59 protein-coding genes and 1 riboswitch (2 of these 60 cut by a window edge) are annotated in these 57,671 nt (G+C 39.8%); of the genes, 55 read left to right on the forward strand and 4 right to left on the reverse strand.

Annotated features, from left to right (window positions below):
• Positions 1-1,255, reverse strand: the 5' portion of a protein-coding gene (locus ATG70_RS02145) for a UDP-N-acetylmuramoyl-tripeptide--D-alanyl-D-alanine ligase (protein ID WP_098442738.1). 137 nt of this gene lie to the left of the window's left edge; the window shows 1,255 of its 1,392 coding nt (coding positions 1-1,255); the start codon lies at positions 1,253-1,255; its stop codon lies beyond the left edge, outside the window.
• A gap of 165 nt (positions 1,256-1,420) precedes the next feature.
• Between ATG70_RS02145 and ATG70_RS02150 the strand changes: the two genes are divergently transcribed.
• Positions 1,421-2,758 (forward strand): YheC/YheD family endospore coat-associated protein, encoded by a 1,338-nt coding sequence (locus ATG70_RS02150; protein ID WP_098442739.1) that lies wholly within the window; start codon positions 1,421-1,423, stop codon positions 2,756-2,758.
• 131 nt (positions 2,759-2,889) lie between these two features.
• Here ATG70_RS02150 and ATG70_RS02155 read toward each other — a convergent pair whose 3' ends face one another.
• Positions 2,890-3,129 (reverse strand): hypothetical protein, encoded by a 240-nt coding sequence (locus ATG70_RS02155; protein WP_098442740.1) that lies wholly within the window; start codon positions 3,127-3,129, stop codon positions 2,890-2,892.
• A 424-nt stretch (positions 3,130-3,553) separates the two neighbouring features.
• Here ATG70_RS02155 and aspA point away from each other — a divergent pair, with 424 nt between their 5' ends.
• From aspA to ATG70_RS02270, 25 genes are all read left to right on the forward strand, one after another.
• Positions 3,554-4,984 (forward strand): aspartate ammonia-lyase, encoded by a 1,431-nt coding sequence (aspA, locus tag ATG70_RS02160; RefSeq protein WP_098442741.1) that lies wholly within the window; start codon positions 3,554-3,556, stop codon positions 4,982-4,984.
• 438 nt (positions 4,985-5,422) lie between these two features.
• Positions 5,423-6,697 carry an ABC transporter substrate-binding protein gene (locus ATG70_RS02165; RefSeq protein WP_098442742.1) on the forward strand — a complete coding sequence of 425 codons (1,275 nt, stop codon included), beginning with the start codon at positions 5,423-5,425 and terminating at the stop codon, positions 6,695-6,697.
• Between the two features lie 69 nt (positions 6,698-6,766).
• Positions 6,767-7,720 carry a carbohydrate ABC transporter permease gene (locus ATG70_RS02170; protein WP_098442743.1) on the forward strand — a complete coding sequence of 318 codons (954 nt, stop codon included), beginning with the start codon at positions 6,767-6,769 and terminating at the stop codon, positions 7,718-7,720.
• A 3-nt stretch (positions 7,721-7,723) separates the two neighbouring features.
• Positions 7,724-8,560: a carbohydrate ABC transporter permease gene (locus tag ATG70_RS02175; protein ID WP_098442744.1), complete on the forward strand. Its 837-nt coding sequence runs from the start codon at positions 7,724-7,726 to the stop codon at positions 8,558-8,560.
• A gap of 75 nt (positions 8,561-8,635) precedes the next feature.
• Positions 8,636-9,649: a LacI family DNA-binding transcriptional regulator gene (locus tag ATG70_RS02180; protein ID WP_098442745.1), complete on the forward strand. Its 1,014-nt coding sequence runs from the start codon at positions 8,636-8,638 to the stop codon at positions 9,647-9,649.
• 29 nt (positions 9,650-9,678) lie between these two features.
• Positions 9,679-11,022 (forward strand): GH1 family beta-glucosidase, encoded by a 1,344-nt coding sequence (locus ATG70_RS02185; RefSeq protein WP_098442746.1) that lies wholly within the window; start codon positions 9,679-9,681, stop codon positions 11,020-11,022.
• A gap of 584 nt (positions 11,023-11,606) precedes the next feature.
• The gene (locus ATG70_RS02190) at positions 11,607-12,260 is read left to right on the forward strand and encodes an ABC transporter permease (RefSeq protein WP_098442747.1); all 654 of its coding nucleotides are present in this window, start codon (positions 11,607-11,609) and stop codon (positions 12,258-12,260) included.
• 16 nt (positions 12,261-12,276) lie between these two features.
• Positions 12,277-13,272 carry an ABC transporter ATP-binding protein gene (locus ATG70_RS02195; RefSeq protein WP_098442748.1) on the forward strand — a complete coding sequence of 332 codons (996 nt, stop codon included), beginning with the start codon at positions 12,277-12,279 and terminating at the stop codon, positions 13,270-13,272.
• Between the two features lies 1 nt (position 13,273).
• On the forward strand, positions 13,274-14,011 hold the full coding sequence (locus ATG70_RS02200; RefSeq protein ID WP_098442749.1) for an ABC transporter permease: 738 nt from the start codon (positions 13,274-13,276) through the stop codon (positions 14,009-14,011).
• Positions 14,012-14,030: 19 nt separating this feature from the next.
• Positions 14,031-14,942 (forward strand): ABC transporter substrate-binding protein, encoded by a 912-nt coding sequence (locus tag ATG70_RS02205; protein ID WP_257147586.1) that lies wholly within the window; start codon positions 14,031-14,033, stop codon positions 14,940-14,942.
• Between the two features lie 433 nt (positions 14,943-15,375).
• Positions 15,376-16,161, forward strand: a complete 786-nt coding sequence (locus tag ATG70_RS02210) for an SDR family oxidoreductase (RefSeq protein ID WP_098442750.1) — start codon at positions 15,376-15,378, stop codon at positions 16,159-16,161.
• 382 nt (positions 16,162-16,543) lie between these two features.
• Positions 16,544-16,720 (forward strand): hypothetical protein, encoded by a 177-nt coding sequence (locus tag ATG70_RS22290; RefSeq protein WP_179886153.1) that lies wholly within the window; start codon positions 16,544-16,546, stop codon positions 16,718-16,720.
• Between the two features lie 266 nt (positions 16,721-16,986).
• Positions 16,987-17,178, forward strand: a complete 192-nt coding sequence (locus tag ATG70_RS02215) for a hypothetical protein (protein ID WP_098442751.1) — start codon at positions 16,987-16,989, stop codon at positions 17,176-17,178.
• 68 nt (positions 17,179-17,246) lie between these two features.
• On the forward strand, positions 17,247-17,783 hold the full coding sequence (gene sigY / locus ATG70_RS02220) for an RNA polymerase sigma factor SigY (RefSeq protein WP_098442752.1): 537 nt from the start codon (positions 17,247-17,249) through the stop codon (positions 17,781-17,783).
• On the forward strand, positions 17,780-18,112 hold the full coding sequence (locus ATG70_RS02225) for a YxlC family protein (protein WP_098442753.1): 333 nt from the start codon (positions 17,780-17,782) through the stop codon (positions 18,110-18,112). Before sigY ends, ATG70_RS02225 begins: the two co-directional genes overlap by 4 nt.
• Positions 18,099-18,311 carry a transcriptional regulator gene (locus tag ATG70_RS02230; RefSeq protein WP_098442754.1) on the forward strand — a complete coding sequence of 71 codons (213 nt, stop codon included), beginning with the start codon at positions 18,099-18,101 and terminating at the stop codon, positions 18,309-18,311. Before ATG70_RS02225 ends, ATG70_RS02230 begins: the two co-directional genes overlap by 14 nt.
• A 4-nt stretch (positions 18,312-18,315) precedes the next feature.
• Positions 18,316-18,516, forward strand: a complete 201-nt coding sequence (locus ATG70_RS02235; RefSeq protein ID WP_179886154.1) for a PLD nuclease N-terminal domain-containing protein — start codon at positions 18,316-18,318, stop codon at positions 18,514-18,516.
• 12 nt (positions 18,517-18,528) lie between these two features.
• A complete protein-coding gene (locus ATG70_RS02240) occupies positions 18,529-19,422 on the forward strand; it encodes an ABC transporter ATP-binding protein (protein WP_098442755.1) in 894 nt (297 codons plus the stop codon).
• A complete protein-coding gene (locus tag ATG70_RS02245) occupies positions 19,419-20,195 on the forward strand; it encodes an ABC transporter permease (protein ID WP_098442756.1) in 777 nt (258 codons plus the stop codon). Before ATG70_RS02240 ends, ATG70_RS02245 begins: the two co-directional genes overlap by 4 nt.
• 66 nt (positions 20,196-20,261) lie before the next feature.
• Positions 20,262-20,810 (forward strand): CBO0543 family protein, encoded by a 549-nt coding sequence (locus tag ATG70_RS02250; RefSeq protein ID WP_257147587.1) that lies wholly within the window; start codon positions 20,262-20,264, stop codon positions 20,808-20,810.
• A gap of 514 nt (positions 20,811-21,324) precedes the next feature.
• On the forward strand, positions 21,325-22,107 hold the full coding sequence (locus tag ATG70_RS02255) for a hypothetical protein (protein ID WP_098442758.1): 783 nt from the start codon (positions 21,325-21,327) through the stop codon (positions 22,105-22,107).
• Between the two features lie 555 nt (positions 22,108-22,662).
• Complete coding sequence (locus tag ATG70_RS22295) at positions 22,663-22,818, forward strand: hypothetical protein (protein WP_179886155.1); 156 nt, start codon at positions 22,663-22,665, stop codon at positions 22,816-22,818.
• Positions 22,819-23,032: 214 nt separating this feature from the next.
• Entirely contained in the window at positions 23,033-23,587 is a 555-nt protein-coding gene (locus ATG70_RS02260; RefSeq protein ID WP_098442759.1) for a recombinase family protein, read from the forward strand.
• Positions 23,588-23,694: 107 nt separating this feature from the next.
• On the forward strand, positions 23,695-24,642 hold the full coding sequence (locus ATG70_RS02265) for a hypothetical protein (RefSeq protein WP_098442760.1): 948 nt from the start codon (positions 23,695-23,697) through the stop codon (positions 24,640-24,642).
• A gap of 128 nt (positions 24,643-24,770) precedes the next feature.
• Positions 24,771-25,610: a DUF4062 domain-containing protein gene (locus tag ATG70_RS02270; protein WP_098442761.1), complete on the forward strand. Its 840-nt coding sequence runs from the start codon at positions 24,771-24,773 to the stop codon at positions 25,608-25,610.
• A gap of 174 nt (positions 25,611-25,784) precedes the next feature.
• On the opposite strand, the gene ATG70_RS02275 is transcribed toward ATG70_RS02270, so the two are convergent.
• Positions 25,785-26,789 carry a hypothetical protein gene (locus tag ATG70_RS02275; RefSeq protein WP_098442762.1) on the reverse strand — a complete coding sequence of 335 codons (1,005 nt, stop codon included), beginning with the start codon at positions 26,787-26,789 and terminating at the stop codon, positions 25,785-25,787.
• 448 nt (positions 26,790-27,237) lie between these two features.
• On the opposite strand from ATG70_RS02275, the gene ATG70_RS02280 reads away from it, so the two are divergent.
• From ATG70_RS02280 to ATG70_RS02290, 3 genes are all read left to right on the forward strand, one after another.
• Positions 27,238-27,996, forward strand: coding sequence for an excalibur calcium-binding domain-containing protein (locus ATG70_RS02280; RefSeq protein ID WP_179886156.1), 759 nt, complete (start codon positions 27,238-27,240; stop codon positions 27,994-27,996).
• 228 nt (positions 27,997-28,224) lie between these two features.
• Positions 28,225-28,632: a hypothetical protein gene (locus ATG70_RS02285; RefSeq protein WP_098442764.1), complete on the forward strand. Its 408-nt coding sequence runs from the start codon at positions 28,225-28,227 to the stop codon at positions 28,630-28,632.
• 102 nt (positions 28,633-28,734) lie between these two features.
• A complete protein-coding gene (locus ATG70_RS02290; protein ID WP_441296326.1) occupies positions 28,735-31,905 on the forward strand; it encodes a DUF3427 domain-containing protein in 3,171 nt (1,056 codons plus the stop codon).
• Here ATG70_RS02290 and mutT read toward each other — a convergent pair.
• Positions 31,894-32,286, reverse strand: coding sequence for an 8-oxo-dGTP diphosphatase MutT (gene mutT / locus ATG70_RS02295; RefSeq protein WP_098442766.1), 393 nt, complete (start codon positions 32,284-32,286; stop codon positions 31,894-31,896). The genes ATG70_RS02290 and mutT overlap by 12 nt on opposite strands.
• Before the next feature lie 78 nt (positions 32,287-32,364).
• Here mutT and ATG70_RS02300 point away from each other — a divergent pair, with 78 nt between their 5' ends.
• The 26 genes from ATG70_RS02300 to nikC all read left to right on the forward strand — a co-directional run.
• Positions 32,365-32,691 (forward strand): nucleoside triphosphate pyrophosphohydrolase, encoded by a 327-nt coding sequence (locus ATG70_RS02300; protein WP_098442767.1) that lies wholly within the window; start codon positions 32,365-32,367, stop codon positions 32,689-32,691.
• Positions 32,684-35,110, forward strand: a complete 2,427-nt coding sequence (locus tag ATG70_RS02305) for a DEAD/DEAH box helicase family protein (protein WP_098442768.1) — start codon at positions 32,684-32,686, stop codon at positions 35,108-35,110. Before ATG70_RS02300 ends, ATG70_RS02305 begins: the two co-directional genes overlap by 8 nt.
• Before the next feature lie 206 nt (positions 35,111-35,316).
• Positions 35,317-36,762: a sigma-54 interaction domain-containing protein gene (locus ATG70_RS02310; protein ID WP_098442769.1), complete on the forward strand. Its 1,446-nt coding sequence runs from the start codon at positions 35,317-35,319 to the stop codon at positions 36,760-36,762.
• Positions 36,763-37,010: 248 nt separating this feature from the next.
• Positions 37,011-38,450 carry a sodium/proline symporter gene (locus ATG70_RS02315; protein WP_098442770.1) on the forward strand — a complete coding sequence of 480 codons (1,440 nt, stop codon included), beginning with the start codon at positions 37,011-37,013 and terminating at the stop codon, positions 38,448-38,450.
• 22 nt (positions 38,451-38,472) lie between these two features.
• Complete coding sequence (locus ATG70_RS02320) at positions 38,473-39,216, forward strand: acetoacetate decarboxylase family protein (protein ID WP_098442771.1); 744 nt, start codon at positions 38,473-38,475, stop codon at positions 39,214-39,216.
• Between the two features lie 150 nt (positions 39,217-39,366).
• Positions 39,367-39,469, forward strand: a riboswitch (SAM riboswitch).
• Positions 39,470-39,568: 99 nt separating this feature from the next.
• Positions 39,569-39,892, forward strand: a complete 324-nt coding sequence (locus ATG70_RS02325) for a hypothetical protein (protein ID WP_142329538.1) — start codon at positions 39,569-39,571, stop codon at positions 39,890-39,892.
• A 283-nt stretch (positions 39,893-40,175) separates the two neighbouring features.
• Positions 40,176-41,114 carry a DNA/RNA non-specific endonuclease gene (locus ATG70_RS02330; RefSeq protein WP_098442773.1) on the forward strand — a complete coding sequence of 313 codons (939 nt, stop codon included), beginning with the start codon at positions 40,176-40,178 and terminating at the stop codon, positions 41,112-41,114.
• Positions 41,115-41,349: 235 nt separating this feature from the next.
• Positions 41,350-41,946, forward strand: a complete 597-nt coding sequence (locus ATG70_RS02335) for a flavin reductase family protein (RefSeq protein WP_098442774.1) — start codon at positions 41,350-41,352, stop codon at positions 41,944-41,946.
• Between the two features lie 126 nt (positions 41,947-42,072).
• Complete coding sequence (locus ATG70_RS02340) at positions 42,073-42,594, forward strand: DUF6141 family protein (protein ID WP_098442775.1); 522 nt, start codon at positions 42,073-42,075, stop codon at positions 42,592-42,594.
• A gap of 249 nt (positions 42,595-42,843) precedes the next feature.
• Positions 42,844-43,158 carry a DUF5082 domain-containing protein gene (locus ATG70_RS02345; RefSeq protein WP_098442776.1) on the forward strand — a complete coding sequence of 105 codons (315 nt, stop codon included), beginning with the start codon at positions 42,844-42,846 and terminating at the stop codon, positions 43,156-43,158.
• Positions 43,155-44,837 (forward strand): HNH endonuclease, encoded by a 1,683-nt coding sequence (locus tag ATG70_RS22705; RefSeq protein WP_257147588.1) that lies wholly within the window; start codon positions 43,155-43,157, stop codon positions 44,835-44,837. The genes ATG70_RS02345 and ATG70_RS22705 overlap by 4 nt, the downstream gene beginning before the upstream one ends.
• Positions 44,838-44,855: 18 nt before the next feature.
• On the forward strand, positions 44,856-45,293 hold the full coding sequence (locus ATG70_RS02355; RefSeq protein WP_098442777.1) for an SMI1/KNR4 family protein: 438 nt from the start codon (positions 44,856-44,858) through the stop codon (positions 45,291-45,293).
• Positions 45,294-45,670: 377 nt separating this feature from the next.
• A complete protein-coding gene (locus tag ATG70_RS02360; protein ID WP_098442778.1) occupies positions 45,671-46,045 on the forward strand; it encodes an SMI1/KNR4 family protein in 375 nt (124 codons plus the stop codon).
• A gap of 16 nt (positions 46,046-46,061) precedes the next feature.
• Complete coding sequence (locus ATG70_RS02365; protein WP_098442779.1) at positions 46,062-46,511, forward strand: SMI1/KNR4 family protein; 450 nt, start codon at positions 46,062-46,064, stop codon at positions 46,509-46,511.
• A 215-nt stretch (positions 46,512-46,726) separates the two neighbouring features.
• Complete coding sequence (locus tag ATG70_RS22940) at positions 46,727-48,220, forward strand: DNA/RNA non-specific endonuclease (RefSeq protein ID WP_373560748.1); 1,494 nt, start codon at positions 46,727-46,729, stop codon at positions 48,218-48,220.
• On the forward strand, positions 48,193-48,366 hold the full coding sequence (locus tag ATG70_RS22945; protein WP_373560749.1) for a DNA/RNA non-specific endonuclease: 174 nt from the start codon (positions 48,193-48,195) through the stop codon (positions 48,364-48,366). Before ATG70_RS22940 ends, ATG70_RS22945 begins: the two co-directional genes overlap by 28 nt.
• A gap of 5 nt (positions 48,367-48,371) precedes the next feature.
• On the forward strand, positions 48,372-48,851 hold the full coding sequence (locus ATG70_RS02375; protein WP_098445688.1) for an immunity protein YezG family protein: 480 nt from the start codon (positions 48,372-48,374) through the stop codon (positions 48,849-48,851).
• Between the two features lie 298 nt (positions 48,852-49,149).
• Positions 49,150-49,605, forward strand: coding sequence for an immunity protein YezG family protein (locus tag ATG70_RS02380; RefSeq protein WP_098442780.1), 456 nt, complete (start codon positions 49,150-49,152; stop codon positions 49,603-49,605).
• Between the two features lie 221 nt (positions 49,606-49,826).
• The gene (locus tag ATG70_RS02385) at positions 49,827-50,087 is read left to right on the forward strand and encodes a hypothetical protein (RefSeq protein WP_098442781.1); all 261 of its coding nucleotides are present in this window, start codon (positions 49,827-49,829) and stop codon (positions 50,085-50,087) included.
• Between the two features lie 137 nt (positions 50,088-50,224).
• Positions 50,225-51,334, forward strand: a complete 1,110-nt coding sequence (locus tag ATG70_RS02390) for a serine hydrolase (protein WP_098442782.1) — start codon at positions 50,225-50,227, stop codon at positions 51,332-51,334.
• A 439-nt stretch (positions 51,335-51,773) separates the two neighbouring features.
• Positions 51,774-52,580: a nicotianamine synthase family protein gene (locus tag ATG70_RS02395; RefSeq protein WP_179886157.1), complete on the forward strand. Its 807-nt coding sequence runs from the start codon at positions 51,774-51,776 to the stop codon at positions 52,578-52,580.
• Positions 52,577-53,824 carry an opine metallophore biosynthesis dehydrogenase gene (locus tag ATG70_RS02400; RefSeq protein ID WP_098442784.1) on the forward strand — a complete coding sequence of 416 codons (1,248 nt, stop codon included), beginning with the start codon at positions 52,577-52,579 and terminating at the stop codon, positions 53,822-53,824. Before ATG70_RS02395 ends, ATG70_RS02400 begins: the two co-directional genes overlap by 4 nt.
• Complete coding sequence (locus ATG70_RS02405; protein WP_098442785.1) at positions 53,821-54,699, forward strand: DMT family transporter; 879 nt, start codon at positions 53,821-53,823, stop codon at positions 54,697-54,699. Before ATG70_RS02400 ends, ATG70_RS02405 begins: the two co-directional genes overlap by 4 nt.
• A 226-nt stretch (positions 54,700-54,925) precedes the next feature.
• Positions 54,926-56,470, forward strand: coding sequence for a nickel ABC transporter substrate-binding protein (gene nikA, locus ATG70_RS02410; protein ID WP_257147589.1), 1,545 nt, complete (start codon positions 54,926-54,928; stop codon positions 56,468-56,470).
• 75 nt (positions 56,471-56,545) lie between these two features.
• Positions 56,546-57,499, forward strand: coding sequence for a nickel ABC transporter permease (gene nikB, locus ATG70_RS02415; protein ID WP_257147590.1), 954 nt, complete (start codon positions 56,546-56,548; stop codon positions 57,497-57,499).
• A protein-coding gene (gene nikC, locus ATG70_RS02420; RefSeq protein WP_098442787.1) for a nickel transporter permease crosses the window boundary here: on the forward strand, positions 57,496-57,671 show its start. It continues 673 nt past the right edge of the window; 176 of the gene's 849 nt are visible here — the first part of the coding sequence; it begins with the start codon at positions 57,496-57,498; its stop codon lies beyond the right edge, outside the window. Before nikB ends, nikC begins: the two co-directional genes overlap by 4 nt.

Consider the following 57,671-nt stretch of genomic DNA (forward strand, 5'->3'; position numbering starts at 1 on the left):
CGTTATGAATCGCTTTCGGGTTCATCCCCCGCTTAGCGGCTTCAAGGCAAATCGGATAAGCATTCTTTCCAACAGCGATGAGGACATCGACGTTCTTCTCTGCGGCAAGTGCGCCCACTTTACGGTGCTCCTGCTCCGCATAGTCCCCAAGTTCTTCAATTTCCCCTAAGACGGCAACCGTTTTTCTTCCTTCTGCTGTTTCAACGAGAACTTCTAACGCGGCTTCGATGGAAGTGGGATTTGTATTCCACGTATCGTCGATGAGCAGACTCCCTTTTTTTCCTTCATAGAACTGCAAATGACTTTTAATGTGACGGAACGTATGGAGGCGACGAATCGCATCCTGGATCTTTACGCCGACAAGGGTGCATGCACCAATCGCAGCGAGGGCATTGGAAACGTTGTGCGTGCCGTAGCCAGGTACAAAACAAGCGAACTCACCTTCAGGGCAGGAAAGGGTAAAATCCATGCCGTTTTTCTGAAGATTAAATTGGATCGAGTGGGCTCGGAGGTGCGCTTTCGGATCCTGACCATAGTAAAGAACCTTTCCAGTGAACTCACTTAAATCAAGACTGCGAATCGTTTCATCATCCCGATTTAAAAGAATCGTGCCGTTCTTTCCAACGGCTTTTAACATCTTTGCCTTTTCTGCGATATACGCATCCTGACTTCGAAATCCCTCTATATGATCTGTACCTATTGCTGTGATAATCCCAATTTGGGGACGGAAATAATGGGCAGAATAAAGGAGCTGGTTTGGACCGGATACGCCCATTTCAAACACAGCACGATCCGTTTTGTCGTCGATTTCTAGTAAATAATCAAGATTTCTTGCGAGTCCGTTATGACTTAATTTCGTTCGAACAACGTGATCTTTTTCTGAGAGAATCCACGAGATCATTTCTTTTGTCGTCGTTTTTCCACACGTCCCGGTCACGCCGATCACGGGAAGTTGGAACAAGCTTCGATAGAACGAAACAAATCGGTAATACGCTTTTCTTGCATTCTCTACATAGATAACGGTCACATCATCTCGTACATGCTTCAGGGCTTTTGGATTTGAGGTGACGACGGTTAGGTTGTGAACTGCCGGTAATGGAAGGGATGGTTTTCTTTTTAATATAAAAACGAGCGATGAATCTGTGATCAGGTGCTCCCCATATTTCGCCGCGTTTTGAATGGTTTTGGTTATGCTACCCGAAAGAACCTTTCCTTCTAGCACAGGCATCAATTGACGTAATGGAAGGTTTTTCATCGTAAACCTACTCTCGTATTAGACTTCTATGTATGTTATTCGGATTCATAGAAATCTGTACGGGCTAATCCACCATCTTAAGCGGGAGCACATCCCTCTTTTCTTCCAAAAGCATATACTACCTTAGAGCTTGCCAACTGTGAAAAATGGAGCGGGGGTAGTAGGATGTATGTGATCAAACCATACGAGAAAAAAGGCCAAATGATGATCGTTTCGAAATCATCCTTTCCTGGTCTAGTTGGATATTCAAATAAGCACGTGCGGCTACAGTTCGGAATTAGATCGGTAGAAGTAACGATTCACTTTTCTGATACGATCAACGAAGAAAATGTGCATCTTTCAACAAATGTGGTGAAACAGCTTGGACTACCATTAACGTGCGGCTATGATTTGGTTGTACAAGGGGACAAGATTACGATCGGTCCTTTTATTGGGATTCTTTGTGAATTAACGAATCGAAAATTAACGGAAATGTTACCAACATACAAAAGCTTTGTAAAAGGTTATCACTACATTGGGGGCGCAATCGCTGTGTTTTCGATCGAAGGAATTCAGAAAGAAAAGCAAACGATTTCTGGTTATCTCTATGATCCTGAGAAAAACAGCTGGGAAGTGAGAAGCTTTCCATTTCCAGGCGTTGTTATGTCGATTGCAGAGCCAAGTTTAACCTCCTCATGGGAAATGTTTCACGAACATATGAAGAATTTTGACTCACTGCTAGGAGGTCGCGTTTTCAACTATCCGCATTTCTCGAAATGGGAAATGCATCAAATGTTACGACCAGAATTAAAGGAACATCTGCCTGAAACGGCCCTTTACACAAATGTTGAGGATATCCACGACATGCTGAACAGGCATGGAAACATCTATATTAAGCCGTTACACGGTAGATTAGGGAAACGCATCTTTAATGTTGTCAAAAATGGCGAACAAATAAAGGTGAAATATGATGAGAAACGGATGAGACATGAGGAAGTATTCACGGCTGAAGCCGAAAGCCATCTCTTTTTTCAAAAGCATCTTATTCCAGGCGCTTTTCTTATTCAACAAACGATCCCTTTAAAAACGCATGAAGGGAGCGTAATTGATTTCCGGGTGATGGTTGCAAAGAATGAGAAGGGATTGTGGGAGAACTTAGGAATCTACTCAAGGTACGGAGCTAGAGGGCAAATCGTTAGCAACATAACGGCGGGTGGTCATACTGAAATTGCAAGGGACACGTTGAAAGGCGTATGGAAACTTGAAGATAAAGAGATTCAGAGAGTCGAAAAAGAAATGGAGCAAATCGTGTTACGTTCCATTAACACATTAGAAGAACACGGCTATCATTTAGGTAACATTGGTGTGGATGTTGGATTAGATGACAATTGTCAGATGTCGCTGATTGAAATCAATCATCAAAACCCCGATCCGTACATTGCGCTAATGGCTAAGGATCGCCTGGCATTTTACAAGTGCCGGTTTCAATTGATGAGGTATGGACGGTATTTGGGTGGGTTTTAGGTGGAGAGGCTGCTGGTGAAAGAGAGAATGAATGGAGCTATCCTTTTCGCATACGGGCTTTGCAAGGAGATAAGCAGGTAAGAAAAGGATAGCTATCTTATTAGGATTGTTTTTTTCATAGATACCCTCATTCATTGGTGGATTTCTGCAAATTCTACGAATGGATCGACGCGAAAGAATAGCTGTTCCAACTCTTTAAACGAACACATCACTTGATCAGATGATTCATCAAAGAAGACAATCGCATAATCATCGTCACCTTCCGACCAAACTCGTTGACCATAAGGGAGCGAATGATCATTCTCAAGGGTAACGTCTTGAATATCAAATGTGGCATGGATCCATTGTTGAACACGTTCGCGAGCTTCCATGATTTAACCTCCTCTAAAAAGTATTTCTCCTATTGTTACCCGAATTATATGGGGGTTAAGCGAATTTTTTTAGTTTTAGCTGAAACAAGCGTACGAAAGGCATGGTAAATGGGTGTTAATGGCGGGGAAGTGAGAACGAAAAAGAGAGCTCTCGTAATGAGGGCTCTCTTTTTGCTGCGGGATGCTTCTGTTTGGAAGAATGATTCTCGTTAGCCAATAAAAGTCGAATTTGGCCAATATATGTGGGATTTAGCCAATAAAATTAGAAATTAGCCAATAAATCAGGATTTTGGTCAATAAAGAAGGGGTTCACCTTATCGATCGTTTATACTATTATTTATCATGGACGAATCATTGAAGCTCAGGAGATTGATCATGACAGTTCGATAGATTAGAGGACGAAGAATAAGAAGGAGAAGTTATCATGCCGACAACTATGAACAACACAAGAATGGAATCTGATTTTTTAGGAGAAAAGGAAGTACCGATTGAAGCCTATTATGGCATTCAAACGCTACGCGCCGTAGAGAATTTTCCGATTACGGGCTACCGCATTCATGAAGAATTGATTAAAGGATTCGCGATGGTGAAGAAAGCGGCGGCGCTTGCCAACATGGAAGTGAAGCATCTGTATTCTGGCATCGGAAATGCGATCGTCGAAGCAGCGGACGAATTGCTGGAAGGAAAGATGCACGATCACATCATTGTCGATCCCATCCAGGGAGGGGCTGGCACTTCGATCAACATGAACGTGAACGAGGTGATCGCAAACCGCGCGATTGAATTGTTAGGAGAAGAAAAAGGGAACTACATTGTTTGTAGTCCGAATACGCATGTGAACATGTCGCAGTCCACAAACGATTCGTTTCCAACTGCCATTCACCTCTCCGTTTTAAATATGATGGAGCAACTACTAAGCACAATGGAAGACATGCATGCGGTTTTCGAACAAAAAGCCGAAGAGTTTAACCATATTATTAAAATGGGGCGTACCCATCTTCAAGATGCCGTACCGATTCGACTTGGACAAGAGTTTCAAGCATACAGCCGCGTGATCGCACGAGATATAAAGCGAATCAAACAATCCCGTCAGCATTTGTATGAACTGAACATGGGCGCAACCGCGGTTGGCACCGGGCTAAATGCAGATCCGCGCTATATTGAATTCGTCGTAAAAGAACTTGCTGACATTAGCGGTTTACCGCTTGTTGGGGCGGAAGACATGGTTGACGCGACGCAAAATACCGACGCATATACGGAAGTTTCCGGTGCGTTAAAAGTGTGCATGATGAACATGTCAAAAATCGCGAATGACCTGCGCTTAATGGCGTCAGGACCACGAGCAGGATTGGGCGAAATCAGCTTGCCTGCAAGACAACCCGGCTCTTCGATCATGCCAGGTAAAGTGAATCCAGTACTACCTGAAGTGATTAACCAGGTTGCTTTCCAGGTGATCGGAAACGACAACACCATCTGCCTCGCTTCAGAAGCAGGGCAGCTCGAGTTAAACGTCATGGAGCCAGTGCTTATTTTCAATCTGCTTCAATCGCTTAGCATTATGAAAAACACGTTCCGTACGTTTACAGACAACTGCTTAAAAGGCATTGAAGCGAATGAAGATCGTCTCAATGAATACGTGGAAAAAAGCGTTGGCGTTCTAACTGCCGTAAACCCGCATATCGGATATGAAGTAGCGGCGCGAATCGCGAGAGAAGCGATCCTAAGCGGTGCCTCGATTCGCGAGCTTTGCATAAAGTATGATGTGCTGACAGAAGAAGAACTGAACTTAATTCTAGATCCTTATGAGATGACGCATCCAGGAATTGCTGGCGTGTCGTTGTTTGAGCGGGAGTAGTCGTAATTGTAAAGCCGCCCTTCGTTGGTAAGCGAAGGGCGGCTTTTTTTGTGCATGAAGAGGTTCGTTATGAGAGGTGGCCAGGGCTGTTAGCTCCTGTCGACGTTAGAATCATTCTTGTTAGCTAATAAAAGTTGAGTTTGGCCAATATATTCTGGATTTAGCCAATAAAAAACGATCTTGGTTTATATAATCGAAATCTAGCCAATAAAGCGAGAGGTCCTCAGTCCCGCAACCCATATTAAGGAAACCGGTTTACTAAAAACTACTTCAAAAATTAGAAAACTCCCACATTTACCATTGAAATCGGATACATTATGTGGTTTAATCATAACTAACGAACCATTCCGGCTATTTTTTTTGCTGGTTTACGAAACCGGTTTCCTTAACTTGTTTTGTTCATCTATGGGTCTATCATTTTATTGGAGGGGATATAGGATGAAAGGTAAAAAGAAATTTCTTTCCGTATTGTTGCTAAGTACAGCTTTAGTATTAGCTGCTTGTAACGGGGGCGGAGATGAGTCATCTGGAGATGGCAAAGTGAAATTGAACTTTTGGACATTTGGGGCGACAAATTATGATTCTCTAGCGGAAGAATATATGAAAGAAAATCCGGATGTTGAGATTAATGTAAAAACGTCTGAGCTAGGCGATCACCATAACAGCTTATTTACATCGATTTCTGCAGGTACGGGCGCTCCGGATCTTGCGATGATCGAAGTGGATCAGCTTGATCGTTACCGTGAAGCGCAGGAGAGATTTGTGAACCTGTATGATCTTGGAGCAGATGAAGTGCAAGGCGATTACCTTGATTGGAAATGGAATATGGCAGAGAGTACAGATGGCGACTTCTTATTCGGACTTCCAACAGATATCGGTCCGAAAGCGATGTATTACAACGTTGATGTTTTTGAAGAAGCAAACTTACCAACTGAACCAGAGAAAGTAAAAGAAATGATTTCCTCACCTGCTCAATTTGCAGACGCTGCGAAAACGGTGCTTGATGAAACAGGCAAACCAATGGTTGATAGCATGGAAATGGCTTACCGCGCCAACATGGATGCTTTAGAGAAAAGTTACTTCAATGAGAAAGATGAGCTGATCATTGGCAAGGAAGGCAATGAAGTAAAAGACGCTTATGACTACGCTGTGTCTCTTTATGAAAAGGGTTACGTAGGAAATTATGAAATGTGGACGCCTGAATGGGCAACGGCTCTTAACAAAGGTGACTTTGCCGTCGAAATGGCGCCAGCGTGGTTGAAAGGCTACATGACAGAAAATGCTCCAGAAGGAAAAGGCAACTGGCGCGTATCAACACTACCAAGTGAGTTCGCTGGTAACTGGGGTGGATCTTACGTCACGATCCCGGCAGAAACAGAGCATAGTGAAGAAGCATATGAGTTTGCAAAATGGCTCGTTTCTCCTGAAAACCAGTTGAAATCATTCGAAGAGAGCGGACTTTTCCCTTCTGCGCCATCCGTGTACGAAATGGACGAGTTTGTGAATAACGAAGACGAATACTTCGGTGGTCAAAATACAGCGGCTACTTTTGCGGAAGCAGCGAAAGAAATTCCAGCTGTCTACAAAGGACCAAAATACGTAACAGTTAATGATGAAGTACTGACTGCTCTAAGGAACGTACAAGAAGGCGCTGACCCTGAGAAAGAATGGAAAGATGCGGTTAAGCGTATCGAGGGCTTAGTGAAACGATAAACAGAAAGCTGCTTAAAGGCTGGCGGGGGAAAACTCTTCCGGCCTTTAACTTTGGAGGAGGTTAAGGCTTTGGAGGATGTGCAAAAGCAAGCAAAAGCTCGGAAGAAAATCAAAACTAGTAAACTGTCTGAAAAGAAGAAAGACATGATTTCAGGCTATCTCTATGTTGCACCATTCTTTATTGTGTTTGGGATTATTGGGTTATATCCAGCTCTGTTCAGTATTGTCCTAGCTTTTCAAGAGTGGAACGGGCTTGGTGAGATGGAGTTTGTTGGACTTAGTAACTTTGCAGTCGTTTTACAAGATCCATTATTTTGGAAGTCTTTATATAACACGGTCATCATCGGGTTAATGGGAACGGCCCCGCAGTTAATTGTCGGGATTGTTCTCGCTTATTTCCTAAATCTCGCTGTGATCCGTTTCACTAATTTCTTCAGGGTAACGATTTTTATGCCATACATCACGTCGATGGTTGCCGTTGCTCTCGTGTTTGGGGTTTTCTTTAGTAGTAATGAAACGGCGCTTGCGAACTACGTGATTGGCTTGTTCGGCGTTGATCCGGTGAGCTGGAAAACGTCTGAATGGGGAGCGAAAATTGCGATTGCGCTCATGGTATTCTGGCGCTGGGTCGGCTATAATACGATCATTTATCTTGCTGGTCTACAAAGTATTTCGAAGGATCTGTATGAAGCGGCTACCATTGATGGAGCGAACAAGCTCGAGCAGTTTATCTACATTACGATTCCATTATTGAAGCCATTCATTATTCTAACGGTATTTATGTCGACTGTTGGTGCGCTGCAATTATTCGCAGAACCAACCGTGTTCTTAGGCTCATCCGCATTCAGTCGTGATGAAGCGATGACAGTGGTGATGTACTTGTACCGTGATGCCTTTAACCTTGGCTCATTCGGAACAGCATCCGCTACGGCAGTATTGTTGCTTATTATCATTATCGGTGCTGCAGCGATCAATACGTGGTTAACATCTGGCATTGGCAGCAAGAAGAAGAGAGGAGTGTAAGGGATGAAAAAAAGAAAAAATCAATCAAAAGCAGGCACGTTACCGATTTATCTTATCCTGGGATTTACCTCTCTCTTTTCTCTGTTCCCATTTTACTGGATGTTCGTCATGGCGACGCAGCCGAGTGCGGCGTATAACTCCATTCCACCGACGCTACTACCTGGTGGAAAGCTAGTCGAGAACTTCCAGAAGGTACTGGATACGATTCCGTTTTTCCAGGCGATGTGGAATACTGTCTTGCTATGTACAGTCGTAACCGTAGCGGTTTTACTGATCAGTTCATTAGCAGGATTTGCGTTTGCGAAATTCCAGTTCCCAGGTAAAAACTTTTTGTTCATCTTAATTCTGTTAACAATGGTTATTCCGCCTCAGCTGGGATTGATTCCACAGTACTATCTCATTTCTCAGCTCGGCTGGCTTGATACATTGATGGGTGCAGGAATCTTATTCCTACTAAATCCACTCGGAATTTTCCTAATGCGTCAATATATTAGCGAATCCGTACCTGACGAATTAATGGAAGCGGCAAAGCTTGATGGGTGTTCGAACTTTAGAATTTATTGGAGTATCGTCATTCCGATTATCAAGCCTGCTTTTGCGACACTCGGAATTATTGTCTTTACGTTAGTTTGGGGAGAATTCCTATGGCAGTTCACCGTTTTGCGTGATCCTTCTTCTTATACGCTACAGGTGGCGCTTGCTTCTCTAAACAATGCTTTCCGAGTCGATTTCGGAATGTTACTTTCAGGCGTGTTCTGGGCAACGGTTCCATTGATCATTATTTTCCTTATTTTCAACAAGTGGTTTATTTCGAGCATTACGGAAGGATCTGTTAAATAATCGGCTGTCTCTCCCCCGTATTTTGATACAATAAAATGAGAATACGTTAGCGATGTTGCTAAGGAGATGAACGCGATGAATTTAACGATTAGAGATATTGCTAGAATGGCTGGGGTTTCTCCAGCAACTGTATCAAAAATTATGAACAACTACGACGGGATCAGTGAGGCCACTCGTCAGAAAGTATATAAAATCATTGAAGACACAAAATACCAGCCGACTTTTTCAGCGAAATCGCTGGCTACGAAGAAATCGAACTTAATTGGGTTAATCTACGCGGGGAAAATCAACGTCGATTTCAAACACCCTTTCTTTAATGAAGTGATGAATACATTTAAGAAAGCAGTGGGGGCTCTCGGATATGATCTCCTTCTGTTTTCGAATGAAAAGTTCTATCAAGGTGAAAGCAAATACCTGGAGCGATGTAGGCATTTCCATGTCGATGGCTGCCTGATCGTTGCGGGGGATGAAATTGAAGCGGCGGTTCATGAAATCGCGCAAAGTGAGATTCCGTGTATTGGCATCGATTTAAAATTAGAAGGACCAAAATCCAGCTATATCATGACGGATAATGCCAAGATTGGTATGAAAGTCGTTGAGAATTTCTATTTAAATAAAGTAAAAAAGGTCGCGTACATTGGTGGGAAACAAGATTCGCTTATTTCGGGGATTCGAAATGAAGGATTCATGGATGCGATGAAGCAGTTCGGTCTGCCGTTGAATGAAAAGTGGATTCACTATGGCGATTTCTTCGAGGATAGTGGGTACCACGCGATGATCAAGATTCTTCAGGACGATGAACGTCCTGAAGCCGTGTTCGCTGCTTCTGACATGATGGCGCTCGGTGCGTTGAAAGCATTGAAGGAGCACGGCATCAAAGTTCCGGAAGATATGCAACTAATCGGCTGTGATGACATTGAATCTTGTCGCTATAGCGATCCCCCTCTTACGACCGTGAAACAGGACAAACAAAAGTTAGGAAAGCTCGCAGCCTACATGCTGGATGATTTAATACAAGGAAACGAAGAGATCCATCCAGTGAAAGTGGACCCTGAACTTGTGATTCGATCATCTAGTATAGAAAGGTAAGAGGGCTCCGACTACAGGAGGCTACCAACATGACAACAATTCAATTTCCAGAAACGCTGAAATGGGGCGCAGCAACCGCTTCTTATCAAATCGAAGGCGCAGCGAATGAAGATGGCCGTTCGCCGTCCATTTGGGACACGTTCTCCCATGCGCCAGGGAACGTAAAAAATGGCGATCATGGAGACGAAGCATGCAACAGCTATCATCTCTATAAAGAAGACGTGCAGCATCTGAAGAAGTTAGGCGTAGACCTTTACCGCTTCTCCATTGCCTGGCCACGGGTTATGCCTGAAGGAAGAGGCGAGCTGAATCCGAAGGGAGTGGCTTACTACCAAAACTTGATCGATGAGCTGATTGAAAATGGCATTGAACCAATGATCACTCTTTATCACTGGGATCTTCCTCAAGTGCTCCAGGATAAAGGCGGCTGGGAGAACCGTGACACGATTGATGCGTTTAACGAGTATGCGGTCGCAATGTTTAAAGAGTTTGGCGACAAAGTATCGAAGTGGATTACGATCAACGAACCGTGGTGTGCTTCATTCCTATCAAACTACTTAGGCGCACACGCACCTGGTAAAACGGATCTACAAGCGGGCGTCGACGTCGCACACCATCTGATGCTTGCGCACGGAAAAGCCGTGAAATCCTTCAGAGAGCTTTTACCAGAAGGTGAAATCGGCTATGCCCCTAACACAGGATGGCTCGAGCCATTCAGTAACAAACAAGAAGATATCGACGCCTGTAAGCGAGCGATGATGTGGCAGAAGGAATGGTTCATGGATCCTGTCTTTAAAGGATCGTATCCAGAAACATTGATTACGATCTTTGAAAACCACAATGCGAAGCTAAAGCTTGAAGACGGCGACCTTGAACTCATTTCACAGCCGATCGATTTCATGGGCATTAACTATTACACTGGTAGTCTCGGACGGTATAAAGAAGGCGAAGGGCTTTTTGAAGTAGAGGAAATTCCATTAGACTATCGAAAGACTGATATCGACTGGCCAATCTATGCAGACGGTTTCTATAACGTCTTAACCGACCTTCACGAAACGTATGGTGATGTGCCGATCTATATTACAGAAAACGGTGCTTGCTATAACCATGAAGTAGAAGATGGAAGAGTGCATGATCAGGAACGGATCGATTACTTAAAGCAGCATTTAACTTCCTTACACCGTGCCATTGAATCCGGTGTGCCAATCAAAGGCTACATCGTTTGGTCACTGCTCGATAACTTCGAGTGGGCATTTGGCTACGAAAAGCGCTTCGGTATCATTCATGTGAACTATCGTACGTTTGAGCGCACGCCAAAGGACAGCTATTATTGGTATCGCCAGACGATTACGAATGGGTGGTTTGAGGTTTAAGAGGTTAAGGTTTGAAGCTTGAGATGAGAGCAGGACTCGCCGCGGGTGCGAGGGATTTTGCTCAGTCATGAACAACCAGGCAGGGGTACACGTTTTGTGTGAACTGCCTGGTTTTGTTTTTTTTATTTGAGGGTGCGGATTGTGTTTGGAGCGGTTTAGAGGTGATGGGTAGTGTGCTGGCAGTTGTTCGGTGGTCTGGGAATTAGAATGATTCTCGTTAGCCAATAAAATTCGATTTAGGCCAAAATAATTTCGTTTTGGACAATAAAAATGAGATTTGGCTAATATCATGAGAATTTGGCCAATAAATCGTGTTTCTCCCGCTGCATGAGGCCGGATTTGCTCATTTCACCGAGCGTTTCAAGCAGGTAAGCATCGAAAATCTGCAGAAATCCACTGCCCAAACCGAAGATCGAGCAAAAAACATAAGCTAAAGGAGTCTAATCGACACCATTCGCCATATAACGGGTGGTGACAGTCACCATTTCTGCACTTTCCTGTGTGAAAGCGCCAAAAACCGGAAGGACTATGTTACCATTAATATTGTTGTGTTTTAGGAATAAAAAGGACAGGGAGGTGTAATTTTGGAAAAATGGATGAAGTTTCTTGAAGTAAATTCTTCTCGCATTTTTGATTTGACGATTGAGCACGCCATTTTAGTAGGGTTAGCTATTCTAGTAGCGCTCCTCATTGGTGTACCGCTAGGAATCTATTTAACGACAAATGACTATCTGGCCGAAACAGTTCTACAGATTGCGTCTGTTATGTTAACGATTCCAAGTATTGCGTTATTTGGTGTTATGATTCCTGTCTTCTCGATCGTAAATCAGGGGATCGGGTTTGTACCAGCTTTCGTGGCATTGGTTCTCTATGCCCAGCTACCGATTATTCGGAATACATACACCGCGATTCGTAACGTTAATCCTCAAATGAGGGATGCTGCAATTGGGCTCGGGATGAAGCCCATCCAACGTTTGTTTCGAGTAGAGATTCCAAATGCGTTTCCAGTGATTATGGCTGGTATTCGCACCGCTGTTGTCATCAATATTGGCATCGGCGTCATCGCTGCTTATATCGGAGCGGGTGGTCTTGGCGTATTAATTACGCAAGGCATCTCACGAGGAGATAACTATTTGATCATTACTGGCTCGGTTGCTGTTGCAATTCTAGCTATGATTGCTGATGGCATCTTACTATGGATTCAAAAACGGTACACACCGAAGAGCATTGCTAATTAAGGAGTGAGGTGTAGGGATGATTACGTTTGACAAAACAACGAAAACATACGAAGGCAATGTCACCGCCGTCAAAGGGGTAGATTTTACTGTAGAAAAAGGTGAAATTGTGGTTCTGTTAGGCCCATCCGGCTGCGGAAAAACGACATTGCTCCGAATGGTTAACCGACTTGAAACGATATCAGATGGGAAAATCACGATTGATGGACAAGATTCTATGTCACTAAACCAAACGGCCTTAAGAAGAAAAATTGGCTACGTGATCCAAAGCAATGGCTTGTTCCCGAACATGACAATTGAAGAGAATACGATGATCGTTCCGGATCTCTTAGGCTGGAGCAAGAAGGATAAGAAAGAGCGGTTCCACAAGCTCATGGAGATGATTGGATTAAGCGGAGAGAAATTTGGAAAGCGTTATCCGCATGAGCTTTCCGGAGGGCAGCAGCAGCGCATCGGAGTTATCCGCGCATTAGCGGCAGATCCCCCAGTTATGCTCATGGACGAACCTTTTGGAGCGCTTGATCCGATTATCCGTGAAAAAATTCAGGACGAATTTTTGCAAATTCAACAGGAAGTAAAGAAAACGATTTTGTTTGTCAGTCACGATATAGACGAAGCGATCAAAATGGCCGATAAAATTGTGCTTCTTCGTGGTGGAGAGCTGATGCAATATGACACGCCTTCCGAAATGCTGGTCCGTCCTAAGAATGAATTCGTTCGAGAGTTCTTTGGAAAAGACAGGGCTATTAAAAGCTTAAGTTTACATACAATCCAGGACCTTAGAGAAATGATTGGTCTTGCGGAATTTGATGATGCGATTGCTGACACAAAGACGATTAATGTAAACCATGATCTCCGAAACACCTTATCCATGTTACTGAACCAGGAAGCGGATCAGGTGATTGTAAGTGATAATGACGGAAAGAAGCTCGGTGCGATCACGATTGATATTGTTCAGAAATACCTTCATTACGAAATCAAAGCAAAACCAGCCCCAGTTCTAGAGGGGGTATAACATGAATAAGAAGAGGGTTATTAGTCTTGTTGTACGCTATTCCGTATATGGGCTGGTCGCGTTGTTCTTCTTTTGGGCGATCCGTAACCACTATTTTGATTACATTTTTACAGAATCCACAACATTTTGGCATTTAGTTAAACAGCACTTACAGCTTGTTCTTGTTTCATCGGTGCTTGCCTTACTCATTGCCATACCTGGTGGAATTCTCGTTACACGGAAGCCATTTAGACGAGCGGAGTGGGTTGTCTCAAATACCGTAAACCTCGGTCAAACGATTCCCAGTCTTGCCGTGCTAGCTCTGATGATCAGTATTCTTGGAATTGGGTTTCAAACAGCCGTATTTGCCCTGTTTATCTATTCACTTCTGCCGATGTATCGAAATACTGTCGCCGGAATTGATTCCATTGATGAAAATTTAATTGATGCAGCGAGAGGAATGGGGATGAAGCCCATCCAAATTCTTTTCAGAATCGAATTACCGAATGCAGCCTACTCCATCTTAGCTGGGGTTCGAACAGCGATCGTTTTAAATATCGGAACGGCTGCGCTTGCTTATGTCGTCGGTGGAGGCGGTCTTGGGGTATGGATTTTCACTGGCATTCAGCTGTTTGATAATGGCTACTTAATTTCCGGTGCGATCCCTGTTACGCTACTCGCCATTTTTGTCGACTATTTGCTTCGACTTCTCGAGCGTCTAATCGTTCCTGAAGGGTCAAAACCGTCACAAGAATTGTAATGTGTTAGGAGGTGTTGATGTGAAAAGTAAGATACTTAGTGGAATCATCATCGTTATGATCTTAACGATGATAACATCCTGCTCAACGGTTGGAATTGGCGGGAAGCCAATTTCTGTTGGTGGGAAGAACTATACCGAACAGTACTTGCTCTCAGAAATGACTGCTTTCCTTCTTGAGGATGCCGGTTATGATGTGAAGCAAATGAATAATTTGAGTAGTACCGTTGTGCGTAAAGCCCTAGAGAATGAGCAGGTCGACTTAATGTGGGAATACACGGGTACGGCGCTTCTTACCTACATGGGGCAGGATACCATCGCTGATCCTGAAAAAGCGTTTCAGCGGGTAAAAGAAATTGATGGGAAAGAAAATGATATCCATTGGATGAACATGTCTAACGTAAACAACACGTACGCGCTCGCCATGAGAGAAGAACAGGCGAAAGAGTTAGGGATTCAATCCATCAGTGATCTCGCAGCTTATATGAATGATCATCCTGGCGAGCTTTCCATTGCCTCTGACGCCGAGTTTGCGAACCGTCCCGATGGCATTCCTGGGGTAGAAAAAACGTACGGATTTAAGTTCGATACAAATCAAATCAATCAGATGGACATTGGATTAACACAACGAGCATTAGACAATGGCGATGTTGACATATCGGTCGCTTTTGAAACCGATCCCACCATTGTCGAATATAACTTAATTACGCTCAAGGATGACAAGAATTTCTTTCCTCCTTATACAGCAGCAGTGACAATTAATGAAGACGTCTATGAAAAATATCCAGAAGTAAAAGAAATCACAAAACCACTTGCTGAACAGCTAAACAGCGACATCATGCGAGAATTAAACTACAAGGTAGACATTGAAGGAAACAGTGTCTCTGTCGTTGCGTATGATTGGCTTGTGGAGAATGGGTTATTGGAAGAGTAAACATAAAGGCCTTTCCCTCAGTGTAATGAGGAGAAAGGCTTTTTTTATGTAGAAAGAAGTTTCTACTGGTGAACAAAGAAGTCTGCTATTTCAATGATTTTTTTCATTAGAAAGCGAGGTTTCCCTTGAAAGTAAAGCAAGGAAGACTTTGTACGGACACACATGCCTGCCGTTCGTGTGCCGCGGTTAGAATGATTCTAGTTAGCTAATAAAAGTGGAGTTTGGACAATATATCTGGAATTTGGCTAATAAAGTGTGAATCTCATATCCATCGTGAGTAGGAGAGACCTTCCAATAGAGGATAAATGCGAGACTGACGGGAAAGTGAGGAGCTTTTCCGGATTTAACTGGCATTCCTTCGTTCTTTGTTTAAGATCCGATTCGAGTGGGAACAATCTCACATACACGATAATACAGATCGGAGGAAGAGCAAATGAGCAAAACGATTTTTATCACAGGGGCCGGAAGTGGACTTGCGCGAGGAGCTTCTCTTGGTCTTGCCAAAAAAGGACATAAAATTATTGCAACAACTGAATTAACGTCACAAAAAACAGATTTGCTTCGCGAAGCTCGTGAGCAGGAGTTAGATATTGAGGTATTCAAACTCGATATCACGAACGAGCGGGATCGCGAACAGATTCGTAAGTATGATTTTGATGTGTTTGTAGCGAATGCTGCCATTAATGAAGGTGGACCTCTTAGTGAAGTGCCGATGGACCGTTTCCGCGCTTTATTTGAAGTGAATGTGTTTGCCACGCTTGAAACAGCGCAGATCGCAGCACAGGAATTTGTGAAAAAACGGAGTGGGAAAATTGTCTTCATGAGTTCAATGGCAGGTATTTCCGCGACGCCGTTCGTCGGGCCTTACACCGCGACAAAACATGCGCTTGAAGGCATTGCCCAAACAATGCAAGGCGAGCTAAAGGAATTTGGCGTACAAGTGGCGACCATCAACCCCGGCGCTTATGACACGGGCTTTAACAAACGAAGCGCAGAAGAAAAGTGGAAATGGTACGATGAAGAGAAGAACTTTACACCTAAAGTAGAAATGGAGAAGCAGGATGCTGCATTGAATGATTTGTTTGATCCGAAAGACATGATCGACAAAATGATTGAAATCATCCCGGCTGACCACCATAAATTCAGAACCGTTCATCCTAAGGAAACAGAAGAGCAGTTGAAGAAAACCCAACAAGAGCGTTGGGACATGGAAATTTAGTTCATAGAGAAGGATAAAATATAGCCAGTGCCTTTTACCTCATGTGCGAAAGCATGCGGGGGAGGTACTGGCTTTTTTGTAGCTTATTGTAAGAGGAGAGGTTGGGAGAAGGCGTTTGGAAAACTCTGCTTCACCACAATGGTTGCTTTTTGGATAGTTTCAGTATCATACGTTTCTGCCTTGTAATGATACGGTAGTGATTGATAATAGTCTCTCAGGAAGGAAAAGAAGTAGTGTAGCACGCAAATAGTGGGAAAGATGTTAATTTGCCAGTCTCAAAATATTTGAGAAGTAGGTTTCCTATATGAGGTTAAGTGGTAGTTAAGATAGAAAGTTACAATATTTGGATGGTGTGAGAATAGGAGATTTGAAGGGGGTAAACATGTCTTTTGGTAAGAGGTTCCTTATTACATGGTTGATTGTAATGGTATTAATGATCATTGAGTATGTGTTTTTGCCTGATCATGTCATTATAAAGGGTCTTGCACTAGGTTTAACAAGCATGACAGTTGTGACCGTTTTGAACAAACTGTATCCCACAAAAGAAAAAACGAATTGATTTTCATAACTAGATTGAACATAACTTTGATGGTCAGGCAAATAAGGCGTTAGTGCAGCGGTTTGAGGAAAATGAGTTGAAGTTAATTAAGATGAAGATGATGTATGAAATGTTGCATGACAGTATTAAAGTTAGGTGAGGGACGTCTCTGGATAGGAGAGGTCCTTTTATTTTTGCTTTTCGTAGGTTAGTAGAGTAAAGAGTGTTATAGGTAATATATATTGATTTAAATTTCTAGAAGTGCAATTGAATGGAGAGCTTATAGCTTGTTAACAGGAGAATTAAAACTAAAAATTGTTAGCAACACGCACCCGATTTCGCTTATGTCTTTGAAATTAACAGCAATTGTTCGTAGTAAAGTGTTGAATAAAGAAAGAGAGGAAAAGCTAACTTCAGTAAGACGGAAGTTAGCTTTTTATGTATCATTTGTTGAAAGGGTTATTGATAAAGCTAAATAAATTTAAATTCAAATGAACGATTTCTAAGAGGTTAGCGTCATATAAAGGCAGGTAAAGGAGAGGATTGTATGGAACGCGAGGAGGAGATTCAATTAATTCTGCAGGCACAAGGCGGAGACGATCATGCGTTCACTCAGCTTTTTCAGTGCTATTATGCTTTCCTCTACAAATATCTTTTAAAGCTAACCTTAAATGAAGAGACTAGCGTCGATCTTGCTCAGGAAACCATGATGAAGTGTTATGTCAAACTTTCTTCTTATAAAGGAGAAGGGAAGTTCTCGACGTGGATGATTTCGATCGCTTCTAGGCTTTACATTGACATGCTTCGGAAAGAAAAACGAGAAAAGAAATGGATAGATGAAGAGAAACGTTCCCTGTCGCGAAAGCTAGCGTGGGACTCGAGTACAAAAGGAATGAATTGGAGCGATCTTTTCACAGATTTTAATACGTTAGACTCCACGCTCAGAGTTCCGATCTTGTTACGGCATTATTATGGCTACTCGTATGATGAAATTGGGAAAATGCTCGGGATACGTACAGGGACAGTGAAATCCAGGGTGCATACAGGTTTACGGAAGTTACGAAAGGAGTTGGATACGCCGTGAATGACAAGGAAGAAGAAAAAATTGTTCAACACCTTAAGCAGGATTGGCAGCATATCGATGATCTTGGAAAAGAATCACTTTCTCAGATTGATATGGAGAAGCAATTAGTCCTGTTTCAACAAAAAAAGAAAAAAGCGTTTTATCGCGAAAGTGCGCTCTTTTTGTTAACGGCGGTGGTGATTTTAACCGTAGTTATGATAAGTCTTTTCGAAGCTCCACTATTCTTTTTGTACTTCCAGATCATTGCAAGCCTGATTGCTCCTTTTGCTGTCTATTTCACCTATAAGAAAGTGAATAAGAAAGGAATGTTCGGTCATGACAAACCTTGAGCTCTACGTTTTAGTTCCCATTCTTATTCTCTTATTACTAACGCAAAGCATGCTTCTCTTTGTAGATGCAAAGAAAAAAGGGAGTTACCCATGGCTATGGGGGATCTGGGGATTAATTCAATTACCGATGCCAACGTTATTTTACTTGCTGTTCGTCGTTTGGCCATATAAACGAAGGTTAAAAAAGGAGAAGAGGTGAAAAAATGGAAATCTTGAACGACATAAACTGGGCGTTAGTTGCGCCGTTGCTGATCTTGCAGGCGATCTTAACCATTTCAGCACTTGTCAGCTGTATCAAACAAAAGGAAACAAACGGACCAAAATGGATGTGGATCCTTCTTATTCTCTTTGTGAATCTGTTTGGGGCAATTCTTTACTTTGTGATCGGACGTAAAAACAGTTAGGCGGTGAAAATCATGCTTGTTAAAATCGACAATCTATCGAAACAGTTTAAAGGTAAAAAAGCTGTTTCGAATCTCTCCTTCACCATTCAGGAGGGAAGCTGCATGGCCCTATTAGGTCCTAATGGAGCGGGTAAAACAACGACGCTGCAAATGTTAGCTCGAATGCTCACGCCTGACTCAGGATCCATCCAATTCAAGGGATATCCGAACAAAGACTATCGGCCATTGATTGGCTTCTTACCTCAGCACCCATCCTTTTTTAATTGGATGACTGCCAAAGAATTTCTTTCTTTCGCAGGTAAGCTATCATCGATACCAAAATCAGAGCTTCACGGTCGTGTAGAGGAGGTGCTAACGTTCGTCAGCTTAGAAGAAGCAATGACTAAAAAAATCGGTGGCTTTTCTGGGGGAATGAAACAACGCCTCGGCTTAGCGCAGGCTTTGCTTCACAAACCGAAGTTACTCATTCTAGACGAACCAGTCTCAGCGCTCGATCCAAAAGGAAGGCGAGATTTCCTCCACCTGATTGAAGAACTAAAACAAGACATGACAGTGCTATTTTCGACTCACATTTTACATGATGCCGAGCAAATTTGCGATGAAGTACTTATTCTGCAAGATGGCTGCTTAAAGTGGAAAGGGGCTTTACCTTCTTTACGTAAAGAATTTGATTTATTGCCAATTAAAGTCCAAACCGAAGAACCAATGAATGGAATCATCGAACAGCTTGAGATCATCGAAGCTTATGAATATATTGATCTTAAAACAGTGAAGGTGAGACTTCCTGCGCATGTTCATCCAAATGAGCTGTTACAGGAGCTCATTAACCGGAATAGAGCAGTGACTCATTTTGAAATGATGCATGATTCATTAGAAGATGCTTATATGAAGGTTGTGAGACAATGAACCGGTTTCTAACGCTATTACACAAAGAAATCATCGAGCTAATGCGGAATGGCAAATGGATCTGGCTTCCGGTCGTACTGATGATCATCGGCATCTCGCAACCCCTAACAAGTTACTATATGCCACAAATTCTTGATATGGCCGGTAACCTACCAGAAGGAGCGAGTATCACGATCCCCACGCCTACGGGTGAAGAAGTATTGAGCGGTGCCCTGTCTCAATATGGCACGATCGGTACCCTTCTGTTCGTTCTCTCAACCATGAACGTGATTGCTCAAGAGCGGCAAAACGGTTCCATTACGCTTGTTATGGTGAGACCCGTTAACGAGTGGCAATACTTAGGTAGTAAGACTGTTGCCCAGCTTGCCCTCTTGCTCTTATCACTCCTATTAAGCTACTGCCTCACTTGGTATTATACAAATTTATTATTTACTTCAGTAGACTGGAAGCTCATGGTGAGTAGCCTCGTCATTTACTGCTTTTGGGTTCTCTTCGTCGTCTCCGTTACGATTTTTGTCGGAACAATCATCCAGCATAATGGAGGAATAGCCGGTGTCAGTATTCTCTTCCTTTCGCTGATCAGTCTGCTAACGTCACTCCTTCCGAAATTCATGGACTGGAGCCCAGGAAACATACGGGGAGAAGCGACGAAGCTTTTAGTCGAACAACAATGGACCGAGTCAGCTTGGATCGTCATCGGTAGCACGACGATCTTATCACTCTTATTGTTTATTACAGGGGTTAGGGTGCTGAAGAGGTATAAGCATTATTAAAAGCGGGTGACAGGCACCCGCGAACTCCCTACGACTAACGTATAAATGATCAAAGCGGCGTCAATAATGAAAAGACTTAATCCGATTGAGGTGCGTCCTATGTATTTATTATTCGTGACGGTCGTTTGGATCTTTTTTGCTTATAAATTTATCGACTGGTCACAGTGGAGAAAGCAGTATCCTACGATTCTCTTTTTCATAGTGGTCAATCTTACATATAACTTCCTCTATTTCAATCACACACTGTGGGCGTTCAGAGGAGTTACGGCAGAATGGATCAATCATTCAATCATTAACATGGCCTTCACTTTCTTTATCTGTCCCGTCGGTCTCATCATCTACCTGCAGCGCTTTCCAAAGAAAAGGGTCAATCAATTCATTTACATCGCCATATGGGCAGGTTTCTACACAGTGCTTGAGACGATCTTCGCCTACAAAGGATTGTATTTCTATGACAACGGCTGGAACGGTTGGTTAAACATTCCCTTAAATATCATCTTGTTCGTGATGATCTATCTCCATTATCGAAGTCCGGTGAAAGCACTCATCATCTCCATTCCTATCTCCATCCTTTTCTATTTATTCTTCCCCGTCCCATTGGACAGTCTAAAATAATAAAGGAGTGGAGCCGCCGTTATGATGATTCGTGATGTTCTATCTGTACCCATCTTTTTGATATTGGCGCTGATAACGTATAGTGCCATGTGGATTTATTTGTGCAGGAAGAAAGTGAATAAAGATGAAGAATGAAGAGGGGATTAAATGCTTGCAGGATGTCGAGGAAGGTTCGATGTCCTGTTTTTTGTTTTTGTGGAGTATTCTTCCCCTACGCCTTATGTAGCATTTAGAGAAAAAGGCGGGTTTATCGCTTAGAGTAAGGAAGAGGTTGGTTTTAAGAATATGATTGCAGCACTTGTAGTTAACTGGCTTGGATCTACCCTTGCTATTTTGTTTGTCTATGAGTGGCCACTAAGTGAATACTTCGATGAAAAATGACTGTTTCCCCATTATTCCTTTCGATTACTTTCAGCTAATAGTAAAATAATAGAAAATAGATATGATTTGATTTATCCAAAAAATTGTAAGCTTATAGACATAGTACATATAGATATATATTGGAGGGATTTAAGTGGCCATTGCGACCTATTCAAAATTTACTAGCTTCAAAGAATCAATTCATTCCCTAACAGATCCTGTTGATCGGGAAGAGCTAATGAACGAAACTTTCTTACTTGAACGAGACGAGAAAAAGAACTTGGAAATGTATTATGCTCCGTTCGAACATGTGAATGAACATGCGAAAATCGTGATAGTCGGAATTACTCATGGACTTCATCAGATGAAGAAATCATTTGAAACGGTTTGGAATAACGGCGGTGAAGAAATTGAAGATGAAGAGGTTTTACAAAAGGTGAAGAACCATTCCAGTTTCGAAGGTCCGATGAGGAAAAACTTGATTGCGATGTTAGATGAATTGGAACTACATACATACTTAAACCTGGCCTCTACAAGTGAGCTGTTTGGTCCAGCCAGTCATCTCGTCCAAACGACTTCCGTTCTGCCTTATCCAGTCTTTTATAAAGGAAAGAACTTCAGTGGCTCCACCCCAAACATATTAAAAACGGAAGTACTGCATCGATACGCTTTGAACCATCTACCAATCGAGTTAGAGAAATTAAACGATCCATTAATCGTGCCGTTAGGTGTCAATGTAACAAAAGTACTGATGCATCTAACTGAAAACAACTTGATTTCAGCTAACTCGATCGTAAACGGGTTTCCACATCCTTCTGGAGGAAATGGCCATCGACATCGTCAGTTTTCAGAGAATAAAGAGGGAATGAAGGAAACGATTCGACGGTATTTAGCTAATAATTGCCCTTTTTTTAAAAAAGAAATGTCAATAAAATAAAACGTCTACCATAATAGTTTGCTAATTAAGGTAGACGTTTTTGTTACTATTCATAAAGTGATTGGAGTAAAAAGATCGAGAGTAAAATTTATAAGGGAAGTAGTCAGAATTGACGCGAACACGTAGGGACAGATTATAGGTATTTTTATGAATAACTAAACTAGAAAGAAATTCTGGTTCCCATCTATGTCGAAGCCTCAAAAATTAAAAGGTCCATCTCAGAATAACTGCTTCGAACGAAAGAGACAAAACAAATGGCAATTTTAATAAATATACTGATTAGACTAAGACAATTGTACGGGCATCCTGGAGTCATTATTCAGTAGTATTAAAATACCAGGTTCCAAAAGTAAAAGAAGTGATGAGCGTGATTGATAGAATTGATGAAAAGGATGAAAAAATCTCATCTTCACTGAGTTTCATAAGCTTCACTCCTTCTTTAAACGACTTTTTATGGAATAGTACGGTATATTCGTTCCAATCATTGATGGAAACACAGCAACTGTAAAGAATCAGGCCACTGACCGTGCTTATGGGATTGTTAAGGAGAAGGACGTGTCTGGTTATCAGGTTATTACAAGAGATGGTCAGAATTTCTCTAATGGAACGGTGGAAGCGCTGATGAATGAGCTGTTGGAGAATAAGTGGGAGTTGGCTGAGAATGTGATCATTCCGTTTGATATGAGGGAAGTTCAGGAGATAATATTATGAACCAATATTATTAACTAAAGTAAAAGTATAGAATAACAACAACTCATTATAGTTATTGTTCGTTTTTGATAACAACTCTGAAACTCTCCTCCAACGAATCAAAACTCCTCTAAAACTAGTATCAAAAGCCATTTCATATTCAAAGTTTCAATATATACCTTAACTACCCTTTTTGATAATATAAAGTATCAACAATCGAAAAGGGGAGACCATTATGTTATTTGGATACGCTAGAGTCAGTACGAAGGACCAAAACTTACATATGCAATTTGATGCTTTAAAGAAATACGGGGTAGAAGAGAAGAACATCTACTCGGAGAAAATCACTGGAACGAAAAAGGACCGTCCTGCTTTTACGGAGATGCTGAGATATTTGAGAGAAGGGGACACGGTGGTCGTTTACAAGCTCGATCGAATCGGTCGGAGTACAAAACACCTGGTGGACCTGATTAACGAGTTCCAGGAGAAGGGTATCAACTTTGTTTCGATCAATGAAAACATCGATACTACGACGGCGATGGGGAAACTTGTGTTTACGATCTTCAGTGGTTTAGCTCAGTTTGAGCGAGATATTATCTCAGAAAGGACGAAGTCGGGGCTGGATGCAGCAAGAGCTAGAGGCCGAAAGGGAGGAAGACCAAAAAAAGACCAATCCAAGTTGGATATGGCCTTTCGCATGTATGATAGTAAGGAGTACAGTATCCAGGAGATACTGGATGCAACAAATGTTAGTCGGGCTACATTCTATAGATACTTAAAAAAAGGTTAATATTAAAAATAATAGTACCTCTCCTGATTAATTAATATATTTTTCCGTAAATAATGTTAAAATAAACTAAAGGAATTTTTTTACATCAGATATTTGGAGGGTGAAAAATGCAAATTAGTGAATATTTCAATTTAGAACAAGATCAAACTGATTTAGAATTTGTAAATGTTGACACATCTAGAGATGTAGAATTGTTTATTGATCCTTGGTGGTTACATATTAGTACAGAAGATGAATGGTGTAGAGGAGCTTCTGTAACGTTGACCGGTTTTTTTGATCATATCATTGGTCTTTATGAACAGGGAGAAATTAATAGAGCACGTGAACTTTTTGATTTTGCACATGAACCAAATGAAACTTGTTTCGGATTGTCTTCAAATAATCCTGAAGGTACAGGAGCATCTGCAGATATGCTTGCAAAGGTATTTGATAATATCACCTCAAACGCAATGATAGAGAATGGACTGGTTACTAGACTTGAAGATTTGCACGTTTTTGTTAGTGACTTTGGTCAAGATCGTTTGTCTGACTTGGTAACAAACGTTATAAGAAAACACTTAGTTGACTATACAAAAGAACAATGTGGTATTTTGGGCATTGAATTAGATGAAGAAATAACAAACTTAGGTCATTATTGGAATGAGGTTACCAATGAGTGGGAAGTATGCAATGACCGTGCATTAAAAGTAAATGATAAACAAATTTTACTAGTTCCTAAGAAAATAGTTGTGAAAAATTATAGATACAATGCTAGTCAATACTGTACTCATTATGTTTTAGCTAGGAGACAAGAATACCATAAGCAAGTTAGATCAAACTTAGTTAAAGAAACTACCAGAAGAGATGGGACTAAAAAAATAGAAGTCTACAAAAAAGACATTAGAGAGGAAGAAATAACACAGGGAGAAAAACAATATGTTATTGATATAACTATGGAAAATGGTGATTTAATTCAAAGGTTTAGAGATGAAATAGCAGGGATACTCAGAGACAGTAAAAGAACAAATAAATTATCAGATCAAGATTTAATGAATATCTTTGACGAAGAGTTGTAATATACGAAAGCCTACCTGTTTTGGTGGGCTTTTATATTACATATTGGAGAAAACCTAAATTTCACAGACAGAACTTTTGGGGAGTATCTTCATATAAGTCAAATATAGAATAAAGGGGAGTATGATAATTGAGTTATAATGCGAGAGTCTTTAATGTAATGATTGCTTCTCCAGGTGACGTAGCAGCAGAGCGTTCAATTATAAGAGATGTTATATATGAATGGAACGCTATACATTCGATAGTTAGAAATATTGTCTTACTTCCTGTGGGCTGGGAATCACATTCTTCTCCAGAGATGGGGGCTAAACCTCAAGAGATAATAAATGGTCAAGTCCTAGATAAATGTGACTTGTTAATTGGTGTTTTCTGGACCCGTATAGGGACGCCAACTGACAAATATGCCAGTGGTACTGTAGAAGAAATTGAAAACCATATAAGTGTAGACAAGCCGGCAATGTTGTATTTCTCAAGTCAACCAGTTGTTTTAGAAACAGTTGATATGGAACAAATTAAACAACTTAAGAGATTTAAAGAGTCCTGTCAAAGTAGAGGACTCTATGAAGAATATGATAGCCATTCTAATTTCAAAGAAAAATTTTATCAACACTTACAACTTAAACTTAACTCCCACCCATTGTTTAATGACATTGATATGAATGCATATAGTGAAGTGATGGAATCAAAAACTAAACTTCCAGAGTTATCTAACGAGGCGAGGATTTTACTCAAAGAAGCAAGTGAAGATACTCAAGGCAATATTTTTCATCTCAGATATATGGAAGGAACAGATATTCAAGTAAATGGTAAGAATATCATCACGGTACAAAATAGACGTGAGATAGCAAAATGGGAGTCTGCGCTCGAGGAATTAATTAATGAGAGGTTAGTTGTTGGGAGAGGTCACAAAGGCGAGGTTTTTGAAATTACTAACTTCGGATATCAAATATCAGAAATGATTGAATTATAGATTTGAATAATTATTTCATATAATTTAAGGGGGAGGGGTCAGGAGAAACTCCTTACATACGTTATCATATCCACCCATAATTCCAAGAATTTCGGGTGGAATTTGATGTTTGAGTGTATAGCGAATTAATGAATTTTTCGTTTTTATTAAACTAAACTTATTTTCACTAAAAAATTAAGTATTAGCTAGCCCTTTTAATATATGAAGATTTTCAATCATCGCCCTACTCATATTAGGGTTTCTAACAAAATAAGCAAAAAGGTCCTTTTTAGCTTTGGCAATTGCGACTTTGTCAAAATACGATGTGTCTATGTATTCAATTTCACCATATCTGGCTCTATAGAAGGCAATTCGCTTAATATCTAAATGTCGATATGAATCATCTATAAAATAATTTTCTTTTGAGTTCATAACTTCAAGAGATATTTCATTCAGCAAATAATATCCTACTATTTGAGCAACCTCTTGCCATCTATAACCCACGTTTTTTCCAGTTTTAAAATCATATAGTGTACCGTCAATAATTACGTCACCGTCTGCCCCTCCTACAAAAGCAGAGGAAACACCAAAATTCGGATTGTATATAATTTCACTATTTGACCTTACAATTGTTGGTATAAACTCTTTTTGAAATACATCACATAACAAATTTAAATCTCTAAGGATCTCTTCATCAGGATCACTAAAAAAAGATTTGTCATAGATATTTGCTGGAGGAAGACCAGAGCGAAGAATGTGATCTAACGTAGCTAAGAAACAAGCATCTTTTGCTAATTGGTTGATCGGCTTTTTATTATTACTGTATTTTTTCAATCTTTTAACCGATCTTTTAAATCTTTTTTCAATTTTTGACCTAAGATAACGATGATTTTTTAAAAAGCTTGATAAGATAATAAATCCATGCTCAGCAGAAATATCACTGTAAGCTTCACTTCTATTTTTCTTTACTACTCGTGATAACATGATTCTGGCTAAATAATCAAATGCGGTCCCAACGACTGAAGAATTATAATTTTTCACTAGATTATAGGGTACTAAAATTTCGTACTGGGCTTTAGAAAATGCTTCTTTACCAGAGATAGTTTGAAATGATTTTTTTAATGGGATAACTACTCTTAGAATCTCTTGAAATTCTTTTTGATTAGGCTTCGAACCTTTTAATAAACTTGTCAGAGACATTCGCTTTTTCCTTTCGTCATTTATACTAAAGTCTATTTTACCATAAATATCCACGGTTTGATTTTTATACTGTATCGAAAAGAAAGGAGAGTTATTTAATTTCGAACTTCGTGTATAATCTTAGTTTTACGAGAATATCAACCTCTCTTATAGTAGATTATCATAATAAGTCCTCTATTTTAATAATATTTGATAATTTTGAAAATTATCTATTTTCCCATTAAAATACTCTTTCGGGAAGCATTACGTAATATTAACATCCTTATAGTCTCTACAGATTGATGTAGAGGCTTTTTTGTGCCTGGCATGTGCACACATGCTTTTGGGTTCAAGTTCCGACCGGTGAAAGTTGTGTTAACCGTGAGACAAATAACCTTATATTATAGTTAATATAAGGTATTTATAGTAAAATAATCTTACAACTATTTTAGGTATGGGGGTAATAAGCATGATGGCTTTGTTTCTTTTAGGTTTTTTAGCATTGATAGTTTCCATAATTTATCTTGTGTTCCATCTGATTAGTAAGGTGAAAAACAAAGAAAGAAAACTTTCAAAAAAAATGTTTTATCCATTATTAATTGGAGGACTTGTTTTAATGATAGTAGGCATAGGATTTTCAGATGATACAGCTGCAGGTCAACTTCAAACAGAACAAGATAAAAATGAAGAATTAACTAAACAGATCGGTTTATTAAAAGAAGAAAATAGTAAATTAAACAGTAAAATCGAAGAATTAACTTTTAACAATAAAGAAACCAAGAGCCAAATTGAAGAATTAAATAGCAAGAAAAAAGAAATAGAAAGTGAGTTAGAAAACAATAAACAAAAGTTAGAAAGTAAAACAAACGAATTGAATGAATTAGAGAATAATGACAAAAAAATTAATAAAGAAAAAGAAGAATTAAATAAGAAAATAGAAAACCTCAATACAGAAATCAATGATCAATCAGACATAATTAATCAACTCAAGGAAGATAAAACGTCTTTACAAGCAAAAATTGAAGACTTACAAAATATCGAAGTGGCTAGTAATTCAAGTTCAAGTTCATCAAGATCTGAATCTAACACCTCCTCTAGTAGCAACAATAATGCTTACTATAAAAACTGTACTGCTGCTAGAAATGCTGGTGCTGCGCCTCTATATACAGGCGATCCTGGTTATGGTTCTCATTTAGATAGAGATGGTGATGGAGTAGCGTGTGAATAACTTAAAGCAACCTTCATCAATACTGACGAATTACATTAGAATGTAAAACGTGAAATCTTATAACGTTGCACTAGTAGATAATGTACTTCACATACTAAACACACAAAAGGAGCTTTAATTGGCGCATGATTTTGCCTACAAGCTCCTTTTTTTAATCTGGAATTCTCGAATATTCATTCTTATTTCCTCCCAATTAACTAATAATCTAATTTAAATGGAATTATGTGGATGGGTAATGGTTATTTTCAATATGAAAGGTTGATAAATTTGGACAATGGAGACTTGGAAAGAATGAAATCTAGTTATGGGTACCTATTTGAAATTGAGTCTAAAACGAGGAAACAAGCGAACGTTTTATTAGAAAATTTATATGGAGCTAATTCATCAATCATTCTTAGTTCACAATATAAGAATAAATTATCAAATAAGTCATTAGAAAATATGTATTTTCATGAATTGGTAAGTTTCTTGAAAATGGTACCAGTACTAAAAGAGTCATTTGGAGAAAGTTATATTAAAGACTTAATGCAACTTATTCCAATTAGAAATAAGATTGCACACTGCAATTTTATTAATGATAAGGAATTTGCACTTTTGTCCCGCACATATTATCTATATGAAAATAAATTTAAGTAAATATTGTAAAAAATAAATAAATTTTTTAGTTATTGAAGCGAGCGAATAATATCAATACTCCAAATTATGTGACTAAGAAAATAAATCAAAGGAATGTTCCATTTGACAATAAATTTAGGGTTATTTGAAGAAATCAAACTTGCCAAAAAGAAATATCCAATAAACCAAAAACTTTCCCCCTTACTACCAATCGAATACACAGAAGCCCTAATTCATAAAAGTGCACTCGCAATCGGACAAAAATTTGAGGAATTAATAGAAGAAGGCAACCTAGAAGAGGCAATTGCCTTTACTCACAAAGTGTTGCACCTTGTTGGACATGAAAGTGATGATTTTATCTTACCATTATCAAACATTCTCTATCGCTATGATAACCAAGAGATCCCTGTGCTAGAAAACCAACACTTATCTTCAATAGAACTAATTTCAAATGAAAAACAAAAAATGAAAAACCTCTTCAAATCATTAAAATTTGAGCTGCTAACAGCGGATTCGGTGTCTTTTATGGTGAGCTTCATTCGCATGTCTGGGTTGCAACTGCTAATTCGACCGTTAACGGAGATGCATCAACGTGGTATTAAGGTGAGAATTCTAACATCACTTTATATGAACGTTACAGAAGCAAAGGCACTACGTAAGCTGCTTGAGTTTTCGAATGTGGAAGTGCGCATCTTTGATTCGGGAAAAGAGTCATTTCATACTAAGGCCTACTTGTTTGAGCGTGTTTCAGGATTACATACGGGAATCATTGGTTCTTCCAATTTATCACATGCTGCCTTGATTAATGGGCATGAATGGAATGTGAAGGTTCCGGACTCTAGCTATTTACCAATCTATAAACAGGCAATGGAAAAGTTTCAGAAGGCATGGGATGATGAGAGATCACACATATTAACAGAAGAATTGCTTGAACGGTATGAGCAGCATTTAGATAAAAAGGAAACGAAGCCTGTCATTCGGCCCTCGTTCCAAATTTCACAAGTGGCAGAAAGTAACGTCTATTACTCACCCGACCCTGATATTGAACCAAATGAAATGCAGAAGAAAGCTTTACAAGCTCTAAAGCAAACGCGTGAAAACGGCAATCGAAAGGGAGTAGTGATTGCGGCAACTGGAACAGGGAAAACGTATCTATCTGCTTTTGATGTTTTTGAATTGAAACCTAAGCGCATGCTTTTTCTCGCGCATCGGGAAGAGTTACTCGACAATGCGAAGGAAACGTTTGAAAAGGTATTTAACAACAATCATTTATGTGGGAAGTTAACTGGAAAAGAAAAAGACATACATAAACCGTTGTTATTTAGTACGGTTCAGTCACTTCATTCTGAACAGGCGCTACATCAGTTTCATCCGAATGAATTTGATTACATTATTGTTGATGAATTTCATCATGCTGAGGCACCAACCTATTTGAAGATCCTTCACTATTTTGAACCAACCTTTTTGCTAGGGTTAACAGCAACACCTGAACGAATGGATGGTCGGGATGTGCTGGCACTTTGTGATTACAATGTAGTGTATGAAATACGATTACGCGATGCTCTTGAAGCGGAATTACTGGCACCTTTTCATTACTTTGGGTTAGCGGATGATACGGTGGATTACAATGAAATAGGATTGCGAAATGGGTTATTAGATGAACGCCAACTTGTAAAAGCGCTAAAGACAAATGAGCGTGTCGATTATGTCCATGAGATGATCAAGCGTTATGGGTTTGATGGGGAGCAGCTTATTGGATTAGGCTTCTGTGCAACGATTGAGCATGCGATGTTTATGAGCGAATCGTTTAACCGTTTAGGCTATGTGACTACGGTGCTCACAGGAAATGATTCTCCTGAGTATAGAAGTCAGGTCATTCAGCAGCTTGAAGATACCGAAGATCGGCTGCAAATGATTTTCTCAGTGAATATTTTTAACGAAGGAATAGATATTCCTCGACTCAACCTGATCTTATTTCTAAGACCAACTGAATCCTCAACGGTGTTTATTCAGCAGCTTGGAAGAGGTTTGCGAAAGGTCGAAGGGAAAGAGTTTGTCACTATACTCGACTTTATTGGAAACTATCAAAAGTCGTTTATCGTTCCTTTGGCGCTTGCTGGTGAGACCAATTCACGTGCGTTTGATAAGGATTCACTTCGTATTGCTGTTCAGCATGAGTTTGCTGATCTACCAGGCGCTTCTTATGTTGACCTTGATCAAGTTTCTCAAAAGCGTATTTTAGAAAAGATCGATAGTATTCGAATGGATTTGCTTACGATGCTAACAAGTCTCTATGTACAGTTTAAGCGAGAGCTTGGAAGATCCCCAGAGGTGATTGACTTTCTTTATTCTGATAGTGCCCCGAACCTGCATTTCTTTGTGAAGCGATTAGGGTCTTGGGTGAAAACCAAGAAAAAAATGAAGAATCTTTCTAATGATGATGAAGTTATTTTAGAGAATGAACAGGTAAATGAGCTGTTTGAGCGAATGGAGAATATGTATCCACTAAAGTGGCCGTATGAGTTAGCGATTTTAGAGGCAGCAAATGAGGTTCCTGTTGTTCATCAGTCAGACGTTTTTCGTATTATCCAGCGTCGTTTCGGTATTCTACCGGATGAAGAAAAACATAGTAGCTTAATTCATGATGCAATGCTGAAGTTAACTCAGGGATATAAAAAGCACAAGCATGTGATTGGCATTATTGAAAATGAAGGCTTTAGGATAGATAAACGCTTATCTGAAGCCTTATCGATTGATCCTGTTCATGAAAAATTCATAGAACGGATAGAATATGGAATTGTGGAGTTTCGTCGTACGTTTAAACCAGATCGTTTTCTGGGAGAAGGCGAGCGTGTCATTCGTTATCAAAACTATTCGCGAAATGATTTGATCTTTTTGTTTCAAGCAGGTGTGCAGGAAGGAACTTGGCGTGAGGGGGTAAGTCGAGTTGGGAACCACTATTTGCTTTTCATAAACTTAAACAAGGATGAAGCGGTATCGGATCACCTTCACTATAAGGATTATTTTATCGATCAGCGTCATTTTCATTGGCAAAGCCAGAATCAAACGTCTCACAGTTCATCCGTTGGACAAGCTTATATTCATCATAAGGAAAAAAACATTCACATCCACTTGTTTGTAAGAAAGTTTAATAAAATGCACGGGATAGCGTTGCCTTTTACCTACTTAGGTGAGATCGACTATGTTTCAAGTCATGGAGATAAGCCGATGAGCATTAAGTGGAGGCTTCATCACCCCGTGCCAGAAGATTTGTTTATTGATTTAATTCGATAAAAGCTTATCGATTGTTGGAATATCAGCGGGGGCCCATTCAAGAGAACGTAAATCATTCTTTGAAACCCACTCCAACTTAGCGTGTTCTTTTGCTTTGGGTTCACCGTTAATAATAGTTGATTCATATGTAAGTAGATTAACAATGACGTTTGGGTATTCATGAACAACTTCCGCTATTTTTTCTTGAACCGAAATTTCACAGTCTAGTTCTTCCTCAATTTCGCGTACTAACGTTTGTTCAGGTGTTTCCCCTTCTTCAATTTTCCCACCTGGAAACTCCCATAAGTTAGGTAGAGACATGGTGGGAGAGCGAAGGGCACAAAGGAATTCATCTTGCTCGTTACGGATAACAGCACCGACGACTTTTACTTTTTTCATGATTTGTTAGCAACTCCTTAATCATAATTACTCTATCTATATTATCATTGAATTATATCAAATTGCGAAAGGTGGATGACCATGCCAACTTACAACAAGCTAATCAGAGACCGTATCCCAGAAATCATCAAAGCAACTGGAAAAGACTTTAATATCACCACGTTAAATGACTTCGAATATAAGGAAGAACTTCAATCAAAATTAAAAGAAGAGCTTCAGGAGTACCTTGAAGCAGATGGAGATAGCCATTCTATTGAGGAACTAGCAGATATCCTTGAATTAATCCATGCTCTAACGACTGTACATCATTCATCGTATGAAGAACTTGAACAGGTGAGAAAAGAGAAAAAAGAGAAGCGTGGCGGGTTTGAAGAAAAGATCTATCTGATTGATGTGGAAGATGAGTAAGATTCAACTTGTTACAGAAAGATTAATTGATCACCTTGTACCAGAAATCGAGTCAGCTGATTCGATTTATATCCTGACTTCATTTGTTATGAAGTCAGGGGTAGAGCTTCTTTATCAGCATTTGGAATCGGCATTAGCGAGAGGAAAGACGGTTAAGCTTTGTGCTGGTGATTATTTATTCGTTACACAACCGGTGGCCCTTCAATGGTTACTAGAATTGGAAGGCATTGAGCTTCGCTTATATCAAAGCAACGGGCGTTCCTTTCATCCAAAAGCATACTTATTAGGAAGTGAGTTAGATACGGGTTCTTTCCTCGTTGGTTCTTCTAATCTATCACGATCGGCTCTAACGAGTGGTGTGGAATGGAACCTGTTCCTTCCTGAAAGCAGCTCGCCATCAACATACCAGGAAGCGGAAGATTTATTTTTACATACGTTTTATCACGACAATACCATTCCTTTAAATGAAGAATCCATTCAGTTATATAAAGAGCGTTATGAGAAGTATCATGAAAAGTACCCAGATCTCCTGCAAAAGTGGAGCAAGTTAGAAGAAGTTGAAATGACTCTTGGTACTCCGGATCAAACTAGTGCGATTCACGAAAGTAGATTGCCGTATGGAATAGAACCTGAAAGAACTGTTCTAGAGCCAAGACCAGCTCAACTTGAAGCTTTGGAAGCTCTCGAAGCAACCTTGGAAGAAGGTTACACCAGGGCGATGGTTGTCCTGCCCACTGGAATCGGGAAAACCTATCTAGCTGGATTTTTTGCTCGTTCTTTTAAACGAGTCTTATTTATTGCGCATAGAGAAGAGATTCTGTACCAGGCGAAGAACTCATTTCAGCATGTCCTTCCTGATCGTTCAACTGGGATCTACAATGGACGAGTGAAAGATAAGGGTGACATGCTGTTTGCTTCTGTCTTTACAATTGGACAGGAGAAGAATTTGAAGCAATTTAAGCCAGATGAATTTGACTTGATTGTTGTAGATGAATTTCACCATGCTGCAGCTACCTCGTATCAGGGAATCATTGATTACTTCATACCATCATTCTTACTTGGAATTACGGCTACACCGGATCGAATGGATAGTAAAGATGTTTATGGGATATGCGGCGGTAATGTGGCGTATCAAATGCATTTTATTGAGGCTATTCAGAACGATTGGTTAACGCCTTTTCGGTATTTTGGTGTTTATGATGAAACGGATTATTCAAATGTTACTTGGCTTGGGAATAAGTATGATCAAGAAGAGTTGCTAACAGCACAGTTAAAAGATGAAGTAGCGGATAAAATCCTTCGTGCATGGCTAGAGCATAAACAGTCACGTTCACTTGGATTTTGCTCATCGATTGTACAAGCGAATTTTCTAGCAGAGTATTTTAATGATAAAGGCTACAAAGCGATAAGCTTGCATTCAAAGTCACGGGATTACTCAAGAAAAGATGCGATCGATGCATTAACGAATGATGAGATTGACATTATCTTTACTGTGGATCTATTTAATGAGGGCGTAGACATTCCACCAGTTGATACCCTCTTATTCGCAAGGCCAACTGAATCATTAACGATCTTCACACAACAGGTTGGAAGAGGACTCAGACTTTTTAATGGAAAAGAATACTGTAATATCATTGATTTAATTGGAAACTATCGAAATGCGGATATCAAGCTTTCATTGTTTGATACTTCGCCAGAGCAATCAGGTAAGAAGAAAACAATTGAACCAGTTGTACCTGCAAACTGTGAATTAAATCTTGATCTAAAAGTGGTCAATCTACTTAAGGAATTGAATAAGAAGAGGCAGCCAAGGAAAGAGAAGCTTTTTGATGGGTATCAAGATTTGAAGCTAGAGCTTGGTAGGCGTCCAAGTTATTTAGAACTTCATTTGTATGGCAGAGAAAATAGTCGAGAGTATCGACAGGAATTCGGCTCTTATCCAGGATTTCTGCAGTGGGCAGGGGAGTTGGATTCTTTCGAAGCAAAAGTATACAACTCTTATGAAAGCTGGATCAAGGAAGTAGAACGAACCGGAATGGCAAAAAGCTATAAGATGATCGTTCTTCAATATATGCTAAGTAGGGGAAGGGAGAATTGGTTAATATCTGTAACTCCAGAAGAAGTCGCTCCCTATTTTCATCAGTATTTGACTGAAAAAGAGTATAGACGGAAAATCGATTTTTCGGATAAAGGATCTAGAGCGTTGTGGGAATATGATGAGAGCAAAGTCGCTAGTCTAATTGACAGAATGCCTATGGCGAAGTGGAGCGGGAGTTCTAAAGGCTTGGTTGTATATGAAGATAGGGCTTTTTCGTTTGATTTGGTAGTGGAACAGGACGAGAATGAGGTTCTTTATAAATGGATGAAAGAGATATGTGAGTATCGATTGCATGAGCATTTTGAGAGGAAGGCGAGATGATATCTCGTCTTTTTGCTTTATACTTTTTTGCTTATATCTGGTACCTAATGCTACAGAAAAATTACCTTATGTCGACTTTTAAATCAATATAAACGATTTTATATAAGGTAAATATAAGGAGATAACAGATAGAAATTAGGCCCGTCAAATCAATTATTAAATGTAGTATGATTTAATTAGAGTAGAAATTTGAGGGGGTAGGAATAATGGAAAGAGATTTAGATCAAAGTAAGTTACTTAGAAATGAAAATTTTATCAGCGAAGTTTTTTCAACTATGAGAGAGGGAGTCATTGTTGTAAATTCAGAATTCAATGCAATCTATATAAATGAATCAGCTGAGGAAATGGGCTTTCCTGTTGCGACTTTGTTGGGAAAAAGTCTATTTGAAATCTTTCCTGGCTTAAGTAAGCAAAATAGTACAGTTCTTAATGTATTTGAGACCGGTAAACCTATTAAAGACCATATACAAACTTTTGTTACGAATAAGGGTGAAAGGAAGACGACAGTTACTTCCACCTATCCAATTAATAAAAATGGCAATATCATTGGAGTCTACGAAATTTTTTCAGATGTATCAGGATTACAAAGTATGTCTGAAAAATTGAATGAAATAAAGAAGTTGAGGAAAGGCCCGAATTTCTACGGTAATAAGCACAATGGAATGGCATCGAAAATGATTGGTGAGAGTTCTGAAATGAAGTACCTTAAAGATTTAATCGCAAAAATAGCATCTAGCCCATCACCAATTTTAATTTATGGCGAGACAGGGACTGGGAAAGAATTGATTGTTCAAGAAATTCATGAGCATGCAAGTAGGCATAGGGATATTCCCTTAGTCATACAGAATTGTGCTGCGATCCCCGAATCATTACTTGAGAGTATATTATTTGGAACAGTTAAAGGGAGTTTTACTGGGGCCGAAGATCGTGAAGGGTTATTCGAACTTGCAAGTGGGGGGATTTTGTTTCTGGATGAAATAAATTCAATGCCATTTTCTCTCCAATCAAAATTGTTACGAGTTCTTCAGGAAGGAAAGGTACGCCGAGTAGGAGATTTGAAAGAGCGGGGAGTTGAAGTTCGATTGGTTACTGCAACGAACGTCCAACCATCGGAACTTGTGAAGGTAGGGAAAATGAGGGCAGATCTTTATTATCGGTTGAATGTGCTCTTGATAGAAGTTCCGCCACTTAGAAATCGATTGGAAGATATTCCAGGTTTGGTTAACTATTTTGTTGAAATGTTCAACAGAGTTCTAGATAAAGGAGTGCAACATGTCGAAGAAGAAGCAATGATGTTTTTTTATAAGTACCATTGGCCTGGTAATATACGAGAATTAAAAAATATGATAGAACGAGGAATGAATCTTACAACAAAAGATTACCTTAGCTTAAATGACGTTCAACCACATTCCATTTTGAGTATGCCAATAAAATCAAGCAATGATCACCATTTAAAAAAGGATAGAATTATTTTGAAAAAAGAAGTTGAGGAACTTGAATCCAGATTAATTCAAGAAGCGATAAAAAAATCGGAAGGCAATGTTTCAAGAGCGGCACGAGAACTGGATGTTCCACAGCAAACGTTGGATAAGAAAGTGAAAAAATATAACCTCCAAGAGGAAGTAGCTAAATCGAAAACTACTCTAAAATGAGTAGTTTTTTTAGTAGCTTTATGAGTGATTGTCATAACCAGCTGATGAATGTATTCGTTCTATCAACTTTTAATTTTGGCATGAAACTTGCTTAATATATAGTTGAGTTGAAAATATTATATGGGGGTGGAATGATTGAGCGAAGTGCCTTTTCTAGTACCATTTTTTTATATCATCGTTCCTGTTGTTGGAATTGTTACCACGTATGGTTTGCTTAAATGGATTGAGAAGAAGGAGGCGAGGCATTCTTGATAACGACTTTTATTATTTACTTGATCATAGTCTTTGTTATTGGTGTCGCGGCCGAAAGGTTCATTTCAAAGAGTGAGGAGGGTTATTATTTAGGTGATCGGAGTTTTGGTCCTGTTGCTACTGCTATTAGTGCCGGTTCAACTGATACGAGTGGATGGATATTCATTGGAGCTGCTGGTTATTCCTATTCAGCTGGTATATCTACTATGTGGATGCTTCCAGGCTTCATTGTTGGTTATCTTTTAAACTGGTTCATAGTTGCTCCTAGACTTAGAAAAGCTACAGAAGAAAACAATAGTCTAAGTCTTGCTGATTATTTTGAAAAAAGATTCAATGACAAAAGCCATCTTTTAAAAGTAACAACGAGTATTATCATTGTATTATTTTTTGTTGCATATATGGCTTCACAATTAACAGCAGCCGGTAAAGCACTGGATGCAATTGTTAGTTTGGATTTTAGTCTTGGTTTAATTCTTTGTGCTGCATTTGTAATTGGATATGCCATATTCGGAGGCTATCGTTCGGTGGTATGGACTGATGTAGTGCAGGGGTTCATTATGATTGGAGTCCTTGTATTATTTCCAGCTTACATGATTGTTCAATTAGGAGGTTGGAATCAATTTTTTCAGCAAATAGGTAGCATCGATCCCATTCTCCTTTCTAGTGGTGGAGGTTCAACTGGCGCAGCAGCGTTCGGAGTGATCATGGGATTGGTTGTGTTTGGACTTGGAGGTCCAGGACAACCTCATATCGTACAACGGTTTCTTTCTGCCAAAGATGATCAAACCATAAGACAAGGGTCTATGATTGCTATGATTTGGGTGATTATCGTAATGACAGGCTCCAATTTGCTTGGTTTAATTGGACGAATAGTCATCCCGAATCTTGATGATGCAGAATACGTTTTTCCGCAAATGACTGCAGAATTGATGCCACCTATACTGGCCGGGATTGTGTTGGGAGCGATATTTGCTGCCATTCAGTCTACCTTTTCTTCACAAGTTATGGTTGCTACACAGGCAATTGCCAGTGATATTCTGAAAAGTTTTAAGAAGAAGCAGCTAACGGATTCGCAATATTTAATGATTAGTCGATTAACGATGGTCGGGTTAGGGATTGTTGCGACATCTATTGCCTTATTAAATATCGAAGCTGTATTTACACTAGTTTTATACGCTTGGGCAGGTCTTGCAGCAGCATTTGGACCACTGCTAATTTTGAGTCTCTACTATGAAAATGTAACTAAGTGGGGAGCATTTACAGGTATGCTGACTGGTGCTGTAGTCACTATTGTTTGGAAAAACACACCTTACTCCGCTTACTTATATGAACTTATACCTGGTGCGTTAGCTTCTATCGCAGCGATATTAATTATTAGTAAATTTACTAAAGTGAATTTGAAATTAAGTAAGGAAGAGTTTAAAAACGTAAACTAACAATAATGGAGGAATCTTATTTATGACTGTAAATGTAAAAAGCGGAAGTAATGTCCCTGTTCAATCACCACTTATCCCTGATCCCTTCGTTCCTTATCAATGTAGAGACAACCGAACTGTAACAGCATTCGCTAGAGTTGAGGAAGATATTATCCAGAAGTATTTAGAACCAACACCATTTGAATATGTTGATAATATTATTGCTATTACAATATCCGATTTTGGAAACTGTGATAAAGGGTCATTTCTGGATTGTGCAATTGTAGTTCCGGCAAGATACAAAGACGTGGTAGGTGGACATTACTTATTTGAATATGAAAATGAAGACTTTGCTATAGCGGCAGGGCGAGAACTCTGGGGATACCCAAAAAAGTATGCGGAGCTTTTTCTTGAGGAGAGGGAAGATAAAGTTATCGCAAAAGCAATTAAAAAGGGAAAAGAAATACTTACATTGGAGTTTGATCGAAAGAGTGAAGAAATCGAACTTCCAGGTGTGGAATTTACTCCTCATTTAAATTTACAAACCGTTCCACATCCAGAGGGGAAGGGTGTCATTTACCAAAATGTGATTGCAAGAGATACGTCGCCTGATTTTAAGACGAAATTTGAACAAAGTGGGGCAATTAAAGTAGAGCTAGGAGGAGATCCTACTACACCACTCGAGGACTTCTCAGCTATCGAAGTAATTGGAGGCACTTATATAAAGGGTGATTACTATGCAACTGAAGAAAATGGATGGGGAAGAATTATTGATAGACTTAAATAATTTTTCAAATTCTTATTAGAATTTGAAGGATAAAGAACTTCTTATCTCGCTATATACTAACCACAATAAGAACACTTTCTAAAAACATTTTATTGTTTATTTATCGTGGACAGTCTACCATTATTGAAGTAAACTATAACCAACTAAATAAGGTTATCACGAGTGAACGAGAGTACGGGCTCACTGACTTCACAGCAACCTGCCAGGCGGTAAGGTGCTCCAACCTGCAAAGCATGGCTTTGAATGATAACGCACGGATAGCGGAGGCTCTTTGTTGCATTCATTTGCGATGGAGAGCCTTTTTTGTTCAATTGTTAAATACCTTGTTTATAAGAATAAGGGGGATGAGTTTGTGAACGTAAATCGATTTGCACGAAGCGTCATGGCGAAAAGTTATGATGGGGAAAGTTTTTTATTACACGTGGCAGAAGTCATTGAATGTCAACTGAAGGAGTGGGATGAGGCATATGAAGTCATCGTGATGAAGCTCATTGACTATGAGGTCATTATTAAAAAGGAAAATCGCTCTTATGAGATATTCCTGACAGAGGATGCATTGCTTTCGCTACAACAGAAATCCCCTTATGCGCTGGATCGATATTTGTGGCTGGAATTAGAGAAGCAGGGGCTTCAAATTGTGAGAGGAAATGGGGATTATATTGAGAGTGTGATGTGAGCAAATGTTGATAAAAGAGGATTTTTTCCAATTCATTTTGATGATTCGAAATCGTGGATGTTTGGAGATTAGACTTGGATGCTTTTAAGAATAAGCTGTAAAACTATTTTTGAAATGAATCGTGTATTTTTTCTGAATGCTTTTGAAGTTATTTAATGTGGTAAAATTAAACTCTCAAAGTAATGGATAATAAAAGTGATAGAAGAAATAATGGATCCTGTTTTACTTTTTCTTTTGATTTTTTTAACATTACGAAATTTCCCTATTATAGGAGCGTTCTAATATGAAAACGAAAATGAACTATTTCATCTTATTTTTAACGATCATTTTTATAGTTGGTTGTACCAATTTAGAAGAGGCATCCAATAAAGATGCAGAAACAAATACACAAGAAGTAAGTACAGTTGAAACAAATGAAAATAGTGAAAAAGAAGAAACGAACAGTACGGTTGTTGATGAATCAGTAGAAGACGAAACACCAGACCCAACAGAAGATGAACAGTTCGCAGGATACAAACTTATTGAAGTTGATGGTGGTGATTTGTCTGGACATCGAGAACCTAATGTCGTTGTTGATATTGGGTACGGTGACCGTGAATATTGGGCATTTACGAATGAATACGGACAACTCGTACGCGTCGTTGCTGACGAAATCATTCTACAAGATGATCGTAACGAACCTGTATTATCGTCTGGACGGTACTATTCTGATGAGGCAAAGGTTCCGGGCGTCGAAAGTGACGTGTTAGACGAAGGACATATTATTGCTGATTCTCTCGGAGGGGTATCGAATGCTTATAACATTACCCCACAAGAGAGTACACTCAACCGACATGGTGATCAAGCTTATATGGAAGACGCGATCCGTAGCGCAGGTGAAGCTACTGATTTCGAAGCCATTATCACCTATTCGGATACGGAAAAGCAGATACCTTCAAGTTATCAGTACACGTATACGTTGAACGGAAATGAGATCGTTGATACATTTGACAATGTGAACCCTGATGAGGTCAACGCATCGCTCGGCTTAACTGAGAGCGAGCCTGACGATTCAACGCCTTCAGACACAGAGGGTGATATTTCTAGTATTGATACAAACGGTAATGGACAAGTGACGATTAAAGAAGCAGAGGCAGCAGGTTTCAGTATGCCGATCATGAGTGATCATTGGTTATATCCTTATATGCGTGATAATGATAATGACGGTATGGTTGGTGAATAAGAGTTTAGAAAAAAATATAGAATGTAACACGTAAAGGGTAGATTGGTAATCTAAATGGATAAGCATTCTCTTGATCCAGGACATTCTATAAGGCAGACCCCCGTTCTACCATTTTGTTTCAGGGTAGATTATTCCAGAAAATATACACTTAGCTGTTTTTTTATGTCTTGTTACGACTAACTTTTGAATTCAGAAATAGGTATTTGAAACAAAAGTACATAGAGGAGTGAAACCAATGGATTTAACCCCTTCTGACCTAAAAACAAAAGATATTTACAAACTACTAACTGGCTCCGTTGTTCCAAGGCCGATTGCCTGGGTATCAACCGTGTCTGAAGACGGCGTTCATAACTTAGCACCATTTAGTTTCTTTACCGTTGCTTCCACAAAACCTGCCATTCTCGCAATCTCTATCGGTCAGGGATCAGGTGAGCGTGAGGGTATGGAGAAGGATACGCTCGCAAATATCCGGACTCAAAAAGAGTTTGTCATCAATGTGGTGTCGAGCTCTCTTGGAAACGAAATGCAAAAAAGTGCAGAGAACGTGCCTGCGGAAGTCGATGAATTTGAGCATGCTGGGTTAACACCGATCGATAGTAAGACGGTGCAGCCGAAGCGGGTGAAAGAAGCGTCGATTCATATGGAATGCAAGCTCCATCAAATACTTCCGCTTGGATCTAATGCCCTTGTTCTTGGGGAAATGAAGCACTATCATATTCAGGATGAGGTGTATCTAGGAAACTATAAAGTTGATCTCGAAAAGCTTTCTCCTCTTGGAAGGCTTGCGGGGAACTATAGTGAGAGTAAGGAATTTTTCACGTTGCCGAGGTGAGGTTAACAAAATTTCTATAATCAACCTGCTTTCTAACTTGAATCCCTGCAGCATACTTTAAAGAGTGGTTGAAGAGTTTCTGTTCGCTCAGGGTGTTATTCTTAGTATAGGTATAGGGAGGGGCTGATGAATTTGAACCAGCAAATCCACTACAAAGAAGTCCAGCGTCCAAACCAGATCTGGATCTGGGCGATTGTGCTAGGCATCGCGATCCTAATGTGGATTGGCTTTTTCCGTCAGGTCGTGATGGGCATTCCGTTTGGGAGTCATCCAGGTACTGATATGGAAGTGATCATGTTATGGATTATTTTCGGGATTGCTTTTCCAATCGTGATGCTCGGATGGCTGCGACTGATTACTGAGGTGAGGGACGATGGGATTAATGTGCGATTTGTCCCATTTCATCTAACACCTCGTGTTTTCTTCTATCAGGATATTACGCGTTATGAGAGTTTGAACTACCGTCCACTTCGTAGGTTTGGTGGATGGGGAATCCGATGGAGTTTCAGCGGGGAGAAGGCTTATTCCATTAGTGGGAAGCAGGGCGTTTTAATCGACGTGAACGGTGAGAAGGTTTTGATTGGATCACGGGAACCGGAGCGGTTGGTGGAAGTGATGGATCGGGTGAGTGGAAACGATAATAAGTAGATACGCTTGTAAACAGCATAAGAGGTTCATAGAAATAGTCCTTTTCTCTTGGTAGAAAAGGACTATTTTTGTGGAATGCGTCGAAAGACATAGAAAAGAAGGGAAAGAGAGGGTATTCTAAGTTTAGAAATTAATGGAAGATATGAGAGCGATCATTTCCTGCTCGACAATACAGCGGCTATACCTAACTAGACGTACACATAGACTTCATTTGTGGTGAAACGAGGTTTGGTCGAAAAGGAGGTTGCGGTGTTAAACGAACTAGAAGAATTTAAACGTTATTTAGAGCGTATGAAGTATCGGGCAGAAGCCGAGGCGTTGGAAGCGTATCTAGGAAAGGTAAGGGAAGCTAGATTTGATATCGATGATAGTAAACGAGTCTTTGATCACCATCATTCGACTTACTCGTCGAATTGGGTTGGAGAGGCACGTGAAGCTTATGAATCGCTTATCGGAGAACTCGAACACGCAACTCAAAGTGTGTATGCGGTTCATGAGGAACTGACCTCTGCGATTAACGAAGAAATCGACCGACTTCTTCAGAAAGCGGAGGGCCTAAAGTGACGAGAATAGCAATTAAACCAGAACAATTAGATCAGCTGGCAAGCGGCATCCAGGATGCCGAGCGAAAAGCAGATGAAGCGATCAGCGATTTTAAATGGAACTATCAATCTCTTCTAATGAACATCACGGGCGCGAACACCGGTAAGATTGATGCTCTTCAAGCGGAGTTACAGTATGAGATGCGCAAATACCGGGACAAGCTCCATGACTTACAGGCGGCAGTGAAATTAACTGAGAGAAAAATGACGGAAGAGGATAGGTCGCTTTCGGCGAAGTTTGGTCTTATGGCATTAAAATTCAGTGGTTTAAACAAGCTGTTTCAGAATTATGATCCTATCACGGGAGAAGCATTAAGCTGGAGTGACCGTCTTTTTGGGAAAAATCCACTTACGGCTTCATATGATGGCGTATTTGGAGAGATGTTTCCGTACCTCCAGCATGCCCTGAACCCACAGGTGATTCAGAGTAGGGTGAAGCAAACGTATGAAAGTGTCGTGCTTGATCCTTTATCAAAAACAACGGCTTATCTAGACGAGGTACGCCAGGATGTGTCGCATAGTGTGGTAAGGTACTCAAGCTATGTGGATCGCTGGTGGGGAGAGACGCAGCAGAAAGTTGATGAAGCGCGGAATACGGCACGGAGCTTTTTGGGTGATGTGGTAAAAGGTGTGCAGGTTGGTAGCGGGAATGCAGTGGACGATATGATTGAGGGATTTAAGGATCTTAACGCGTTAGCTGAAAAAGCATTTGGACCCAACCTCGCTTTATACCGCGATGAGGAAGATCTCCCTGAATTACTATTTAAAAGCCTAGAAACGATAAACTTTTATAAGAACATTTTCGATGATCCCAAGGGAAATGTTCGGAAGGTGTTGGATGTACCGAAATACATGTGGCAAGGATTTAAAGAAGCCTGGGATCGAGACTTTGTGAACGGCGACGCCGAAAGCCGAACGGCATTCATTACTTACGGTCTAACATCATTAGGAATTGGAGCAATAGGGGATAAAGGTCTCGGCAAAATCGGAACAACCGCAAAAACAATTGAAGACGTTGCGGATCCATCGAAGAATGTTAAGGTTGATGGGAAGGGTGCTCAACCAGCGTTAGCTGGAGCGGGTGCTGAGGGAGTTTCTAAAGGTGGCGCTCCTTATAATGTGTGGAATGATCCTGTTTCGCGGATTAAGACTGAGATTGATAGGGTTTATGGTGAGAAGGGTACAGGTAAGGGCGAAAAATTGGACATACAAAATATTTCTAAAGAAATTTTAGAATTTAAGCCAATGAATTCGCCTAAACCAGATAAATGGTATAAGAAGGGTGGAAGTATATTCATTGATGATAATGGTGTTTGGACTTATACTAACAAATCTGGTGTATCTGTAAGATACCCGAATGGTTATCCCGACTTTAAACCATATATGCATCCAAATGTTCAGCCTGTAAAAATAGAAGTTTATTCGCCTAAAAACAATCCGAAAGATTTTGAAAATGCAAATAAAGCGGCAAAACTTACTATAGATACCGATCCACCAATAATAGATGTTAGAAGACCACCAGAAGGATATACATGGCATCATCATCAAGATGGAAAAACTATGATGTTAGTAGATGAAGATATCCACAGAGAGTTTAGACACATTGGTGGACAATCAAAAATTAATGGGAAAAATAAATAATATTATAGGAGTGAGACCATGACAAAAGTACTTAGTGAAAATCCAAAAATTACTTTAGACGATATAAAAAAATTTGAAAATGAAAATAATCTTAAGCTACCTAAGGAGTATATAGAATTTTTACTAGAACATAATGGAGGATTTCCTCAAGAATCCGGCTTCAAAATTTCAGAAGTTGAGGGAGAAAGCTTAGTAAATAAATTTTATGGAATTGGTAACATGAAAAGTAATTTAGGTAAAGTTCTTGAGGTTTTAGAAGGTGAAATACCTGCAGGATTCATTTCAATTGCTAATGATCCAGCAGGAAATGAAATTTTAATTGGAATTAGTGGAGATTACCTAGAAAAAGTATATTTTTGGATGCATGATGTAGAGCCCGAAGAAGAGATGGACAATATGTTTATCCTTGCAGATAGTTTTTCTGAGTTCCTTGATAACTTATATGATTCTGATTAACGCATCGCAAATAGGTTAATTAATAACCTCCCATTTTTTAATACTGATGGAACTCATACTTAGGGACAGGTTTCTCCTCCCAGTGAAAAATGAAAAAGCATCTTCAGAACGAATCACATGATTTAATATTTTGAAATAAAGTGAAAAGGAGCATTAATTATTCCAGTAATTAATGCTCCTTTCTTTATGAGATGGATTCAGCAGAACCGTCCTGACGATTCAAAATAAGAGGGACAGGTTTCTTGTTCCACCCATAAGTCAAAAAGCGACGACGTTTGTAAGTGTTACTAACTTGCCAGCTACTTTACTACTGTTTGTAAGAAAAATTACTACGATTAGCTTTATGCCTTTTGGTTTATTAGATTATTGTTGGGACGATGTACCTGTCCCTGTGTCCCGTCAAATTTCCATCTGATTACAGAAAATGTATAATAAATAATAATGGTGGCTTTCCAGAACCAAATATTTTTGATTGTGATGATGGAAGAATCGAAGTTGTATTTAATAATTTGATTAGTTTTACGAATAAAGATTTAAATATAAAAATGTATGAAGAATTTTCTTCGAAAAAACTGTTTCCATTTGCTAGAGGTCCATTTGGAAATTTAATATGTTTTGATTATCGTGACAACCAACTATTTCCTGAAGTTGTTTTCTATGATTACGATGAATTAGATGGATCAGTAACTAATACGATTTGTAAGTCGTTTACAGATTTGTTAGAGAGATTATATTCTTTAAACGAAATATAAAATAGGAGGTGAAAAAGTGAATATTAAATATGAGTATTCTTTTAATAATTTGAGTGTTACAGACATCGAACTATTTGAAAGTGAATACGATATCAATTTACCTTCTGCCTATAAATCATTTCTATTGTTTAATAATGGTGGTAAACCAAAAAATAGAAGGTTTAAAACCTCTGATGGAAAAATTACATCCTCTGTTATGTTGTTTCTTCCAATCTCTAAAGAAGAGGATTTGAATTTAGGGCTATTCTTTGAGAAATATAATCATAGCGAAATTCTCCCTTCTAATCTTATACCAATTGGAATTGACCCTGCTGATAGTTTAATTTGTCTTGACATTTATGGAGAAGATAAAATTTTCTTTTGCGATATGGATTACTTTGAAGAAGATAATGAGTTAAAGGATGAGTATATCCTATTAGTTTCGAACCATTTCTCTGATTTTATTAATTCTTTACAAGAAACTTGAACTTAAGTGAAAGAAAGACAAGGATACAGGTTCATTGTCCCTGGGAACCACGAATTAAACTCCTCAGTTTTAAGGATAAATAAGCAACTATTCGCCGGCTGTATGCCGGCTTTATTTTTTTCTCGCATCCCAAACTACTAGATCAAAAACCAGAGGATTATATCCGAGCTTATCATGAACAAATTCAGGATCTCCTAACCTTATTTGAATCCTATGTGTCTGATACAAATGCCTACATCACGCCATTAGCGCGACAAGCGATGATGCAAGTGGATCGAAATGATATTTGGGTCAATCTGCAACAAATCGAACGTGGGATATCTGGGAATGTCGGTAAAGCTTCACGCGTCGCAAGCCGGGTACCTTACAACACTTTCTCGTTCTTTGATGACCCAACAGAAAGTGAAATCGAAAAAAGCCGAAGTAATGAAGCCAACTTGAATCAAATTCGTCGTGAAATCAATCGGTCTGAAAGCGTCCTTCAACAAAAAATGGACGACCTCTGGGGCATTTACAATACTAAAGTGAAGCCATTTGAGAATACGGATGACGACTATTATGGGAAAGCTCAAAAACTAAAAATGTCGTACACGGGTCTTTTTGAAGGCGTTTGGGACGGTGTCGAAGACCTTCCCTCTGACATTTATGGCTTTGGAAAAGGACTCGTTCTTGGTTTATATGAAATCGGAAAAGGCATCGTCACGGTAGCCGGTGACGCTGGGATCGTGTACACCTCCCATCAACTTCCTGATTCCGTGGAACCCGATTTTTTTAAGGAAGCAGCGGATAAACGAGTCGAGGGCTATAAATCCGCCGCCATGCAGGCGATCAAGGATCCGATGGGCGTCGCTGAAGCGATCACACAATCCTTCTCCGATACCTATGAAGACGAAGGAGTCGCTTATGTCGCAGGAAATGTCTCCACAGCCTTTATCCCGTATGTCGGCATGGCAGGAAAATCAGCCAGCCTCGCCAAAGTCGCAGGAAAGATCCCGAACTCAAACTTAAGCAAGGTAGCTGGAAGCAGCAAAGTAGACGTTGCAGCCATCGTGAAAAAGCACAACGCCTTTGAAGGCATCAAACGTGGCATGGGTGAATTTGTTCAAGACGTTAGAGGCGGCATGCAGATTGCGGGGAATCCGAATAGGGTGGCTGTTGGGGCGAATGGTGTTGCGGGGAATGCGGTTGGGAAAGTCGGTGATGTAGCGGAAAGTGGCGTTGCATCGGTTTCTAGGAGTAGTGGTCCGAATCGTGCGGTGGATGATTCGATTGTTAGGATTAAGACTGAGGTTGAGCGGGTAGATGGTGGTGCGAATGATAATAAGAGTACGGGTAATAGTATTACAGTCAACGAAGTTAAAGAAATTGATTTTGGAAAGCACATAATAAAAGGTGAAAATGGTAAGAAACAATTACTTCCAAATACTAGGTATGAAACCAATGATAACTACAAATATACTACCGATGATTTGGGCCGTATTATAACTGTTGATGCTCCCGAACTTGTATTGAAAAAGGCTAATAGGAATAAATATGCTCAGGCAAATGTGGGTGGAATAGACAGGTTGCCTGATGATGATGGTGGCCATTTAATAGGAGCGCAATTTAACGGCCCTCCTGATATTGATAATCTTGTACCACAAAATAGCCAAATTAATAGAAGGGGGGAGTCTGGTACGAAATGGAGACTGAGTGGGCCCATGCATTAAAAGAAATACCTCCCAAAAAAGTCTCTGTCAGTATTGAACCAGTCTATTATCATAATTCAATGCGACCAGATTCCTTTATTGTCGCATATGAAATTGAAGGCGAATTTCCAGTATTTCGCGAGATTTCAAATAAATCAGGAGGCTGATATTGATGAGTTTTGAAACAAAATTAAACGAGTTGTATAAAGAAATAGCACAACAGGTTAATGATATGATTCCTACTGAATGGAATAATTTGTTTTTTAATGGGGAAGTTAAGGATGGAGAAGGAGGCGTATTTTTCTTTTTTACTCCTAAAGGCGAGGAACAACACGTGTTTTCACATTATATTCCAAAATTATATAGTGTAGATAAGAGGGCTTATAAAAAAGAACTACACAAATTATTTCAACTAACGGTTGAACTCCAAAAAGTTTTTGATGATTTTGACCAAGATCCTTGGTTTTCCGTGACATTACTTTTAAATGATACAGGTAAATTAAAGGTGCATTTTGATTATACAAATTGGCATGAAAGTGAATTTGGTCCAACAGATAGAATAAAATATTTTGAATACAAATATGTAAATCAAAACAAAGAAAAGATAGATTTAGGTTTAATAGAGAGAATGAAGGAATTTGAAGAAAAGTAAACCATTAAACCATTAAACCATTAAACCATTTAGTTGCGTTTTTGGTAACAGGTGAACTGTTTATCTAAGGACAGGTTCATTCTTCCTATCATATACTGAGTACATTCTCAAAACTATACGCCGGCTGTATGTCGGCTTTATTTTTTCTCCCATCCCAAACTAATAGATCAAAAATCAGAAGATTATATCCGGGCGTATCATGACCAGTCAAGGATCTTCAGACCTTATTTGAATCCTATGAGACGAGGAAACTGTCCTTCCGTTAGCCGAGAATTAGCTTAAGGAGTGAATGAGTATTATGAAAGAATTTGAAGATGAATTTAGTGAATTACAAGCAGATATGATTTCTATATGTATGGAGTATGTTGAGGACAAAGCAGATAAAGTATATGTTTATGGTTCAAGTGAAGAGGGAATTATTTCTGCTAATTTTTTATATCTAATTAATAATAGTTATGTTGAACCTCATAAATTGAATGAAGCTGTAAAGGATGGAACGGGGGAGTATGATGTATCTCCAAAACGTCAGTCTATGGTATTACGTATAATATGTGAAGATATCCAAAAAGTAAAATTATTGTGCAAGGAATATGAAAGAGATATGCCAACAGAAATGAAATTAATTTATGATGTAAAGAGTGGAAAATTTAGTGCTAATTATAAATATGATTTAGTTTATACTCATGATGATATTAAAACAGCAGACCATGTTGCTAATGAGTGGTTTGAAGATATAAAAAGTAATACCCTTTAATAGTTGATGCTTGCTACTAAATTATAGTTATATAGCTATTAAGGTAAAAAAAATAATTTAAAGGTGACTTATTTTTTGAAAGTACTTGATTGGAAATTAGAAATCAAGTACTTTTTTGCATGTAATATTATTGTCTACTTGTGGTGCATAGCAAATTGTAACACCGCTAATTGGTTAGAGTATGTAGGAATTATACCTAAGTATTAAAGGGAGGACAGTCTATGACAAAACAAGAGTTCTTAAAAAGATATAAGGAAGAGAAACTAACTATTGGTGATGAATACCTGATGGTCCTAGATTCAATAACAGATGAACCGCTTGTATTAGGATGTATATATGATCAAGACAAATGGAAAATCTTCGAAACAAGAGAGCGAGGTGGCCACTTTATAATTAAAGAGATGGATAATGAAGATGAGGCATTTGATTATTTTTATGAAATAGTGTTAAGTCAACATAACCTTCAAAATAATAATTACTAGAATGAATGGAAACTCAAGAGAATAGCAGGCACGGATTGAGAGGAGAGAAAAAATCGACGGCTTTTCACTGGTCTCGAACCGTACCGGCGATGCACGAACTTCCGCACAATACAACCAGAGTCTAAAAGAGGCATAAAATGAAACTACTATTACTTATTATTGTTGGGGTTCTGATTCTCATAATTGTCACCCCCATCCTCATGCTGTACGTAGTAAAAAATAAAAACGCATCCAAAACTAAGGAAGACCTCCTTACCTATATTGAGTATCATCCAGACGCATGCTCATTGACCTTATTAGAAAATGAAAGCGCGCTCCTTACTTTCAATGAAGAACAAGAAATGCCCCTCGCAAGTACAGTTAAGTTCATTTACCTTCTAACCTTAATTGACGGGGTGAGGGAGAAAAAGGTGAATCTTAATGAGAAGGTTAAGGTAGACGACCTTGACGTCCTTTACTTTAAAAATACAGATGGTGGCGCGCATCCAAGGTGGAAGAAGGAACATGATATAGGAGAAGAAGTTACCCTTTTTCAAATTGCACAGGGAATGATGCAGTTCAGTTCAAATGCATGCACAGACTTTCTCTTTCACAAACTAGGTTCTGATAAAATCAATCAAACTCTCACCAAATACCAGCTGAACCCTCATTCTCCCATTTACGCGATTAGTTCTTTCATGCTGATTCCTGCCTATTTAAAGGTTGAGCATGGTTGGAAAGAGAAACAAATTGCACAGGAAATAAAAGAAATGGATCAGATTGAATTCGAGAGCCTGGCGAATACGCTGTTACATGACGTATTAGACGGAAGTGCCGAAAAATATCTTAAGGAATTAGCGACCCTCAGCGACATGACGATTCAGCGCGTATTGATGGATAAATTGCCTTCTTCGACAACTGAACAATACGCGAACCTCATGATGCGGATTGGTGAATCGGATGATTTATCGGACGATGACAAGGAGTTAATGGATCGTATCCTAGGTGGAGCAAATGAGATCGGAAAGCGCAGGTGGTTCAAGGGGGGATCAACGGCGTATACGCTCACTTCAGCTTTGTACAATAAAGACGATAATGAATCGATCTCTCTTTCTGTATTTGTTCAGGATGAAAAGCGGTATGAATTGCTATGGATTCGGAATGTTTTTCATGACTTTTTAAAGGCGATCGTGGAAGACAATGAATTTAGAGAGAAAACGATTGATCGATTAGGGGGCACGAAATTAGTGGAGGAAAGGGTTAATTAAAGTCCACCTCGTCTTACTTGTTACCTTTTCGCTTTATATAGGACAACAAAATGCTCCGCTTGTTCTAGAATAGAGCTACGATCATTGTGATAGTGGCTCTATTCCTTATCCAGCCCATTTGTAGGCATAAACAGGTGAAACTACCATACGAACTTATGATTAAAACGGGGTACCTGCCCCCTCCGTCGCTAACTTGAATCAGTAGAACCATCCCAGTGAAAAAGTCTAAAGGCTCGCTTTCCTACCATTTTAACCACTACCTCAAAACGTTGGACTTTTTCACCAGGTTCAAACCGTCCCGCCTGATTCCCCAGAGTGACTATTGACCTATTTACGTGAAATTAAGAAAAAATTGGTTTACAGAGCTAGCGGGTTTACCTATACTTTAGTTTGTAAATCGAAACGATTTCGATTTGAATTGAAAAGTGAGGTGACGTTCTTGAAGGAAAAATATGAACTTCTTTGTTCCTTAAAAGTAATCGAAGTCGAAATTGCAGAACTCGCTCGATACGCAAAGGAATTCGACGGATGCTATGATCTGTTGAGAAGCAAATTGGATGACCTATGTGCATTCATCATCAGCAAAGAGAACAGTAAGAAATGGAGCGATTGGAGTGAATTAAAAGAAGTTCAGGTACTCGCTCGGAAACTTCGTGAAACTTCCGTTAATGCGTTATGTGATGTGGAGAAATACCAGTCAAACCGTGCTGGACAGGTAGGACTTCCGGTTGGAGAATACTTGTCTTCCTTAACGCAGTCCGTCAGAGATGAATATTCGAGCTTCGGAATACATAGGGAATCAAACATCTTGTTTGTTGGCTCTGGCGCATTTCCAACAACAGCCTTAACCATTGCAAAGGAAACAGGTGCATCGGTCACTTGTTTGGATATTGATCAAGAAGCCATTGATTTATCCAGGGAAGTGGTGCGTAAGACTGGACTTGAGGAACAAATTACGTTTTTGCATGGAGACATTCATGCGCAACACGAGTTTCAGGATATCACTCATGTTTTTATAGCTTCTCTTGTACAAGATAAACACGATGTCATCCGTGTCCTTAAGGAGAAAGTGAGGGAAGGGACTAAGGTTATCGTTCGATTTGGAAATGGACTAAAATCGCTATTTAATTATCCAATCGATGATGCGATTAGTGATAACTGGGTACAGCGCAATATTTCCTTTGAGAGTCGTGACAAGATTTACGAAACACTTGTGCTCGAGAAAAGGAGTAAGGTGATGACATGAGTTTACAACATACGTTAATTGTCGGGGTTGGTCCTGCAGCGATTCAAACAGCTGTTGCTGTTTCGAAGAGCTGGGAGGGAAAGGTGTCGATTGTAAATCGTAAAGGTTCTTATTCAAAGAAAGTGAAAAGCCAGCTTGAGGCATCTGATCATGTGATTACGGCTATTGCCCCTAATCGCCCTACTCTATCTGGAAAGGTGAAGATTACCCATTTTTACGATGAGTTAGCAAGCGTTGAGAACAAATTTGATTCGATGATCTTATGCGTTCCAAGCTACAGCTATGATGTGGTTCTCGAGGCGTTACGTATTGAAAAATTGACTCGGATTCAAACGATCATTTTAGTATCACCTGTCGTTGGATCGAACGAGTTGGTTCGTGAAGTCGTTCGGAAATCACCTCATAATGTGGAAGTAATCAGTCTCTCGAATTATTTTGCTGCGACTAAATTCGTTCCTGACGGTGATCTCGTTTCGTTTACGAAGGCAGTGAAAAAGCGAATTTATCTTGCTACAAACAAAGAAGATAGTCTGCACCTTAAAGATATGGAGAGGTTATTAGAGGAAGCTGGTATTGAATCAGTCATAAAGAAAAATCCAATCGACGTGGAGTGTAGGAACATTACGACGTACGTTCATCCTCCGTTTTTTATTAATTCTTTCTCCTTAAACGAAATCTTTTCTGAGAAAAAGTCCTTAAAATCTCTTTACAAACTTTATCCCGAAGGTCCCATTACGCAACAAACAATCAGGGGGATGGTGAAGCTGTGGAAGGAGATTTCTGCGCTCGTTGTGGAACTAGGGGGAAGTCCGATTAATTTACTTCAATTCCTTAATGACGACAACTATCCGGTACATGAAGAAACGCTGTCAAGGGCTGATTTAGATGGGTTTGACGAATTTGAAGCAGTTAAGCAGGAGTACCTCCTTTATATTCGCTATGCGTCTATTTTAATTGATCCATTTTCACAACCTGATCAAAACGGAGCCTATTTTGATTTTTCAAAGGTACCTTATCAGCAAATTTCGAAAACAGCAAGTGGAGAATGGAGCGTACCGAGAATACCGTTTGAAGACTATATGAATTTAAAGCATTTGCAGCGGTTGGGAGTCGAGAGGGGGATCGACTTACCAGAAATAGTTCGGTTGATTCAATTGTTCGAACGAAAAGTAGATGAGTGGCAATGCTTGAAAGATGAACCCATAAGAGGAATGAACAGGAGCGAGGAAAGGATGATTTTATGAAAAATGGCGTAATCCTTGCTATTGTGTCTTCCGTGATTTTCAGTTTAATGAACGCGCTTGTGAAGAGTATTAGTGACACGGTGCCGACGTCAGAGATTGTGTTTTTTAGAAGTTTCATAGGAACGGTGCTCATTTATTTCTTCATGAAAAGCAGTAATGTGCCCTTTTCGAGAAAAGGTATTCCATTTCTGATGTTACGCGGTATTTTTGGAGCGCTATATTTACTAGCATACTTTTATACCATTTCAAAAATTCCGCTTGCGGATGCGAGCATTCTTGCCCATTTGTCTCCATTTTTTGCTGTGTTCTTTTCCTATCTCTTTTTAAAAGAACGCGTTTCTAAGCAAGTTATGTATATCTTGCCACTTGTCTTAGTGGGAGTTGTGCTATTGGCAAAGCCCGGAGCTTACTCTTCTTACTCACTTTTTGCTCTCGTTGGTGTGGCAAGCGCTCTCTTTGCAGGAGCTGCTGCTGTGAGCATTCGCTTTCTAAGTAAAGCGCATCATTCATTTGAAATCGTATTTTATTTTTTGGCCACTGGTACCCTTATTACGATTCCATTAATGTGGAACAACTTTGTGCTTCCTTCGCCTACAGAATTGTCTATCCTAGTCGGAATTGGGGTTGTATCACTGCTCGGCCAGGTTTTCTTAACGAAGGCTTTTACACATGAAAGTGTGGTCGTCGTTGAAATCGCTCGTTACATAGGGATTGTGTTTAACATACTGTGGGGCTTTCTTTTCTGGGCAGAGGTGCCTGATCTACTCACAGTAACTGGTGGTATTCTCATAGTTACGTCGTGCATCTTGCTCTCTCGAAAAAAACACCCGGTTCAAAAGTCGAAAATATCTTTCGTACCGGTATGGAAAAAGTAGTTAGAGGGATAAAAAGAGATTGACGTGAGGTTATCCTATGAGTATAGTCATCTATTGTAAATAGTAATTATTACGATTTGCGGAAACGACGTCTTGTGTTATGGATTATGGTTTTTTTGATTTTAAATCGTAATGATTTTGTTTTGTGGGGGAGGTATGCAATGAATTGTGTCGGCTGGTACATAAGAAACTTTTTAACAATTTAATACTAGAGGAGAGAGTAATGATGAAAAACAAGAAAACTATAGCGAGCCTCCTGCTAATCCTGTTATTAATCATGATCACAGGCTGTACTAATGAGGCAGGGACAGAGAAAAAAGAGAAAGACCCATCAACCTCAGAAGATAAATCATTGACGATGTTATTCAGCTTTGCATCGAAGACCATTGATCCTCACCAAGATTGGATGGGAGTGCGAGCAGGGATCGCTGAAACGCTTGTAAAACTTGATGATGATCTTGCGATTCAGCCGTGGCTTGCTGAATCGTGGGAGCAGAAAGACGAAATGACATGGGTGTTTACTCTAAAAGAAGGAGTGACGTTTCATGACGGTTCACCAGTGGATGGGGAAGCGGTTAAAGCCTCCTTTGAACGTGCCATTAAAGTGAATGAAGCCTTAGCTTCAGCTTTGAAGATCGACAAGATGGAAGCGGATGGACAGCAAATCACCTTTAAGACAACAGAGGAGTATCCTGCGTTTTTATCTGAGCTCGTTCACACCAATGCATCCATCATTAAAGCAGATGCGGAAAATATCGATGAACAGCCAATTGCTACAGGGGCTTTTCAAGTGGAGAGCTTTTCCTCAGAAGAAGAAATCAAATTGAAGAAGTATCCAAAGTATTGGAATGGAGAAGCCAACGTGGATCATGTCAGCATCAAGTTCAATTCCGATGCCAATGTACGTGCGCTAGCGCTCCAATCCGGAGAAGCGGATATCGCGTACCACTTGCCTCCGGAATCATTGGAACCGATCGAGAGTCATAATGAACTGCGTGTTGAATCGGTTGCTAGTTTAAGAGTACATTTCTTTCTCTATAATTCAGCCAAACCTGAACTGCAGGATGTGAAAGTCCGACAAGCCTTGGATCTGTTAGTAAACCGGCCGGTCGCTGTTGAGGAAATCATGAATGGCCACGCTACAGCAGCTAACGGACCATTTAACCCTGATTTCGAATTTGCGAGCAAGAAAGATCCTACATCTTATGATCCTTCGAAAGCGGAGATGCTGTTAAAAGAAGCAGGCTATGAGAAAAATGAGGATGGAAATCTTGAGAAGGATGGAAAGCCCCTCGAATTGACTTTAGCCACTTATGAAGGTAGACCTGAACTCCCAATGATGGCTCAATACTTTCAGTCGGAGGCAGCAAATCTTGGTATTAAGGTCAACGTCGTGACAGTTGAAAACATTGACAGTTACCTATGGGAGCAGCAACAAGAGTGGGACATTGTTACCTATTCCAATTTAACAGCGCCTCGTGGAGACGGTGGTTACTTCCTTAATGTCGCTTATCTGCCTGATGGTTCTTTGAACCCTGGTCAGATTAACATCCCTGAAGTCAATAACATCACGAAGCAGCTTAACAAGGAAGCAGATCAAGAGAAACGGATCGAGTTGCAGAAAAAAGCAGTTGAAAAGATTCAAGAAGAGGTTTCGCAATCTTTCATTCTTCATCCCCATATTATCGTTGGGGTAAACCAACGGGTAAAGAATTGGAAGCCGGGATCAGAAGAGTATTATTTGATTACAAATGAAATGGATGTTGAATAGAAGCAGAGTGGAAGCGTCTTTTGATGCTTTCACTTTTCTTGTAAAAGCTCATTCATTAGTTGGAAGGTGAGCAATGTGAAAAAATTACTGTTGATGATCGGGTCCAGAATGCTTCAATTGGTTATTATGGTTCTGTTTCTCTCTTTTATAACCTTTTTATTAATGAAGATTACCCCAGGAGACCCGATCAGAACGATGTTGAATGTGGACGATATGGCTACAACGAAAGCCGATGAAGAAAACTTAATGAAAGCATACGAATTTGACCGGCCGATTCTCGAGCAATATGGAAAATGGGTCGTTGGGGTTGTTCAACTGGACCTTGGGGAATCGTTAATTTCCAAAAGGCCCGTTCTCGACATGATCCTCGATAAGCTACCCGCAACTCTTTCTTTATCCATTGGCGGTTTGGTGGTGCTCTTTAACATAGCCGTGCCGATGGGGATGCTGGGAGCTGTTTATGAAGGGCGATGGCCTGATTATGTGAGCAGGTGGACCGCCTTGACGGGAGCTTCTATCCCTAGCTTTTGGCTTGGATTAATGTTGATTTATGTCTTCTCCTTGCAATGGAATCTTCTTCCTGTGATGGGAAAGGGGACACTCGCCCACTTCATCCTGCCTTCAGTCACGCTTGGGATTGCGATGGCTCCGATGTATATTAGGCTTTTACGTGAGCGCTTAATCACTACACTGCAAAGCCCTTATATAGAAGCCGCGAAAGCACGGGGATTGCGAAAAAAGAGAATCATTTTCTCACATGCTTTAAGGGGTAGCCTAATCCCGCTCGTTACAATGTTTGGGTTAAGCATTGGTAGCCTTCTTGGAGGCGTCACGGTTATTGAGATCCTCTTCTCCTGGCCAGGAATGGGTGAATTAATCGTGAGCGCAGTCATGCAGCGAGATTATCCTGTTATTCAAGGGTATATTCTGATCATTGGTTTTCTAGTTGTTCTATCAAACCTGGTGGTGGATTTTATGTACATGATCATCAACCCTCAAATTAATAATGGGGAGGAGTCGATGTCATGAAAACAGCCACGATTGAAACGCCACTGTATGTACGGAATATTAATCTCGTCCTTGGTCTTATGCTCGCCTTACTCATCATAGGTGTGATGGTGATTGGTGGATCGCTTGTTCCACATGATCCTTTTCTAGTGGATATGGGGAATAGGCTCCAAAGTTCCTCATCTGCGCATTG

The organism is Bacillus sp. es.036, assembly GCF_002563635.1.
Lineage (GTDB): Bacteria > Bacillota > Bacilli > Bacillales > Guptibacillaceae > Guptibacillus.

Bases quoted from the DNA above. Each gene is read 5' to 3' on its own strand.
- aspA (WP_098442741.1), top strand. From the start codon at position 3,554: ATGCCGACAACTATGAACAACACAAGAATGGAATCTGATTTTTTAGGA.
- ATG70_RS02300 (WP_098442767.1), top strand. From the start codon at position 32,365: ATGCCAACTTACAACAAGCTAATCAGAGACCGTATCCCAGAAATCATC.
- ATG70_RS02375 (WP_098445688.1), top strand. From the start codon at position 48,372: ATGAGTTTTGAAACAAAATTAAACGAGTTGTATAAAGAAATAGCACAA.
- ATG70_RS02230 (WP_098442754.1), top strand. From the start codon at position 18,099: ATGACAAACCTTGAGCTCTACGTTTTAGTTCCCATTCTTATTCTCTTA.
- ATG70_RS02150 (WP_098442739.1), top strand. From the start codon at position 1,421: ATGTATGTGATCAAACCATACGAGAAAAAAGGCCAAATGATGATCGTT.
- ATG70_RS02355 (WP_098442777.1), top strand. From the start codon at position 44,856: ATGACAAAAGTACTTAGTGAAAATCCAAAAATTACTTTAGACGATATA.
- ATG70_RS02320 (WP_098442771.1), top strand. From the start codon at position 38,473: ATGACTGTAAATGTAAAAAGCGGAAGTAATGTCCCTGTTCAATCACCA.
- ATG70_RS02175 (WP_098442744.1), top strand. From the start codon at position 7,724: ATGAAAAAAAGAAAAAATCAATCAAAAGCAGGCACGTTACCGATTTAT.
- ATG70_RS02385 (WP_098442781.1), top strand. From the start codon at position 49,827: ATGACAAAACAAGAGTTCTTAAAAAGATATAAGGAAGAGAAACTAACT.
- ATG70_RS02405 (WP_098442785.1), top strand. From the start codon at position 53,821: ATGAAAAATGGCGTAATCCTTGCTATTGTGTCTTCCGTGATTTTCAGT.
- ATG70_RS02180 (WP_098442745.1), top strand. From the start codon at position 8,636: ATGAATTTAACGATTAGAGATATTGCTAGAATGGCTGGGGTTTCTCCA.
- ATG70_RS02250 (WP_257147587.1), top strand. From the start codon at position 20,262: ATGAAAAGACTTAATCCGATTGAGGTGCGTCCTATGTATTTATTATTC.
- ATG70_RS02165 (WP_098442742.1), top strand. From the start codon at position 5,423: ATGAAAGGTAAAAAGAAATTTCTTTCCGTATTGTTGCTAAGTACAGCT.
- ATG70_RS02360 (WP_098442778.1), top strand. From the start codon at position 45,671: ATGTACCTGTCCCTGTGTCCCGTCAAATTTCCATCTGATTACAGAAAA.
- ATG70_RS02240 (WP_098442755.1), top strand. From the start codon at position 18,529: ATGCTTGTTAAAATCGACAATCTATCGAAACAGTTTAAAGGTAAAAAA.
- ATG70_RS02200 (WP_098442749.1), top strand. From the start codon at position 13,274: ATGAATAAGAAGAGGGTTATTAGTCTTGTTGTACGCTATTCCGTATAT.
- ATG70_RS02155 (WP_098442740.1), bottom strand. From the start codon at position 3,129: ATGGAAGCTCGCGAACGTGTTCAACAATGGATCCATGCCACATTTGAT.
- sigY (WP_098442752.1), top strand. From the start codon at position 17,247: ATGGAACGCGAGGAGGAGATTCAATTAATTCTGCAGGCACAAGGCGGA.
- ATG70_RS02380 (WP_098442780.1), top strand. From the start codon at position 49,150: ATGAAAGAATTTGAAGATGAATTTAGTGAATTACAAGCAGATATGATT.
- nikA (WP_257147589.1), top strand. From the start codon at position 54,926: ATGAAAAACAAGAAAACTATAGCGAGCCTCCTGCTAATCCTGTTATTA.
- ATG70_RS02210 (WP_098442750.1), top strand. From the start codon at position 15,376: ATGAGCAAAACGATTTTTATCACAGGGGCCGGAAGTGGACTTGCGCGA.
- ATG70_RS02260 (WP_098442759.1), top strand. From the start codon at position 23,033: ATGTTATTTGGATACGCTAGAGTCAGTACGAAGGACCAAAACTTACAT.
- ATG70_RS02280 (WP_179886156.1), top strand. From the start codon at position 27,238: ATGATGGCTTTGTTTCTTTTAGGTTTTTTAGCATTGATAGTTTCCATA.
- ATG70_RS02245 (WP_098442756.1), top strand. From the start codon at position 19,419: ATGAACCGGTTTCTAACGCTATTACACAAAGAAATCATCGAGCTAATG.
- ATG70_RS02340 (WP_098442775.1), top strand. From the start codon at position 42,073: ATGAATTTGAACCAGCAAATCCACTACAAAGAAGTCCAGCGTCCAAAC.
- ATG70_RS02335 (WP_098442774.1), top strand. From the start codon at position 41,350: ATGGATTTAACCCCTTCTGACCTAAAAACAAAAGATATTTACAAACTA.
- ATG70_RS02400 (WP_098442784.1), top strand. From the start codon at position 52,577: ATGAGTTTACAACATACGTTAATTGTCGGGGTTGGTCCTGCAGCGATT.
- ATG70_RS02265 (WP_098442760.1), top strand. From the start codon at position 23,695: ATGCAAATTAGTGAATATTTCAATTTAGAACAAGATCAAACTGATTTA.
- ATG70_RS02330 (WP_098442773.1), top strand. From the start codon at position 40,176: ATGAAAACGAAAATGAACTATTTCATCTTATTTTTAACGATCATTTTT.
- ATG70_RS22945 (WP_373560749.1), top strand. From the start codon at position 48,193: ATGGAGACTGAGTGGGCCCATGCATTAAAAGAAATACCTCCCAAAAAA.
- ATG70_RS02275 (WP_098442762.1), bottom strand. From the start codon at position 26,789: ATGTCTCTGACAAGTTTATTAAAAGGTTCGAAGCCTAATCAAAAAGAA.
- ATG70_RS22290 (WP_179886153.1), top strand. From the start codon at position 16,544: ATGTCTTTTGGTAAGAGGTTCCTTATTACATGGTTGATTGTAATGGTA.
- ATG70_RS02305 (WP_098442768.1), top strand. From the start codon at position 32,684: ATGAGTAAGATTCAACTTGTTACAGAAAGATTAATTGATCACCTTGTA.
- ATG70_RS02185 (WP_098442746.1), top strand. From the start codon at position 9,679: ATGACAACAATTCAATTTCCAGAAACGCTGAAATGGGGCGCAGCAACC.
- ATG70_RS02235 (WP_179886154.1), top strand. From the start codon at position 18,316: ATGGAAATCTTGAACGACATAAACTGGGCGTTAGTTGCGCCGTTGCTG.
- ATG70_RS02390 (WP_098442782.1), top strand. From the start codon at position 50,225: ATGAAACTACTATTACTTATTATTGTTGGGGTTCTGATTCTCATAATT.
- ATG70_RS02310 (WP_098442769.1), top strand. From the start codon at position 35,317: ATGGAAAGAGATTTAGATCAAAGTAAGTTACTTAGAAATGAAAATTTT.
- ATG70_RS02285 (WP_098442764.1), top strand. From the start codon at position 28,225: ATGGGTAATGGTTATTTTCAATATGAAAGGTTGATAAATTTGGACAAT.
- ATG70_RS02195 (WP_098442748.1), top strand. From the start codon at position 12,277: ATGATTACGTTTGACAAAACAACGAAAACATACGAAGGCAATGTCACC.